60 protein-coding genes (1 of these 60 running past the window's edge) are annotated in these 57,671 nt (G+C 36.0%); 19 read left to right on the plus strand and 41 right to left on the minus strand.

Annotated features, from left to right (window positions below):
* Nucleotides 1-322 precede the first annotated feature (322 nt).
* Both R2Q77_RS12905 and R2Q77_RS12910 read right to left on the minus strand, forming a co-directional pair.
* Nucleotides 323-2,695 (minus strand): endonuclease MutS2, encoded by a 2,373-nt coding sequence (locus R2Q77_RS12905; protein WP_316804135.1) that lies wholly within the window; start codon nucleotides 2,693-2,695, stop codon nucleotides 323-325.
* A 2-nt stretch (nucleotides 2,696-2,697) separates the two neighbouring features.
* Nucleotides 2,698-3,183, minus strand: coding sequence for a DUF4296 domain-containing protein (locus tag R2Q77_RS12910; protein WP_316804136.1), 486 nt, complete (start codon nucleotides 3,181-3,183; stop codon nucleotides 2,698-2,700).
* 72 nt (nucleotides 3,184-3,255) lie between these two features.
* Between R2Q77_RS12910 and R2Q77_RS12915 the strand changes: the two genes are divergently transcribed.
* From R2Q77_RS12915 to R2Q77_RS12930, 4 genes are all read left to right on the plus strand, one after another.
* Entirely contained in the window at nucleotides 3,256-3,957 is a 702-nt protein-coding gene (locus R2Q77_RS12915) for a YggS family pyridoxal phosphate-dependent enzyme (RefSeq protein WP_316804137.1), read from the plus strand.
* A gap of 85 nt (nucleotides 3,958-4,042) precedes the next feature.
* Nucleotides 4,043-4,510: a GNAT family N-acetyltransferase gene (locus R2Q77_RS12920; RefSeq protein WP_316804516.1), complete on the plus strand. Its 468-nt coding sequence runs from the start codon at nucleotides 4,043-4,045 to the stop codon at nucleotides 4,508-4,510.
* A 2-nt stretch (nucleotides 4,511-4,512) separates the two neighbouring features.
* The gene (locus R2Q77_RS12925; RefSeq protein ID WP_316804138.1) at nucleotides 4,513-5,778 is read left to right on the plus strand and encodes an aspartate kinase; all 1,266 of its coding nucleotides are present in this window, start codon (nucleotides 4,513-4,515) and stop codon (nucleotides 5,776-5,778) included.
* Between the two features lie 44 nt (nucleotides 5,779-5,822).
* The gene (locus R2Q77_RS12930) at nucleotides 5,823-7,007 is read left to right on the plus strand and encodes a THUMP-like domain-containing protein (protein WP_316804139.1); all 1,185 of its coding nucleotides are present in this window, start codon (nucleotides 5,823-5,825) and stop codon (nucleotides 7,005-7,007) included.
* Nucleotides 7,008-7,066: 59 nt separating this feature from the next.
* Here R2Q77_RS12930 and R2Q77_RS12935 read toward each other — a convergent pair whose 3' ends face one another.
* The 4 genes from R2Q77_RS12935 to R2Q77_RS12950 all read right to left on the minus strand — a co-directional run bounded on the left by R2Q77_RS12935 (nucleotide 7,067) and on the right by R2Q77_RS12950 (nucleotide 9,912).
* The gene (locus R2Q77_RS12935; protein ID WP_316804140.1) at nucleotides 7,067-7,264 is read right to left on the minus strand and encodes a cold-shock protein; all 198 of its coding nucleotides are present in this window, start codon (nucleotides 7,262-7,264) and stop codon (nucleotides 7,067-7,069) included.
* A 189-nt stretch (nucleotides 7,265-7,453) separates the two neighbouring features.
* Nucleotides 7,454-8,089: a peroxiredoxin gene (locus tag R2Q77_RS12940; RefSeq protein WP_316804141.1), complete on the minus strand. Its 636-nt coding sequence runs from the start codon at nucleotides 8,087-8,089 to the stop codon at nucleotides 7,454-7,456.
* Between the two features lie 159 nt (nucleotides 8,090-8,248).
* Nucleotides 8,249-9,340: a serine protease gene (locus tag R2Q77_RS12945; RefSeq protein WP_316804142.1), complete on the minus strand. Its 1,092-nt coding sequence runs from the start codon at nucleotides 9,338-9,340 to the stop codon at nucleotides 8,249-8,251.
* Between the two features lie 5 nt (nucleotides 9,341-9,345).
* Nucleotides 9,346-9,912, minus strand: coding sequence for a sigma-70 family RNA polymerase sigma factor (locus tag R2Q77_RS12950; RefSeq protein WP_316804143.1), 567 nt, complete (start codon nucleotides 9,910-9,912; stop codon nucleotides 9,346-9,348).
* Between the two features lie 207 nt (nucleotides 9,913-10,119).
* Between R2Q77_RS12950 and R2Q77_RS12955 the strand changes: the two genes are divergently transcribed.
* The 6 genes from R2Q77_RS12955 to R2Q77_RS12980 all read left to right on the plus strand — a co-directional run bounded on the left by R2Q77_RS12955 (nucleotide 10,120) and on the right by R2Q77_RS12980 (nucleotide 13,534).
* Nucleotides 10,120-10,338, plus strand: a complete 219-nt coding sequence (locus R2Q77_RS12955; RefSeq protein ID WP_316804144.1) for a hypothetical protein — start codon at nucleotides 10,120-10,122, stop codon at nucleotides 10,336-10,338.
* A gap of 151 nt (nucleotides 10,339-10,489) precedes the next feature.
* Nucleotides 10,490-10,708 carry a hypothetical protein gene (locus tag R2Q77_RS12960; RefSeq protein WP_316804145.1) on the plus strand — a complete coding sequence of 73 codons (219 nt, stop codon included), beginning with the start codon at nucleotides 10,490-10,492 and terminating at the stop codon, nucleotides 10,706-10,708.
* Between the two features lie 141 nt (nucleotides 10,709-10,849).
* A complete protein-coding gene (locus R2Q77_RS12965; protein WP_316804146.1) occupies nucleotides 10,850-11,068 on the plus strand; it encodes a hypothetical protein in 219 nt (72 codons plus the stop codon).
* A gap of 129 nt (nucleotides 11,069-11,197) precedes the next feature.
* Entirely contained in the window at nucleotides 11,198-11,419 is a 222-nt protein-coding gene (locus tag R2Q77_RS12970; RefSeq protein ID WP_316804147.1) for a hypothetical protein, read from the plus strand.
* A gap of 128 nt (nucleotides 11,420-11,547) precedes the next feature.
* Nucleotides 11,548-12,894: an adenylosuccinate lyase gene (gene purB / locus R2Q77_RS12975; RefSeq protein WP_316804148.1), complete on the plus strand. Its 1,347-nt coding sequence runs from the start codon at nucleotides 11,548-11,550 to the stop codon at nucleotides 12,892-12,894.
* An 88-nt stretch (nucleotides 12,895-12,982) separates the two neighbouring features.
* Nucleotides 12,983-13,534: a NifU family protein gene (locus tag R2Q77_RS12980; protein ID WP_316804149.1), complete on the plus strand. Its 552-nt coding sequence runs from the start codon at nucleotides 12,983-12,985 to the stop codon at nucleotides 13,532-13,534.
* A gap of 137 nt (nucleotides 13,535-13,671) precedes the next feature.
* On the opposite strand, the gene R2Q77_RS12985 is transcribed toward R2Q77_RS12980, so the two are convergent.
* From R2Q77_RS12985 to R2Q77_RS13025, 9 genes are all read right to left on the minus strand, one after another.
* Nucleotides 13,672-14,463, minus strand: a complete 792-nt coding sequence (locus R2Q77_RS12985; protein ID WP_316804150.1) for an inositol monophosphatase family protein — start codon at nucleotides 14,461-14,463, stop codon at nucleotides 13,672-13,674.
* Nucleotides 14,464-14,509: 46 nt separating this feature from the next.
* A complete protein-coding gene (locus R2Q77_RS12990) occupies nucleotides 14,510-15,658 on the minus strand; it encodes a prolipoprotein diacylglyceryl transferase (RefSeq protein ID WP_316804151.1) in 1,149 nt (382 codons plus the stop codon).
* A 153-nt stretch (nucleotides 15,659-15,811) separates the two neighbouring features.
* A complete protein-coding gene (mtaB, locus tag R2Q77_RS12995; protein WP_316804152.1) occupies nucleotides 15,812-17,134 on the minus strand; it encodes a tRNA (N(6)-L-threonylcarbamoyladenosine(37)-C(2))-methylthiotransferase MtaB in 1,323 nt (440 codons plus the stop codon).
* Between the two features lie 157 nt (nucleotides 17,135-17,291).
* Complete coding sequence (locus R2Q77_RS13000; protein ID WP_316804153.1) at nucleotides 17,292-17,858, minus strand: UbiX family flavin prenyltransferase; 567 nt, start codon at nucleotides 17,856-17,858, stop codon at nucleotides 17,292-17,294.
* Between the two features lie 408 nt (nucleotides 17,859-18,266).
* Nucleotides 18,267-18,890, minus strand: a complete 624-nt coding sequence (locus tag R2Q77_RS13005; RefSeq protein WP_316804154.1) for a Crp/Fnr family transcriptional regulator — start codon at nucleotides 18,888-18,890, stop codon at nucleotides 18,267-18,269.
* A 181-nt stretch (nucleotides 18,891-19,071) separates the two neighbouring features.
* Nucleotides 19,072-19,935, minus strand: a complete 864-nt coding sequence (locus tag R2Q77_RS13010; RefSeq protein WP_316804155.1) for a flagellar motor protein MotB — start codon at nucleotides 19,933-19,935, stop codon at nucleotides 19,072-19,074.
* 95 nt (nucleotides 19,936-20,030) lie between these two features.
* Nucleotides 20,031-20,570 carry a sigma-70 family RNA polymerase sigma factor gene (locus R2Q77_RS13015; RefSeq protein WP_316804156.1) on the minus strand — a complete coding sequence of 180 codons (540 nt, stop codon included), beginning with the start codon at nucleotides 20,568-20,570 and terminating at the stop codon, nucleotides 20,031-20,033.
* Between the two features lie 94 nt (nucleotides 20,571-20,664).
* Nucleotides 20,665-21,276: a Crp/Fnr family transcriptional regulator gene (locus R2Q77_RS13020; RefSeq protein WP_316804157.1), complete on the minus strand. Its 612-nt coding sequence runs from the start codon at nucleotides 21,274-21,276 to the stop codon at nucleotides 20,665-20,667.
* 136 nt (nucleotides 21,277-21,412) lie between these two features.
* The gene (locus tag R2Q77_RS13025) at nucleotides 21,413-22,585 is read right to left on the minus strand and encodes an aldose epimerase family protein (protein ID WP_316804158.1); all 1,173 of its coding nucleotides are present in this window, start codon (nucleotides 22,583-22,585) and stop codon (nucleotides 21,413-21,415) included.
* Nucleotides 22,586-22,778: 193 nt separating this feature from the next.
* On the opposite strand from R2Q77_RS13025, the gene mgrA reads away from it, so the two are divergent.
* Nucleotides 22,779-23,771, plus strand: a complete 993-nt coding sequence (mgrA, locus tag R2Q77_RS13030; protein ID WP_316804159.1) for an L-glyceraldehyde 3-phosphate reductase — start codon at nucleotides 22,779-22,781, stop codon at nucleotides 23,769-23,771.
* A 126-nt stretch (nucleotides 23,772-23,897) separates the two neighbouring features.
* On the plus strand, nucleotides 23,898-24,812 hold the full coding sequence (locus tag R2Q77_RS13035) for a cation diffusion facilitator family transporter (protein WP_316804160.1): 915 nt from the start codon (nucleotides 23,898-23,900) through the stop codon (nucleotides 24,810-24,812).
* Here R2Q77_RS13035 and ligD read toward each other — a convergent pair whose 3' ends face one another.
* Nucleotides 24,813-27,503 carry a DNA ligase D gene (ligD, locus tag R2Q77_RS13040; protein ID WP_316804161.1) on the minus strand — a complete coding sequence of 897 codons (2,691 nt, stop codon included), beginning with the start codon at nucleotides 27,501-27,503 and terminating at the stop codon, nucleotides 24,813-24,815.
* A gap of 218 nt (nucleotides 27,504-27,721) precedes the next feature.
* Between ligD and R2Q77_RS13045 the strand changes: the two genes are divergently transcribed.
* From R2Q77_RS13045 to R2Q77_RS13065, 5 genes are all read left to right on the plus strand, one after another.
* Nucleotides 27,722-27,937 carry a DUF3606 domain-containing protein gene (locus R2Q77_RS13045; RefSeq protein WP_316804162.1) on the plus strand — a complete coding sequence of 72 codons (216 nt, stop codon included), beginning with the start codon at nucleotides 27,722-27,724 and terminating at the stop codon, nucleotides 27,935-27,937.
* 11 nt (nucleotides 27,938-27,948) lie between these two features.
* Complete coding sequence (locus R2Q77_RS13050) at nucleotides 27,949-28,149, plus strand: hypothetical protein (RefSeq protein ID WP_316804163.1); 201 nt, start codon at nucleotides 27,949-27,951, stop codon at nucleotides 28,147-28,149.
* A gap of 98 nt (nucleotides 28,150-28,247) precedes the next feature.
* A complete protein-coding gene (locus R2Q77_RS13055; protein WP_316804164.1) occupies nucleotides 28,248-28,574 on the plus strand; it encodes a hypothetical protein in 327 nt (108 codons plus the stop codon).
* Between the two features lie 548 nt (nucleotides 28,575-29,122).
* On the plus strand, nucleotides 29,123-29,812 hold the full coding sequence (gene gpmA / locus R2Q77_RS13060) for a 2,3-diphosphoglycerate-dependent phosphoglycerate mutase (RefSeq protein WP_316804165.1): 690 nt from the start codon (nucleotides 29,123-29,125) through the stop codon (nucleotides 29,810-29,812).
* 113 nt (nucleotides 29,813-29,925) lie between these two features.
* Nucleotides 29,926-30,909 carry an aldo/keto reductase gene (locus tag R2Q77_RS13065; RefSeq protein ID WP_316804166.1) on the plus strand — a complete coding sequence of 328 codons (984 nt, stop codon included), beginning with the start codon at nucleotides 29,926-29,928 and terminating at the stop codon, nucleotides 30,907-30,909.
* A gap of 198 nt (nucleotides 30,910-31,107) precedes the next feature.
* On the opposite strand, the gene R2Q77_RS13070 is transcribed toward R2Q77_RS13065, so the two are convergent.
* From R2Q77_RS13070 to R2Q77_RS13170, 21 genes are all read right to left on the minus strand, one after another.
* A complete protein-coding gene (locus R2Q77_RS13070; RefSeq protein ID WP_316804167.1) occupies nucleotides 31,108-31,962 on the minus strand; it encodes a hypothetical protein in 855 nt (284 codons plus the stop codon).
* Nucleotides 31,963-31,972: 10 nt separating this feature from the next.
* Complete coding sequence (locus R2Q77_RS13075) at nucleotides 31,973-32,395, minus strand: hypothetical protein (protein ID WP_316804168.1); 423 nt, start codon at nucleotides 32,393-32,395, stop codon at nucleotides 31,973-31,975.
* A 34-nt stretch (nucleotides 32,396-32,429) separates the two neighbouring features.
* Complete coding sequence (locus tag R2Q77_RS13080; protein WP_316804169.1) at nucleotides 32,430-32,768, minus strand: hypothetical protein; 339 nt, start codon at nucleotides 32,766-32,768, stop codon at nucleotides 32,430-32,432.
* A gap of 165 nt (nucleotides 32,769-32,933) precedes the next feature.
* A complete protein-coding gene (locus R2Q77_RS13085) occupies nucleotides 32,934-34,814 on the minus strand; it encodes a sensor histidine kinase (RefSeq protein WP_316804170.1) in 1,881 nt (626 codons plus the stop codon).
* A gap of 68 nt (nucleotides 34,815-34,882) precedes the next feature.
* The gene (locus R2Q77_RS13090; RefSeq protein WP_316804171.1) at nucleotides 34,883-35,635 is read right to left on the minus strand and encodes a LytTR family DNA-binding domain-containing protein; all 753 of its coding nucleotides are present in this window, start codon (nucleotides 35,633-35,635) and stop codon (nucleotides 34,883-34,885) included.
* 117 nt (nucleotides 35,636-35,752) lie between these two features.
* The gene (locus R2Q77_RS13095; RefSeq protein WP_316804172.1) at nucleotides 35,753-35,941 is read right to left on the minus strand and encodes a hypothetical protein; all 189 of its coding nucleotides are present in this window, start codon (nucleotides 35,939-35,941) and stop codon (nucleotides 35,753-35,755) included.
* A 193-nt stretch (nucleotides 35,942-36,134) separates the two neighbouring features.
* Nucleotides 36,135-36,839 (minus strand): sulfite exporter TauE/SafE family protein, encoded by a 705-nt coding sequence (locus R2Q77_RS13100; protein ID WP_316804173.1) that lies wholly within the window; start codon nucleotides 36,837-36,839, stop codon nucleotides 36,135-36,137.
* On the minus strand, nucleotides 36,836-37,270 hold the full coding sequence (locus tag R2Q77_RS13105) for a FixH family protein (protein WP_316804174.1): 435 nt from the start codon (nucleotides 37,268-37,270) through the stop codon (nucleotides 36,836-36,838). Before R2Q77_RS13105 ends, R2Q77_RS13100 begins: the two co-directional genes overlap by 4 nt.
* Nucleotides 37,271-37,282: 12 nt before the next feature.
* Nucleotides 37,283-38,656, minus strand: a complete 1,374-nt coding sequence (gene ccoG, locus R2Q77_RS13110; protein ID WP_316804175.1) for a cytochrome c oxidase accessory protein CcoG — start codon at nucleotides 38,654-38,656, stop codon at nucleotides 37,283-37,285.
* Complete coding sequence (locus R2Q77_RS13115) at nucleotides 38,640-39,590, minus strand: cbb3-type cytochrome c oxidase N-terminal domain-containing protein (protein ID WP_316804176.1); 951 nt, start codon at nucleotides 39,588-39,590, stop codon at nucleotides 38,640-38,642. Before R2Q77_RS13115 ends, ccoG begins: the two co-directional genes overlap by 17 nt.
* Nucleotides 39,577-39,759 carry a hypothetical protein gene (locus tag R2Q77_RS13120; RefSeq protein WP_316804177.1) on the minus strand — a complete coding sequence of 61 codons (183 nt, stop codon included), beginning with the start codon at nucleotides 39,757-39,759 and terminating at the stop codon, nucleotides 39,577-39,579. Before R2Q77_RS13120 ends, R2Q77_RS13115 begins: the two co-directional genes overlap by 14 nt.
* Nucleotides 39,760-39,762: 3 nt before the next feature.
* On the minus strand, nucleotides 39,763-41,904 hold the full coding sequence (gene ccoN / locus R2Q77_RS13125) for a cytochrome-c oxidase, cbb3-type subunit I (RefSeq protein WP_316804178.1): 2,142 nt from the start codon (nucleotides 41,902-41,904) through the stop codon (nucleotides 39,763-39,765).
* A 74-nt stretch (nucleotides 41,905-41,978) separates the two neighbouring features.
* On the minus strand, nucleotides 41,979-42,158 hold the full coding sequence (gene ccoS, locus R2Q77_RS13130; protein WP_316804179.1) for a cbb3-type cytochrome oxidase assembly protein CcoS: 180 nt from the start codon (nucleotides 42,156-42,158) through the stop codon (nucleotides 41,979-41,981).
* On the minus strand, nucleotides 42,155-44,542 hold the full coding sequence (locus R2Q77_RS13135) for a heavy metal translocating P-type ATPase (protein WP_316804180.1): 2,388 nt from the start codon (nucleotides 44,540-44,542) through the stop codon (nucleotides 42,155-42,157). The genes ccoS and R2Q77_RS13135 overlap by 4 nt, the downstream gene beginning before the upstream one ends.
* A gap of 13 nt (nucleotides 44,543-44,555) precedes the next feature.
* Complete coding sequence (gene hemN / locus R2Q77_RS13140) at nucleotides 44,556-45,902, minus strand: oxygen-independent coproporphyrinogen III oxidase (protein ID WP_316804181.1); 1,347 nt, start codon at nucleotides 45,900-45,902, stop codon at nucleotides 44,556-44,558.
* On the minus strand, nucleotides 45,902-46,330 hold the full coding sequence (locus R2Q77_RS13145; protein WP_316804182.1) for a lactate dehydrogenase: 429 nt from the start codon (nucleotides 46,328-46,330) through the stop codon (nucleotides 45,902-45,904). The genes hemN and R2Q77_RS13145 overlap by 1 nt, the downstream gene beginning before the upstream one ends.
* A 156-nt stretch (nucleotides 46,331-46,486) precedes the next feature.
* On the minus strand, nucleotides 46,487-47,518 hold the full coding sequence (locus tag R2Q77_RS13150) for a response regulator (RefSeq protein ID WP_316804183.1): 1,032 nt from the start codon (nucleotides 47,516-47,518) through the stop codon (nucleotides 46,487-46,489).
* Between the two features lie 26 nt (nucleotides 47,519-47,544).
* The gene (locus R2Q77_RS13155; RefSeq protein ID WP_316804184.1) at nucleotides 47,545-48,741 is read right to left on the minus strand and encodes a PAS domain-containing sensor histidine kinase; all 1,197 of its coding nucleotides are present in this window, start codon (nucleotides 48,739-48,741) and stop codon (nucleotides 47,545-47,547) included.
* A gap of 70 nt (nucleotides 48,742-48,811) precedes the next feature.
* Complete coding sequence (locus R2Q77_RS13160) at nucleotides 48,812-50,596, minus strand: hypothetical protein (protein ID WP_316804185.1); 1,785 nt, start codon at nucleotides 50,594-50,596, stop codon at nucleotides 48,812-48,814.
* Nucleotides 50,597-50,958: 362 nt separating this feature from the next.
* On the minus strand, nucleotides 50,959-51,591 hold the full coding sequence (locus R2Q77_RS13165) for a Crp/Fnr family transcriptional regulator (protein WP_316804186.1): 633 nt from the start codon (nucleotides 51,589-51,591) through the stop codon (nucleotides 50,959-50,961).
* Between the two features lie 256 nt (nucleotides 51,592-51,847).
* Nucleotides 51,848-52,294 (minus strand): hypothetical protein, encoded by a 447-nt coding sequence (locus R2Q77_RS13170; RefSeq protein ID WP_316804187.1) that lies wholly within the window; start codon nucleotides 52,292-52,294, stop codon nucleotides 51,848-51,850.
* Between the two features lie 97 nt (nucleotides 52,295-52,391).
* Between R2Q77_RS13170 and R2Q77_RS13175 the strand changes: the two genes are divergently transcribed.
* On the plus strand, nucleotides 52,392-52,598 hold the full coding sequence (locus R2Q77_RS13175; RefSeq protein ID WP_316804188.1) for a DUF6965 family protein: 207 nt from the start codon (nucleotides 52,392-52,394) through the stop codon (nucleotides 52,596-52,598).
* Here the strand turns inward: R2Q77_RS13175 and R2Q77_RS13180 are convergent, their stop codons facing one another.
* Both R2Q77_RS13180 and R2Q77_RS13185 read right to left on the minus strand, forming a co-directional pair.
* The gene (locus R2Q77_RS13180) at nucleotides 52,599-52,913 is read right to left on the minus strand and encodes a hypothetical protein (protein WP_316804189.1); all 315 of its coding nucleotides are present in this window, start codon (nucleotides 52,911-52,913) and stop codon (nucleotides 52,599-52,601) included.
* 217 nt (nucleotides 52,914-53,130) lie between these two features.
* The gene (locus R2Q77_RS13185) at nucleotides 53,131-54,909 is read right to left on the minus strand and encodes a mechanosensitive ion channel family protein (RefSeq protein WP_316804190.1); all 1,779 of its coding nucleotides are present in this window, start codon (nucleotides 54,907-54,909) and stop codon (nucleotides 53,131-53,133) included.
* Nucleotides 54,910-55,117: 208 nt separating this feature from the next.
* On the opposite strand from R2Q77_RS13185, the gene R2Q77_RS13190 reads away from it, so the two are divergent.
* Entirely contained in the window at nucleotides 55,118-56,383 is a 1,266-nt protein-coding gene (locus tag R2Q77_RS13190; protein ID WP_316804191.1) for an Hsp70 family protein, read from the plus strand.
* Between the two features lie 19 nt (nucleotides 56,384-56,402).
* Here R2Q77_RS13190 and R2Q77_RS13195 read toward each other — a convergent pair whose 3' ends face one another.
* On the minus strand, nucleotides 56,403-57,326 hold the full coding sequence (locus R2Q77_RS13195) for a carbohydrate kinase (RefSeq protein ID WP_316804192.1): 924 nt from the start codon (nucleotides 57,324-57,326) through the stop codon (nucleotides 56,403-56,405).
* Between the two features lie 177 nt (nucleotides 57,327-57,503).
* Nucleotides 57,504-57,671 carry the end of a PAS domain-containing sensor histidine kinase gene (locus tag R2Q77_RS13200; protein WP_316804193.1) on the minus strand. The gene runs 924 nt beyond the window's last position, so the window shows 168 of its 1,092 coding nt (coding positions 925-1,092); its start codon lies off the right edge, out of view; the stop codon is at nucleotides 57,504-57,506.

Genomic DNA, 57,671 nt, shown 5'->3' on the forward strand with positions numbered 1-57,671 from the left:
GGGCACTGAAAAAGCCTCACCACTAACTTTGAAAGAAAGATTGCGAGCCGGCAGTTTTTGTTTCTTTTTGCTGTCAAAAAGAAAACAAGCCCCGCGGAAAGCGGATAAAGGTTATTTATAGATTTTTACAATCTTATCATCACTACCACAAACATAAATTTTCCTTCCGGCGATTGGCAAACAGTTCTTAACCTGCTGTATGCATTCACATAAAAGCTTTAGCGCCTACAATTTTAGTTTGGGTAACCACCATTAACCTAAGGCAAAGTCTCAATGAGCATCAAGGTTTAATCATTTACGCTTTGTGTCCTTCTACTTAAAATTAATTCAAATATACATAGGTAATTCCATCACCACCTCTATCTGCATGTTCATCTTCCATGCGATTTACCTGACTATATTTTCGCAAATATTCTCTAATCATTTTCCGCAGAATACCATCACCCTTACCATGAATAAGTTTTATTGAAGGAAAGCCCAACATAATGGCTTTATCTAAGTATTTCTCTACCTCATGCAAGGCATCTTCAGTCCTTTTGCCTCGTAAATCAAGTTCTGCTCTAAAATCACTCACGGCTTCGTTCATACGCCCGGCAAAAGAGTGGCTTTGAACAACTTTCTTAGCTTGCTTATTGCTAATTTTCTGAACCCTGTTCTTTTTCACTACCGAACGCAAATCGCCAATGGCCAGCACCAAATTATCCCGGTTAATTTCTAATACCTGCCCGGTAGTTTCACTGTCTGTAAACTTAACCCAATCATTGACCTCTATTTTACCATCAACAACCACTGGCTGAGGTTTTGGCTTTTCTACTTTAACTTCGTTTTTAACCAGTTCTTTCTGTAGATTTTGCCTAAGTTCTTTGGTTGCAACTTTATCGGCCTGTTTCTCCTTTATCTCGGCAATAGTATTTTCAACAAGCTTATTCGCATTTTTTATAATGGTTTGTGCCTCCTGCTTAGCTTCCTTAATCAGGAGTTTCTTATTTTCCTCTAAAAATGATTTTAATTTTTCATTTTCGGCAACTAAATTTTTCGCTTTATTTTGCTGGTTTGCCAAACTCACTTTAGTATCGTAAATGGTTTTCTTCTCCCGTTCTAAATCAACCAGTAAAGTATCCATCCTATTTTGGTTAGATCCGGTTTTTAACTTTGCCAGTTCTATAACTTCTTTTGGCAAACCTATATTTTGGGCAATTTCAAAAGCATAAGAACTACCAGGCTTACCCATTTCCAGAATGTAAAGTGGCTTCATTTTGGTGTTATCAAATAACATGGAAGCATTTTCAAGTCCTTCAGTATTGCCTGCAAAAAGTTTTAAATTAGAATAGTGCGTCGTAATTACCCCTCGAACTTTTTTACGGTTTAAAACCTCTAATACGGCTTCAGCCATGGGTCCGCCAAACTGCGGATCTGTTCCTGTACCGAACTCATCAATTAAAACCATGGTTTTCGGCGATGCATGCTCTACAAAATAACGCATCTTTTTTAAATGCGCACTGTAGGTACTTAAATCACTTTCAATAGACTGGTCATCACCAATATCGGCGAAAATATTTTCAAATATTCCAACTTCACTATTTGCATCAACAGGGATAAGTAAACCTGTTTGCAACATAATTTGTAATAAACCAACCGTTTTCATGCAAACCGATTTTCCCCCTGCATTTGGACCAGAAACCAATACAACCCTTGTTTCTGCATCAATATGAATATTTAAAGGGGTTACTGTTTTCTTTTCCGCGGCAAAAGAAAGCATCAGTAATGGGTGCCTGGCATTAATCAGTTTTGTTTTGGGTTCTTTTTTTAGCCCCGGCATTTCACCTTCAACATCTAAGGCAAATAGAGCCTTAGCCCTAACAAAATCTAATTTGGTAAGAAAACCATGATAAGATAACAGTAACGGGGAGTAAGGCCTTAAATCACCTGTTAGCGCAATCAGGATTTTAATAATTTCTCTTCTCTTATCAAATTCTAAATCACGCAGTTTGTTATTTAAAGTAAAAACCTCTTCTGGTTCAATGTAAACCGTTTGCCCTGTTGCAGATTCATCATGAACAAAGCCTTTTAATTTACGTTTGTTCTCGGCCAAAACCGGAATACACATCCTTCCATCACGAATGGTTAAACTTCCGTCAGCGACCCAATGATTAGCAATAGCCTGCTTGTAAATAGAATCCATCCGTTTGCGCACATCCTGTTCTGTTTTAGCAATCGAAGTTGTAATTTCCTGCAATTCTTTTGATGCATTCGGTTTTATCTTTCCTTTTGGATCTATTACAGTTTCTATTTTGCGAAGGATATTTTTTTCAATAGGCAAATGCTCAAATAAAGCTTCGAGTGTTGGATAAACTTCCGCACGCTCTTCAAAAAAACGCAAAACAGAAAATACGGTTTGCAGGGATGTATAAACCTGAAACCACTCATCTTCCAATAAATAAGTGCCTTCAACCCTAATTTTATCTACCAAAGATTTGATATCAAAGAAGGTATTAATTTGTAAAGGCTCCTGGTTTTGGATTATACTTTTAAATTCACTGGTTTGTCTTAAAAATTTATCAATCTGGTCAAAGCGATTCATCACCTGCATTTTCTGCACCATTGCCTGCCCCATCGGGCTTAAACAATGGCTCGTAATTAATTGCCTGATCTCTATAAAACCTAACCTCTCTAAACAATTTTCGGGATATAACATAACTATTGAACGTTAACTCGCTCAGGTTTAATTTTTAAAGTAGCTGCTTTCTTTGCCTTTTTAGCTTTTTTAGGTGCCTTTTTCAGGTTCCTAACTGGTTTATCTTCGGCCAGGATAGGCTTTACCTCAGTTAACTCAGATAATTTTGCAGATGCTATTTTTTGCATTTTATTTTTTTGCCACTCCAATCTTTTGGAAATATTCTTATAAATTTTACCCAAATCATCTGTATGTGCATTATAATAAGCCATACTTTTGCTGTATTGTGCTGAATCTATACCAAACTTCTTATAAATACCCTTATAAAATGAAGCCGCCACTTTTTTTGCCGAATCGGTTACATAAATGGTAGAAACATAGCCATCAGCAACATGAATATCATATAAAATTTTCTCCATCTTATCGGGCTTAATTACATCATTTGGGATGCCAGGTTTACAACCCAGCCACAAAATTGCAATACTTAAAGCCCATATTAATCGTCTCATCTTTGAATTAAAATAATTATTTATTGCCCAAATTGCGGCAAGGTTATTAATTTTACCCAAAAATAGTTATAAATGAGCATAGCTGATAATCTTAAACAATATAAAAGCGAAGTTGAGTCTGATGGAGTCAGGTTAATTGCAGTTTCAAAAACCCAACCTGTTGAATCCGTATTAGAAGCCTATAATGCCGGGCAACGTATTTTTGGCGAAAACCAGGTACAGGAAATGGTTGATAAACATACTCAGCTACCAGCAGATATAGAATGGCATTTAATTGGGCATTTACAAAGTAATAAAGTAAAATACATTGCGCCCTTTGTTAAATTAATTCACAGCGTAGACAGCATCAAACTACTACAAGAAATTGACAAACAAGCACTTAAAAATAAACGTGTAATTGATTGCCTGCTGCAGATTTACATTGCTGATGAAGACACAAAATTTGGATTGGGTTTTGATGAGGCCATCGAACTTTTACGTTCAGATGAATATGCCCAGTTAAAAAACATTCGCTTAGTTGGTGTAATGGGCATTGCCACCAATACAAAAAACGAAAAACAGATTGCTATAGAATTTAATGAGCTTAAAGTATTATTTGATGGTTTAAAATTGAGCTTTTTCAGAAAAGACGATGCTTTCAAAGAAATTTCGAGCGGAATGAGTGCCGATTATAAACTGGCGATTGAAGAAGGTAGCACCATGGTACGTGTTGGAAGTGGTATTTTTGGAAAAAGAGTAATTAAACATTTTAAAAACGACATCTCCGTTAATTAAAAAATCGTGTTGAAATTTCATGATAATGGAAGGAGACACTTCGACAAATCTTCCTTCTACTGCAACACATAATACTAAAACAAAAATGAATATAAATATAAGAACAGCACATGCAGCCGATTGTCAGCGATTGCTGGAGTTAATTAATGAACTTGCCCTTTATGAAAAAGCACCTGAGCAGGTAACGGTAACTTTAGATGAATTTATTGACGCTGGTTTTGGTTTAAAACCCGTTTGGAAAGCATATGTTGCTGAAATTGACAATGAAATTATTGGCTTCGCCTTGTTCTACACCAGATATTCGACCTGGAAAGGTTGTAGGTTATACCTGGAAGATTTTATCGTTACAGAAGAATACAGGGGAAAAGGCATCGGAAAAATTCTTTTTGAAAAAGTTGTTGAAGAAGCAAAAGAAGGAAATTATAGTGGTATGGTTTGGCAGGTTTTAGATTGGAATGAACCGGCTATTAATTTTTACAACAAATACAGTGCTGATTTGGAAAGCGGCTGGTTAAATGCATCACTTTCTAAAACACAGGTTAAGGCATTTTAAATATGGATATTTTTAAGTTTGGAGGTGCCTCAGTAAAGGATGCAGCTGGAATAAAAAACCTGGCAAATATTGTTCGGGATTATAAAAAAGGAAATTTACTGATTGTAATATCGGCAATGGGTAAAATAACCAATAAACTGGAGGACCTTACCCATGCATATTTAACTCAAAACGATGAAGCACATGCTATTTTTGAAGAAATTAAGCACTTTCACTTTAGCATTATTGAAGCCCTTTTTGAAAACAAAATTCATCCTGTTTATAATGATGTAGCAAATACTTTTGTAGAAATTGATTGGCTGATTGAAGATGAACCTGATAATAACGACGATTATATTTACGACCAGATTGTATCTATTGGAGAAGTAGTTTCCACTAAAATAGTTGCGGCCTGGCTAAACGAAACCGGCAATAAAGCACTATGGGCTGATGCCAGAAATTATATTCAAACAGACAATACTTACCGTGAAGGAAAGGTAGATTGGGATAAAACCAACCAGATTATCCAAAAAGATTTATTGCCTTTATTAAACGATAACATTATTGTAACACAGGGTTTTATTGGAGGAACAAGCGAAAACTACACCACTACGTTGGGCAGAGAAGGTTCTGATTACTCAGCCGCTATTTTTGCATCTTGCTTAAATGCAGCAGCTTTAACCATTTGGAAAGACGTTCCCGGTGTTTTAAATGCAGACCCTAAATGGTTCGATGATACCGAAAAAATACCACAGCTCTCTTACCATGATGCAATAGAACTTACTTATTATGGTGCAACCGTTATTCATCCAAAAACGATAAAACCTTTACAAAACAAGGGCATACCTTTATTTGTGCGTTCTTTCCTGGAACCGCAAGCCAGTGGCACTGCCATTACAAAAGACAGCAACCCACTGCCCGTTCCTTCATTTATTTTTAAAGTTAACCAGGCCTTAATTTCTATTTTCCCGAAAGATTATTCTTTTATTATTGAAGAAAACCTGAGTAATATTTTTGACCTTTTCCATAAACATCAGGTTAAAATCAATACCATGTTAAACTCAGCCATTAGTTTTTCGGTAAGTGTTGATGATAATGAACGTAAAATAGAAAAGCTAATTGCTGATTTATCTGACGATTTTACCCTAAAATATAATAAGGGGCTTGAACTGGTAACCATTCGATATTATAATCAGCAAACCATAGATCGTGTTGCAGTTAATAAAGATATTTTACTGGAAGTAAAAAGTCGTTATACCTGTCAAATGGTGATGAAAAATAAAGTTTAACTATCTATCAAAACAAGGTCCAGAGCAATTTTAAGTTCAAATAAATGAATAAAAACATTTTAGATCAGGCAGTCCAGGTATACATCAATGCAAATTTAAATGCAGATGTGAATCAAATTGCTTTATCTAAAAATTTATTCGAAAATATAAGCCAGGCAGTGCTTGCAGGACAAATTACAGCAAAAAAGAAATCGGAGAAAAAATTACCAACCTGGTTTAATGCAGCCAACATTTATTATCCTTCTCCCCTTTCAATAGAGCAAACTTCGTCTGAAATTACGGCCAGGCATAAAGCTAAACTGGCAAAGGGAAATACTTTAATTGATTTAACGGGTGGTTTTGGTGTAGATGCATTTTTCTTTGCCAAAGAAATAAAGGAAGTTACTCACTGTGAAATCAACGAAGATTTATCCGCAATTGCGGCACACAATGCAAAGGTTTTATCTGCAAATAATATAGTGTTTAAAGCCGTTGACGGATTGGAATTCCTTAAAAATATCAATCAACCTTTCGACAACATTTATATTGATCCGGCAAGAAGAGCAGAGAAAGGTAAGGTTTTTATGCTTAAAGACTGCACACCAGATGTAATCTCGAACCTTGATTTGATTTTATCAAAATCCAAAAGAATAATTATTAAAACAGCTCCGCTTTTAGACCTTACAGCTGGATTAAAAGAACTTGGAAATGTAAGCGAAATTCACATCATAAGCCTTAAAAATGAGTGTAAGGAAATTCTATGGATTATTGATAAAGATTTCGCCGGAGAAACTAAAATCACAGCCTCTACCCTTAATGAAGAAGTGAAAAACTTTAGTTTTTACAAATCAGAATCAGTTGTAGAGATCGCTTTTGCTAAAGAAATTTTAATTGGTCAGTATTTATACGAACCCGATGCAGCACTTTTAAAATCAGGTGCATTTAATTTAATTGCAGAAAGATACAAATTAACAAAACTTCATCCTCAAACCCAACTGTATACAGCGGTAGAGATTAATCATGAATTCCCGGGGCGAATATTTAAAATTGAAGAAATCTATTCAAGCAGCCCGTTAAAAAAAATGCAAAATTTAACCGGCAATGTAATCGTTCGTAACTACCCTGCAAAAGCGGAAGACTTAGTTAAAAAATTTAAGATTAAAGCAGATCAGGAAAAGTTTTTAATTTTTAGCAAAACAGCAAGCGGAGAGAATATTATTATAAGCGCTAAAATTATACAATACTATTAAACGTAAAAAGCCACTCACCAGAGTAGCTTTTTATAAGGGATGTACATCAGTATAGTGGATTAAACCTTCTTTACGTTAATGGCCTGCAAGCCTTTTCTACCTTCGGTAACCTCGTATTCAACCTCATCATTTTCCTGAATACCATCTATTCCGCCCAAAACATCTTTAAAATGTACAAATAAATCTTTATTGTTATCAGTAACAATAAATCCGAAGCCTTTTTGCGTGTTAAACCACTTAACTTTTCCGTTCGCCATAAAAAATAAAAAAATATATAAAATAAATAGGATGATTTACGCTTTGATCAGCATTTACTTCAACGAATCGAAAAAGAATCAATTAAATGAGGCGTTAATATTGAAACAAAACAACCAAATATAATAATTTACCTAAATAATTTAACCTCTTACAAGTTATAGCACAATAAAGTTGCAAAATATTTTAAATTATTTATTTGGTTGCGGGGTTGTACGTAAATATGGCTTAATAACTTTATGTCCTTTTGGAAATTTAGCAGGAATATCTTCTGTTTTTATACTGTTTACCACAATAACGTCCTCTCCGTCTTTCCAATCAGCCGGTGTAGCTACACTATAATTGGCAGTAAGTTGCAAAGAATCAATAACCCTTAATACTTCATTAAAATTTCTTCCGGTTGATGCTGGATAAGTAATGGTTAATTTCACCTTTTTATCCGGGCTAATCACAAATAACGACCTTACAGTTAACGTTTCTGATGCATTTGGATGAATCATATCATAAAGATTAGCAACCGTTTTATCGGGATCAGCAATTATAGGAAACTCTACAGTAGTATTTTGCGTTTCATTAATATCATTAATCCAGCCCTTGTGCGATTCTGCAGAATCTACACTTAATGCTAAAACCTTTACATTTCGTTTTTCAAACTCGCCCTTTAGTGCGGCTGTACGGCCAAGTTCTGTTGTACAAACAGGCGTATAATCCGCTGGGTGAGAAAATAAAACACCCCAGCTATCGCCTAAAAAATCATAAAAATCTATTTCGCCAATAGATGTATTGGCCTTAAAGTTTGGTGCTGTATCGCCCAGTCTAATACTCATAATAAAGTTATTTAAATTATTGGATGAACACAAACTTAAGCAATACTATACTAAATACATAGATTTTATATTATTTTAAGACATAGAGATTATAATCACAAAAAAACCCTGAAGGGTTTAGCCAACAGGGTTTCAAGAAAATTAATTTGTTTGGGTAAATTAATAGGCTTTTATCATAAATACGTAGTCCTGTAATTTTTCAATTTGTTTGGTACGTTTTAATCCCGCTAATGAGCTTTTTTTATTGGCGCTTAATTTTCTACCTAAAGAATCTTGTGGAATGGCCCTCATTGCTTCTAAAATATATTTTGATTTAATTGCAAATGCTGCTCCATCTGCTAAATTCTTGGCACTGATTACACCTACAAGATTTCCATTGTTATCCAATAAAGGCCCGCCGCTATTGCCTGGATTAACCGGAATAGAAACCTGATATTGAGTAGTATCTCCTGTAAAGCCATTTTTAGAACTGATGTAACCATCACCTAACACGGCATCATCTTTTGGATAACCCAAAGTATAAACATTCTCGCCCACACCGGTTCCATTTCTTTTAATGGTATAAGGCAAGGCTGATAAATTATCAAAATTCTTATCGTTAATTTTTAATATGGCAATGTCGTATTGAGGATCAGAATAAACAGTTTTTACTTTAAACGATTCGCCTTTGTTATTTTGGATATAAACAGAATCGGCTCCGTTAATAACATGTAAATTTGTTAAAATATAGCCATTAGACGAAATTGCAAAGCCTGTACCCCCAAAATTACCTGGATTAACAGGGCTTGGATTTACCTGAGTAGTACTGGTTTTAATATTTCTGATTAAATTGCTTTGTGATTTTTTAATGTTGTTTACTTCCATGCGCATTTGCACCAAACGATCTGTTTGCTGGCTGTTGTGCTGAAGTGAATAAATGGATACAAACGATAACAAAACAAATGATGCGGCTATAGATATCGCTGCTTTATTTTTACGCCACATTTTAACAATGCGCGAAGGATGTGGCCTTAAATCAGCAGCTAATTTTTCGACATCAATTTCTGAATGTATCCCATTTAACTGTTCTTTTAGGCGTAGCTGAACTGCAAAATCTTTCATCGATTGTAAAAACACCTTATGCGAAACCACTTTATGATCAACACTGGCATCATTACGACGCAATTGTTCAAAAGCTTCTGTTTCCTGCGGGTTAAGTTTACCTAAAAGATAATCTTCAATAATTGCATCTAACTCTAAATCGTTTCTCATTTCAATTATGGTTGAAAAAATATTTTCTTTAACCTTTGCAGGCATTTATATTTCTGCGTTTTGGCATTATCCGTATTGGTATAACCAAATTTTTCGCAAATATCCTGCATGGATAAATTATGGATATAAAAATCCTGAATAATTGTTTTGCAGGGTTCTCCCAGATGATCGAGTGCGGATTGCATCTTTACAAACTGCAAATCTTTCTCCTCGTGGTAGTCTACATCTTCCTCAACAGCAAACACATCCTCATAATCTGTTATATTACCCGCTTTTTTACTGTTCTGACTTAATTTCTTTAGCCAAATGCGCCTGCATACTGAGTATATGTATGTTTTAAGCTTGCTGCTAAGTTCAAAATTCCCCTCCTTAATTTTGTTATATAAAATAATAATAGCCTCTTGGTAAACATCTTTTGCATCATCCTCGTTGCCATTATTATTCAGAATAAACTGCAGTATCATCGCAAAATATCCTTTATATAACTTATTTAATGTGTCCTCAGAGTTATTTAGAATACCTAAAATAACCTCTCTATCTGTTGGAACTGAACTGTTTAAACTGTTATTCACCAATTAATACCTTTTTCTGTAAATAGTAACCCAATATTAGACAAAAATATTTAGAGCTGCTACAATGCTTAATACAATACCTTTTAAACGGTAACCCAAAATAGCCCGATAAAAATTATTTTTTATTTTTTTTTCAATTATCGGGTTACCTTTTTACCTTTGCGGCATTAAACAGTAAATTAATTAATTACTTTAAAAAATTCAAAAATGAAAAATGCATTCAAATTAGGCTTTTTAGCTTTAGCTTTATCTTTATCAGTTGTAGCTTGTAACTCAGAAAAAAAAGCTGAAGGTGCTGATACTACTTTAACTGATTCTTCAACTATCGTTACTGATACTAATAAAGTTGATACTGTTGTTAAAGATTCTACAGTTAAAGATACATCTGTAAAAACTAAAACGACTACAACTGAAGTTAAACACTAGTCTAATTTTACTTGATATAAAAAGTCCTGATGAAAATCAGGACTTTTTTTTGTCTTTTATTTTTTTTAGAATAGATGGGTTACCTTTTTAATTTATCGGTATTAACGAGTAATTAATTAATTTAAAAAATTTCAATTTAAAAAATATCAAAATGAAAAATGCATTCAAATTAGGCTTTTTAGCTTTAGCTTTATCTTTATCAGTTGTTGCTTGTAAATCAGAAAAAAAAGCTGAAGGCGCTGATACTACTTTAACTGATTCTTCAACTATCGTTACTGATACTAACAAAGTTGATACTGTTGTTAAAGATTCTACAGTTAAAGATACATCTGTTAAAACTAAAACAACTACTACTGAAGTTAAACACTAGTTTAACAGTACAGATATAAAGGAAGTCCTGATGAAAATCGGGACTTTTTTTATGTATTTTATTTTTTTTAAAATAAATGGGTTACCTTTTTAATTTATGGGTATTAAGCAGTAAATTAATTAATTTAAAAAATACTCAAACATGAAAAATGCATTCAAATTAGGCTTTTTAGCTTTAGCTTTATCTTTATCAGTTGTTGCTTGTAACTCAGAAAAAAAAGCTGAAGGAACTGACACAACTAAAACTGATTCTTCAACTATGGTTACTGATACTAACAAAGTTGATACAGTTGTTAAAGATTCTACAGTTAAAGATACATCTGTAAAAACAACTACAACTAAAACTGAAGTTAAACACTAGTTTAATTTTACTTATAGAAAAAAGTCCTGATGAAAATCAGGACTTTTTTTTTTCACAAAACCATGGTTACCTTTCTGTTTTTCAGGCATTAAGAGTAAATCAATTTACTCAACCAAAAAATTAATTAAAATGAAAAATGCATTCAAATTGGGCTTTTTAGCCATGGCTTTATCTTTAACCATTGCAGCTTGTGATGGCATTTCAAAATCAAAAGGCAAATCTGATTCAACCAAAACAGATTCATCAGTATTAGTTACAGATACGAATAAAGTTGATACGGTGGTTAAAGATTCTACAGTTAAAGATACCTCTGTAAAAATTACCACGACTAAAACCGAAGTTAAACATTAATAAATATTTAGTGAACGGGAAATTCGCGGTTTTTAGATTGCGAATTTCTTGTTTTACAGCAATTGTTTAAGCTTAAGACCTTAAAATCCATCAATTGTAGTAAATTTGCGCCAAATATAATCCGCATAATGAATTTAACCGCACTACAAGCTATATCACCTGTTGATGGCCGTTACAGAAAAACAACAGAAAGTTTAGCCTCTTACTTTTCAGAACAAGCGCTGATCAAATACCGTGTCTTTGTAGAAATTGAATACTTCATCGCACTTTGTGAAATTAATTTACCAGGCCTGGATAAGTTTGATAAAAGTTTATATGCTGAGTTACGTAAAATCCATCAGAATTTTTCGGAAGCTGATGCACTTGAAATAAAAGAAACAGAAAAAGTAACCAATCACGATGTAAAAGCCGTAGAATATTTTATCAAACATAAATTCGACGCTCTTTCTTTACAGGATTATAAAGAGTTTATTCATTTTGGCTTAACCTCACAAGACATTAACAATACAGCCATTCCTTTTTCCATTAAATTAGCGTTAAACGAAAGTTATTATCCAGCTATAACTTTACTGATAGAAAAAATCAATGCTTTGGCTACAGAATGGAAAGACATTCCAATGCTGGCGCATACGCATGGGCAACCAGCTTCTCCTACCAAATTAGGTAAAGAATTTTTAGTATTTGCTGAACGTTTGAGTCTCCAGCTTGACAACTTAAAAGCCATTCCCAATAACGCAAAATTTGGTGGTGCAACCGGCAACTTTAATGCACACCATATTGCTTATCCGCAGGTAAACTGGGTAGATTTTTCAAACCATTTTGTAAACAATACTTTAGGATTAACCAGGGCACAACATACCACACAAATTGAACATTACGATCAGTTTGCAGCACAGTGCGATGCTTTAAAACGCATTAACAACATTATTATCGATTTAGACCGTGACATCTGGACTTACATCTCTAAAAACTACTTTAAACAACAAATTAAAGCAGGTGAAATTGGTTCATCGGCCATGCCACACAAAGTAAATCCAATCGATTTTGAAAATGCAGAGGGAAATGCGGGAATTGCGAATGCCTTATTTGAGTTTTTTGCGGCTAAATTGCCTATCTCCCGCTTGCAAAGAGATTTAACAGATTCTACAGTTTTAAGAAATGTTGGCGTGCCATTCGGGCATACGCTTATTGCCATCCAATCTACATTGCGTGGCCTAAATAAAATCTTATTAAATGAGGCAGCTCTTCATGCTGATTTAGACGATAACTGGGCAGTAGTTGCAGAGGCAATTCAAACGGTTTTGCGCAGGGAAAACTATCCTAATCCTTACGAAGCTTTGAAAGAGCTAACAAGAACTAATTCTAAAATAAACGCAGCAAGTATTGCCGAATTTATTGAGGGTTTATCTGTTTCAGAAGCTATTAAGGTACAGCTAAGAACAATTACACCATTTAATTATACTGGTGTTTTTTAGACCAAATTAAATTGACGCTAAACAGACAGCTGCAACAGGTTTTATTAATGACTAATTGTTAATTTTGTTTATTCAAATTGATTAAGACATGACGATTAACGTATATACAGAACAAACTCCTAACCCGGCAACCATGAAATTCATGGTAAACAAGCTGTTAATAAATGGTAGTGAGGATTTTGCCACTAAAGAAAGTGCTGAACACTCTCCTTTTGCAAAAGAGTTATTCAAATTTAACTTTGTTGCTGGTGTGTTTTTTGCCAGTAACTTTGTTACCATAACAAAAACCGAAGATGCAGAATGGGCGGATATTGAAGCCATTTTAAAAGAGTTTGTTAAAGGTGCTGTAGAATCTGAATTAAAGATTAAGGATGCGACTACCGAAGAAGCTCCAAGCTTTGAAGGAACTGAAACTGAAATTAAAATCCAGCAAATTTTACATGATTACGTTCGCCCGGCCGTAGAGCAGGATGGCGGCGCAATTAGCTATAAATCTTTTGATGAAGGTGTAGTTACAGTAGAATTACGCGGATCATGCAGCGGTTGCCCTTCTTCTACATTAACATTAAAATCAGGCATTCAGAATTTATTACAAAGAATGGTTCCCGAGGTTACCGATGTAGTTTCTGAGGCATTATAAGAAAGCATTTTTCATAGTACATAAGTGAAAGGCTTACTAATTTTTAGTAAGCCTTTTTTATTATTATCGAGCAGGTAATATCCGTGCCTGATTTAAATGAAGTATTGATAAGTTTTGGACTAAAAGAAAACTGATGATTAGCCGAAATATTTTTTTATGGAAGTTAGAATTTCAGCGGTTAATTTTCCGTTTGTAGCCAGGATTTCTCTTTTCTCAAAGAAATCATCACCACCCGAAAAATCAAGAACTTCCCCTCCGGCCCGCTGAACGATAAAACATCCGGCAGCAAAATCCCATTGTTGAAGGTTATATTCAAAAAAGGCATCAAAACGACCACAGGCTACATAAATTAAGTCGGTAGCTGCCGAACCAATTCTACGCAATCCGTGTGTTTTTTGCATCATCTCCGCCAAAAGCTGTAAATATTGAGGTTGCTTATCAAACTGGTAATACGGGAATCCGGTGGCTAACAAGCTTGATTTTAAATCCGGATTTATAGAAACACTGATTTCCTTTTTATTGAGGAAGGCTGGACTATTTTTAAAGGCATAAAACATTTCCCCTCTGTTTATTTCGTACACCACACCTAATACAGCTTTATCATCCTCATACAAAGCTATACTAATGGCATATGTAGGTATACCATGAATAAAATTTGTTGTACCATCCAGCGGATCGATAATCCAGGTATAGGTTTTACCTACACGGTTTATGGTTTTTTCCTCTGTTAAAAACCCGGCATCAGGAATCAATTTTTCAAGGTTACGAACCAATTTCTCCTCTGCAGTTTTATCAACATAAGAAACCATGTCATTGAGTCCTTTATATTCGATTTTTGCGGCGTCAAACTGCATAGATTCTTTACGGATAAAATTTGCCGTAAGCCTAACAATTGAAATTACCTTGTTGCAGAGTAATTCGTAATCCATATCCTTAAATGATTTAAAGTGGAGTGCTTATTTAATTAAAACCGGCTTAAGCCAGGGTATTTTTATTCCTTAGTGAATATGCACAAAGTATGATTCCGCCAAAAACTAAAAATGTAGATATCATTTCTGCTTGTGTAAAAGACAGCCCAAAAACGTGGTATTTCGAATTTACACGGATTAATTCGATGCAGAAACGTTCTACACCATTCAAAATCATATAAATACCGAACATTAAACCTGGTGCTTTTATCTTGTCTCTGATGCTCCAAAGAAATGCAAAAAGGATTAAGCAAATAATTACTTCATAAATTGGCGTTGGATAAACGCCTTGTGCCAGTTCGTTGCAAAATTTACCAGTACATCCAGGGATTGGAATCCCCTCACCCACTACATTATTCGGGTATTTATAAGACCAAAGCCAATCTGGTAGCCACGAAAATGGCTTAGGGTTGTTGTTTACAATTCCCCAGTCACCATCACCAGCTAAATGGCATCCAATACGACCAACTGCATAAGCAAGCATCATACCCGGACCGCCAACATCAAGCATGTGTAATGGCTTAATATTATTCTTTTTTGCAATGTATAATACCGCGGCCCCACCACAAATTAAGCCTCCGTAAAAGGTTAAGCCGCTAAAAGATAAAAGTCGGTCTATCGGGTGCTGAACAAAATCGTCCCAGTATTCTAAGTTATCAAAGAATTTAGCGCCTAAAAAACCCCAAACAGCTGCCCAAACAATCATATTACTCATTAACTGATATGGATGAATGGTTACAACAGTATCTTTTGGTGAAGCTAATTTGTGTTTATCTTTTTCTTTATAATCCCAGTAGGCAAATAAACCAGCAAAAAACAAACCACCGATAATATTTCCTTTTGCTGATAACAAAACGGTTTGGGCATCACTGACGAATAAACTGTAATTAACCAGTGCATATACCAATTTGTAGCCTATTATAAATCCGAATAAGCCATTTAGAATTAATTCGGTTGTTGTGGCTTGCTTTCCTACCGTAATGGTTCTTTTTACAGGATGAAGAATTCCTAAAGCTTCCTTACGTTTTAATTCCTGGGTAAAAGCCCAGTAACCTGCAATAAATGCAAGCGCAACAAAAACACCAAAAGTATTAAAGGGCAATGGCAGATTAATGCCAAATAAGTATTGTAGAAAATGCGAAACGGTAGGAAACATAAAAATTATTTGTTGCGAAGATAGTAAAGAAAGACCAAAGCTGAAAGGCTAAAGCCGAAAGTACAAAACCACAATATTAAAGCGGAAAGGTGAGGTTTAAAATTAAGCTTGTGCAGGAAAAAAGCTTTTGCACGCCTTTAACATCCTGTCTAATTAGTGATGAGCGTAGGCCGTTTCCAGTTCGGCAACTTCTACTTCTCCATCTGCGGTAATTTCTAAAAGTTTAACGGCTTTTAACTCATTAACCATAACCGGATCGTATTTAGCCCTTACTTTTACATAATTTTTAGTAAAACCGTGCATATAACCTGCTTTATGGTCTGCCTCGAACAGAACTTCAGCATTGCTGCCAATTTGAGATTCGTAAAAGGCTCTTCTTTTTTTGTCCGATAAGATGTGAAGCATTTTGCTCCTTTCATTACGCTCACTACCTGTTACTACCCCCTTCATATCTGCAGCGGCAGTTAATTCTCTTTCTGAGTAAGTAAACACGTGTAAATAAGAAATGTCAAGCTGATTTAAAAACTGATAAGTATCCAGAAAATCTTCTTTAGTTTCGCCTGGGAAGCCCACAATCACATCCACACCAATGCAGCAATGCGGCATTACTTCTTTAATTTTAGCTACACGTTCTACATATAAATCCCTGCGGTAACGACGGCGCATTAAGCCTAAAATTTTATCAGAACCCGATTGTAACGGAATATGGAAATGTGGAACAAAGCGTTTAGATTGTGCTACAAATTCAATAATTTCATTGCTTAAAAGATTGGGTTCAATGGACGAAATCCTGATTCTTTCTATGCCTTCAACTTCATCCAGTGCTTTAACCAGATCAAAAAATTTATCTTCACGATTTCCATTGCGGATACCAAAATCGCCCAGGTTTACACCGGTTAAAACAATTTCTTTTACACCACTTTCGGCTACTATTTTTGCACGGTTTACCACATTTTCTATGGTATCACTTCTACTGGCACCACGTGCTAAAGGGATGGTACAATAAGTACAAGGATAATCGCAACCGTCCTGCACTTTTAAAAAAGTTCGGGTACGATCGCCTATAGAATAAGAAGCAATAAAATTATGGTTTACTTTTTCTATGTTTTGCTGATGTACAACTGCCTTTGGCTGTTTAGTTAAATCAGAAATAAATTCAACAATTCTAAATTTTTCTGCGGCACCCAACACCATATCAACGCCTTCAATTTCAGCTATTTCCTGTGGCTTTAACTGGGCATAACAACCCACAATGGTGATATAGGCATTTGGAGAATGCTTTAAGGCTTCTTTAACTACTTTACGGCATTTTTTATCGGCATGCTCCGTTACAGAACAGGTATTGATCACATAAACATCAGCCTTATCCTGAAACTCTACTACACCATAACCTGCATCGGTAAATAAACGACCAATGGTAGACGTTTCTGAGAAATTTAGTTTACAACCTAATGTATAAAATGCGACCTTTTTCATTTAGCCTGCAAAGATAAGAAATTTGTTCACAGTTAGGAACCTGGGCAGCCATTAGCGCACAAATTACAGTGAGATAACAATAAGCTTGATTAGGATTAGAGAATTTAAAACATCAGGAATAGCCAACGTTTAATTTTATGCCTCATAATGCCCGGATCTATTTCTCCTGCCAGCGGTAGCTGTCTTGCTCAAAACCGGCGAGATCTAAAACCCTGCTAATAACAGTGCCGGCTACTTCTTCAATACTTTTTGGCAAGCTATAAAATGATGGATTTGCCGGGCAAATAATTCCCCCTGCCTCGGTTACTGTTTTCATGTTATTGATGTGAATTAAACTAAACGGTGTATCCCGAACAACGGCGATTAGTTTTCTGCGTTCCTTTAAAACAACATCCGCAGCCCTTGAAATTAAATCATTCGAAATTCCATGTGCTATTCGGCCTAATGTTCCCATAGAGCAGGGTACAATTATCATGGTATCATATTTTGCAGATCCTGAAGCAAAGGGTGCATTAAAATCATTTTTACTGTAAAAAGTAAAGTTATAGTTGTTATAATCCTGATTGCCTAATTCAAATGCCCAAACTTCTTTTGCATTATCGCTCATAACCACTCCAACTGCTTCAATCTGATTTTTAAGTTTAGCCAACTCATCAAATAAAACTTTAGCATAAACAGAGCCGCTTGCCCCGGTAATGGCAACAATTAATTTCTTCTTTATCATAACAGCACAAAATAGGATTTATAAAATAAAAAAGGGCCGAATACAAGTATTCGACCCTACATCTACCTATGAAAAACATACCCTCGAAAGGGTAAGAACAAATATATATATTTTTTTAAAAAAAGATAATTGTTAAATGTTAAATAGTGTAAAACAGTGAGTAAAAATAAAACAAGATTACAAACCACTGATATACAATATTTTAATTTTTAATTTTTTAAAACAATTTTGATAAAAGGGCATCTTATTGCATCAATCATGCCAAAATTGTTCTTTTCAGGATGGTATAACGAGGTCAGTTTTGGCATTTTTTCGCAAATGACTGTTAAAAAGTTGGCAAAAATTATTTTTTTAAGGATACACTATGCTAAAATTTCAGTGCGTATAATAACAATAAAAGGTTTTAGCCTATTGTTCTAATTTTGATCTTAACCGGCTGAGTGTTTCTACCCTCATGCCCAAAAAAGAAGCAATGTGTTTTATTGGTGCGCGCTTTACCAGATCAGGATATGATTTGATAAAACGTAAATATTTTCTTTCGGTAGATTGTAGACGGGAAATAAAACCCCTTTCGCAAGCTTGCTGAAAATAAAGTTCAGTCATTTTTCTGCCTACATAGTTCGCAATTTCGAAATTACTATACAACTGGCGTGTCATAGAAAGCGGAACTGCAATTGCGATCACCTCTTCTATTGCTTGTATATATTCTTCAGAAGGAATTTCTTCCTCCATAAAATTCCTGATGTTGCCGACCAATTCATTTTCTCTCGCCATCCATGTGGTAACTTCGCTTTCTCCGTTTTTCATATAACCTCTAACCAGGCCCTTTAAAACCAGAAAGATGTATTTGTTTCGGTGAAGCGGAGATGAAATAAACTTATTCTTTTTAAATACAACAGGAAAAGTCTGCGTATTAATAATGTGCTCTATTTCCGTATTAAGGGGGTGAAATGATTTAAAAACAGTTATTAACGGTGAAAACCCGTTGTAATTTGCCCACCTATCTTTTGAATAAATATTTTCCGGGTTCATTTCTTAGTCTTATTAAGCTATAAAAATAGAGGTACTATTTCTATATTTTAAAATTTATGAGACTATTAAAATAAGAAAAGGATTAATAGCAACCTTAAATAATTTAGAAAATTTAAATGTTAAGCATCATTAAACAAAAAAGGCTAAAACTTAAATGTTTTAGCCTTTTGGTTGTAATAAATTATTTTTGTGTTTCAGCAGGTGCTTTACCAATTAATTCCATAAACTGATCTAATTTAGGTGTTATGATAATTTGAGTACGCCTGTTTTTAGCTTTTCCGGCCGCACTATCATTGCCTACTATCGGATTGTATTCTCCTCTTCCGCCAGCAGTTAATCGTTTTGGATCAACTGAATATTTATTTTGTAAAGCTTGTACAACAGAAGATGCTCTAAGTGCACTCAAATCCCAGTTGTTGCGAATATTGGGTTGTGAAATAGGCACATTATCGGTATTACCTTCAATCAGCACATCATATCCCTGGTAATCAGTAATGATTTTAGCGATTTTACTGAGCGTTTCTCCTGCTTTATCAGATATTTCATAGCTACCTGATTTATACAGCATATTATCAGAAAGCGATATGTATACCACACCTTTAAGTACCTGAACATCAACATCACTCATTTCTTCTCGACTTAAAGACCTGGTTAAGTTATTGGTTAAGACCAGGTTAAGCGAATCGCTTTTATTCTTGGTGTTTACCAGTTGCTGGATGTATTTGTTAGAACTGTTTATTTCATCAACCAATTTAGAGATATTCACATTTCCCTGACTACTTGATGATAGACATTTATTTAAAGCATCCTGCAAGGCTGTAACATTGGCCCGCTCAGACCTTATTTGTTCTTCGAGGCTTTTTACCCGACTGGTTGAGCCAGAGAGTTCGCGCTGACTATCCTGATATTTATCACTTAATTCCTGATTTCGTTCACGAAGTTTGGAATAGGTAGATTGTAGTTCAGTATACTTCTTATTGCTTACACAACCTTGAATGAGTACGACTGAAACGAGCATAACAGGGATTGATTTATACCATTTCATAATTTCAATTTTATTTAAAGATAGATAACAAACAGTGTACCGTAAAGTTTTTTGGCCTTGTAAATGTCAAAATCCGGCATTTAATTATCGAACTATCAATAACTGGCCAAAGCAACTTTGAGTTTGCCCATTGCCTTTGTAATGTGATATTCTACAGCCCTTTCTGTTATATAAAGTAATGCAGCTATTTCCCTGTTGCTTAGTCCCTGCTCCCGGCTCATTTTGTAAACCCGTTTGCATTGGCACGGTAAAGTATCAACCAGTACATTAACTTTTTCTTTTAAGTTATTAAATAAAACCTGCTCTTCGGTACAATTGCTGGATTCTGAGCAATCCATCATCTGAAACTCGGTATGTTTTTGCCGGCTTACTTTATTTCTAATGTATTCGAAAGTTTTAAATTTAGCGGAGCGGATTAAGTAATGTTCAATATTCTGGAGTTCCAGTTCATTTCTACGCTCCCAAAGGGATTTAAAAATATCCTGAACCATTTCTTTAGCTGGCTCAACTTCGCGGATATTATTATAACAAACAGCGTAAACTTTCTCCCAATACAATTCGTAAGACCGCTCGAACAAATCTTTATCGATGCGACTAAATGTACCCGGAAGTTTTTTATCTGTATTACCTGCCAAAACCTGCTAAATGATTATGCGCAAATATAGCTATTTAGACTTATTATAAATAAAAGATCTGCATTAAATCAGAATCCACTGATTGTCAGCACAGTTAAATGTCTTTTTTAATTTTACTCCTCATCCTGCTCAAGGTTTCTAATCGCATACACAGGTAACTGGACAAAATTTTTACCGATACACGTTTACTTATATCGGGATGATTGATAACAAATTGTTTATATCTGGCCTCTGCTGTGGGTATTCTGGATAAAATTGATCTTTCGGAAGAGCGCTGGTAATGAATGGCTAATAACTTTCGGCCCAAAACATTGGTTTCAGGAAAATGAGTGTACAATCCATCAATCAAATGATAAGGGGCTACTAAAAGTTCCGTGTCTTCCAGGGCCTGTAAATGTTCTGTGTACGGCGATTTTACGATTAAAGGATTTCTAACCTTGCCAACCAGGCATTTTTCTCCATTTAAAGAAGTTGTAATTTCTTTTTCATCTTCTACAATATAACCTCTTATAAAACCTTTAATTACAAAAAACAAGCAATCTTTATAATGATTTACGGCATCTAAAAGTTCATTTCTTTTAATTGTAATTGTAAAAGTTTCTTTTCTCGCAAAAGAAACTACATCCTCTTTTAAAGGATGCAGCTTATTAAAAAATTCCAATAAGGTATCTCTGTTGTACCCAACTAATGCTGTATTTGATTCCATCCCGCCTGCAGTGTATTATTTACGTTGCAAACCTACGAATTCAAACATCTTAATAAAGAAATATAGAGCAATTATTTAACTTAAATCGTAAGTCGATTTATATTTAATTAACATATTTACTACTACAATTATTCAATTAATTGCTAAACTTATAAATCGAACTGGTTTTATAAGTGGCTCCTGCTTTTAAAGTTGTGGTCGGAAAATCAGGCTGATTAGGGGAATCTGGAAAATGCTGGGTTTCTAAACAGAATGCCGTTCTAAACCGATCTTTTACCCCTGTTTTAAAGATATTTTTACTCTCCATAAAATTACCACTGTAAAATTGCAAACCTGGTTCCTGGGTATAAACATCCATAATAATACCTGATTTATCACCCTTAACCGTAGCTGCATGATACATGTTTAAACCCTCAGTTTTATTTAAAATAAAGTTATGATCATAACCTTTGCCATAAGTAAGTTGTCGGTTTTTATCCCGAATACGTGCACCAATGTTTGTTAATTTAGTAAAATCGAAAGGCGTACCGGCTACTTTTTCTATTTTCCCTGTCGGGATTAAGGTTGAATCCACAGGCGTGTATTCATCTGCATAAATTTGCAGAGAATGATACAAAATCTGTCCGCTTCCTTCGCCATTTAAATTAAAAAAGGCATGATTGGTTAAATTAAGCACTGTATTTTGATCTGTTTTGGCTTCATAATCCATTTTCAATTCGTTATCATCTGTTAAGGTATAAGTTACTTTAACATCCAAATTCCCTGGAAAGCCCTCTTCCATATCTTTTGATAAATAATGAAATTCGAGGGTATGATTATTTATTTGCTTAGCATCCCAAACTACGGCCTGAAAACCTTTTTTACCACCATGAAGTGTGTTGATGCCGTTATTGGTAAACAAAGTATAATCTTTTCCATCCAATGTAAATTTGCCTTTGGCAATGCGGTTTCCGTAACGCCCAATGGTGGCACCAAAATACGGCTCAGTTGATTTTATATAATCGTTTACACTTTTAAAACCGACTACTATATCAACCATTTTTCCCTCGTGGCTGGGAACAGAAAGGCTAACCAATCGCCCACCGTAATTGGTAAAAACGGCCTCCGCATTTTTTGCATTCGTTAAGGTATAAAGTGCGGTTTGCTTACCGTCTATTTCCTTTTTGAAAGAATCGGCTAAAAGCTTAACAACTTTAAGGGTATCCGCATTAACGTCGTCAACAGATATTTCTTCTTTATTTTCAGATTGACAAGCTGATAAAGCGATACCCGCAATAACAACGATGCCCAATAGGTTTTTAAAATTCATTTTAGTGATAAATTGGTCAGTGCTAAAAAAGATAAATATAAATATTAATTTAAGAATATGTATAAATCGATTTAGTTATCACAAAAAGAATACTTAATGAGGTAAAGAATTGCCTTTTCATGTGGATTTAAACACTTATATCAGATAATAATTCCGAAAAATCTGCTTAACATTGCTCTTCAAAAGAAGAAAGATGAATCAAAATATATCGGATAACCGCTACAACAATATGGAATACCGCCGTTGCGGAAAAAGTGGCTTAAAGTTACCTGCTATTTCGTTGGGATTATGGCATAATTTCGGGCATGTAAATGTTTTTAGCAACAGTAAAGATTTAATTTATACCGCATTTAATAACGGAATAACCCATTTTGATTTAGCAAATAATTATGGTCCTCCTCCAGGCGCTGCTGAGGAGGTTTTTGGAAAAATAATTGCAGACGACTTCAAAAATTACCGCGACGAAATGGTTATCTCCAGCAAGGCTGGTTATACCATGTGGGATGGTCCGTATGGCGATTGGGGTTCTAAAAAATATTTAGTTTCCAGCCTTGATCAAAGCTTAAAAAGGATGAAATTGGATTATGTCGACATTTTTTACCACCATCGTCCTGATCCGGAAACACCTTTAGAAGAAACCATGGCTGCCTTAAGTTTAATGGTTCAACAAGGCAAGGCGCTTTATGTTGGGATTTCAAATTACGAGGCTCCTGAAGCAGAAAAAGCAATTGGCATTTTAAAAGATATGGGTACGCATTGCTTAATTCATCAGCCTAAATATTCAATGTTTGACCGTTGGGTGGAGAATGGGTTGCTTGATGTTTTAGAAAATAATGGCGTGGGTTGTATTCCCTTTTCGCCTTTGGCACAGGGCATGTTAACTGATAAATATTTAAAAGGTATCCCTGCAGATTCGAGAATAGCAACAAGTGGTGTATTTTTAAAGGAAAGTAATATTACCGCAGCAAATATTGAAATTATTTCCAAGCTGAATGATGTGGCTAAATCCAGAGGTCAGAAATTAGCCCACATGGCTTTATCCTGGATTTTAAAAGATAAAAGAATTACTTCTGTATTAATTGGCGCCAGTAAAGCCGAACAAATTACGGATTCTATTAAAGCTTTAAATAATATAGAATTTAGCCCGGAGGAGATTAATTTAATCGACCAGATTCTTAAAGGCTAAATTATTTCCGGGATTAATTCTTTAATCCCGGAAATTTAAGGTCAATCGTAAATTTTCTATGGAGCAGGTGCAAACTAAATGTTGATCTGATGGTTAATCTTTTATCAATTTTATTTCATCTGAACTATGGCAAGAGCCAACAAATCAATATACAGCGCATTAGCGGCCAACTTACTTATTGCACTTACCAAGTTTATTGCTGGTGGATTTACCAATAGTTCTTCTATGATTGCAGAAGGAATCCACTCTACTGTTGATACCAGTAACCAGATTTTATTGCTGTACGGATTGAAGAGAAGTCAAAAACCTGCAGATCAATATCGGCCATTTGGCTATGGAAAAGAATTATATTTCTGGTCTTTTATTGTCTCCATTATGATTTTTGGTTTGGGTGGTATTGTTTCCATCTCACAAGGCATCAGCCATATTCGCCATCCGGAAGTTTTAGGAAATCCAACCTGGAATTATGTTGTTTTAGCTTTATCATTTGTGTTTGAGGGTGCATCTTTTCTTGTTGCTTTAAAAGAATTTAATAAAACCAGAAATGGCGTTTCCTGGTGGAAAGCCATTATAAAAAGTAAAGATCCATCCGGTTTTCTTGTTCTTTTTGAGGATGGGGCAGCCATTTTAGGTTTGTTAATTGTATTTATCCTGATGCTGTTCAGCCACGCATTTAACCTTCCCGTTTTGGATGGACTGGCATCTGTTTTAGTTGGTACTTTATTGGTTTTTGTTTCGTTTATTTTAGCCAGGGAAAGCAGAAGTTTGCTGATGGGTGAAGGCGTTTCACCAGAAACACAGCAAAAAATTAAAACCATTGCAGAGAATGATAAAGATGTGGTAAGCGTTGTGAGTATATTAACGACCTATCAATCGCCAAAAGAGGTTTTACTCATGCTTATCTTAAATTTCCAGCCAGAACTGGACACGAAAGATTTAACAGATGCGATAGAAAGAATCAGGGAAAATATAAAAACTGAGTTTGATTTAATTAAATTCATCATTATTCAACCTCAGGCTGCTTCAGAATTTGAGCGCTAATTAACCAAAAATTTCTTTTGCTTTAGAAATCGCTTTTTTTAAATCTATTCCTTTACCCAAAACACCTTTAAATAAATCTCCCTCAATTTTTAAGCGGTCTATTGCATTAAAAATATTAAAATCTTTCATTTTTAAACCAGGTTTTACTTCCGTCCAGTGTAAAGGCATGGAAACTGTAGCCCCAACCTTAGGGCGGAGCGAATATGGCCCGGCAATGGTTGCCCCTGGCCTGTTTTGTAAAAAATCAAGATACATTTTTCCTTTTCTGGCAGAAATCATTCGCTCTAATGAAGTGTATTCCGGAATTTGTTTATGAACCAGGTCTACGATAATCCTGGCGAACATCTGGCTTTGCTCATAACTGTATTTGGCTTCTAAAGGAATATAAATATGCATTCCGGTTGAACCTGATGTTTTACAGAAACAAGGTACATCAATGGCATCCAGAACTTTCTTAACTTCCAAGGCCGCTTCAACCACCTGGTCAAAAGTATTTTTATCAGGATCGAGGTCTATCACACAATAATCAGGGTTATCCAGATTTTGTATCCTGCTAAACCAAGGATTCATCTCTATACAGCCTAAACTGGCCATCCACATTAATGTTGCTTCATCAGCCCCAACCAGGTACTCTTTTTTTTCTCCATTGCTGGTTTCATAAGGAAAGGTTTTAACCCAATCAGGCGCTTTACCTTTCACATCTTTTTGATAAAAACCAGGACCGTGAATGCCTCCGGGAAAACGATTTAAAGACTGCGGACGATCTTTTAAATAAGGCAAAATATAAGCAGCAACCTGATGGTAGTAATTAAACATATCTCTTTTGCTTACCTTATCTTCCGGCCAGTAAAGTTTACTTAAGTGGGTAAATTTAAGTTCATGACCTTTTATTTTACGTACCTGGGTTTCATCCTTTGGGTTAAGAAGTGTTTTTGGTTCTTTCCCCACTGGTGGTTTTATGGCTTCCTCATGTTTATCTTCTTTTTTATGAAGTAGCTCATCTGTTGATTTTTCTTTTTCTAAAACCACATCTTTAGCCTTTTTATCTATCCTCATGCCTTTAAAGGATGGATGACGGAAAACACCGTCTTCAGTAATTTCGGTAAAGGCAACTTCACAAACCAGTTCTGGTTTAAGCCAGGTTGCCTTTGCCTTAGGAGGATTGGGCCTGAAACGGGATGGTTTATTTACATCGGGTAAAACCTCAAAAGGACTTTTATCAACGATAAGCGGTTCAAACTGTTTCATCATTTCTTTCTGTAAATGATCGGAAAAACCTGTTCCTACCTTGCCTACATATTCCAATGCGCCTTTTTTATAAACGCCAAGCAGCAAAGAACTAAAATACTTGCTGGTACTGGCATTTTTTGTAAACCCTGCAATTACCACTTCCTGCCTTTTGTGCACTTTAATTTTAAGCCACTCTTTTGATCGTTGGTTTGGTACATACAGGCTGTTGCTTTTCTTGGCAATTATTCCCTCAAGCCCCATTCTTTCTGCTGCATCAAAAAAGTTTATCCCACTTGCTTTAAAAACTTTACCCAACCTGATCTGGTCATCCTCTACCGGCAAAATTTCTTTTAAAATTGCTTGTCTTTGAAAAAGAGGCAGGTCCATCAAATTTTTACCTTCATACCAAAGTACATCGAAAACATAAAAAACCAATTCTCCGTCTGCTTCGCTCCGCCAATTCTGGAGTGAAGAAAAACTCGAAACCCCTTTTTCATTTAATACCAGTATTTCTCCATCCAACAAAGCATTCATTTTCCATTTGCCCAGCAAATCGTAAATTGGATAAAACTTATCGTTAAAGGACTTATTATTTCTGGAAAGCAGGTTTACTTTTCCTTTGTTAACATAAGCCAATGCGCGGTAACCATCCCATTTTACTTCATATTGCCAATCAGGGTCATCAAAAGGTTCATTAACCAATGTGGCTAACATGGGTTTTAATTTTTCGGGCAATGGCGATTTTGGCGCTTTTTTCAAGATAGCCTTAACATCAATTTCATCATCGGCATCAGCCTCTTCCGTTTCTCTTATCGCTTTCTTTTTCGTTGCCTTCTTTTCAGGTTTAAGGGTTTGTTCATGGCCTTCTTTCCATACTTTCTCGGAAGTTTTTTCCATACTTTCAATGGTTTTACCAGAAATTACAGATTGATCCGATTTGGTAATGTCTTTTACTGACGCAAAATCATCTTTATGTTTAATTAAAAGCCAGCCATTTTCGCCCATTCCATGGGTTTTAACTAAGGCAAATTCTCCTTTAAGTTTCTTTCCATTAAGTTTTATTTTTAGCGAGCCGGACTCCAGTTGCTTTAAGAGATGCTTTTCCCGGGCCTTTTTGCCTTTTATTTCCTCAATTGGTTCATAAGTACCTTCATCCCACACAATCACTGTACCTCCTCCGTATTCTCCTGCAGGTATAATCCCTTCAAATGTCCGGTAATCGTAAGGATGATCTTCGACCATCATGGCCAGGCGTTTAGTTTTGGGATCTGTTGAAGGGCCTTTAGGTACCGCCCAGCTTTTTAATACGCCATCCATTTCCAATCTAAAATCGTAATGCAAGCGCGATGCATCATGCTTTTGTACCACAAACCATAATTCATTATTCTCTTTACTTTTTCCTGATTTTGGTTCAGCTGTTTTAGAAAAATCTCTTTTAGCTACATATTTTTCAAGGCTCATATCGATTGTTTAACAGGTAATGGATATGTTTAAAACTATAGTATGGTGAAAAAGGTTTTACAATAGTGTTAACTTATTAAAAACACAAACACATAACAAACTGTTAACAAACAACTTAATTAAAAATACATCTGATTATCATAAATTTGTAAAAGACAAAAAAAGCCCAAACCAAATCTCCAAAAGGCTGTTTTATTATTCACCAATGTATAAATGTTATGGAGCCACTGCACATCCCAACAAATCAAGAATTGCTACTGATTGATGTAGCTGAAGAAAGTGACCGTAAATACTGGGCCGAAAAGCTCGGTGTGAGTTGCGAAACCTTAAAATCTGCCATCAGGGCAATCCATAATATGGAATTTATTAAGGTTCAACAATATTTAACCTCTCATAAACTAAAGCAAACGCCATTTAACGAATCCTTTATTTAATGCATCAGGCAATGAAAAGTACAAAGAAAGCGGGCGTTCAAATTAATGGCATCCAACCTATAACGGATTGCAACCATCTTATAGATTTACCTTCAACAGAAGATATTTTTTCCAGTAAGGATGGCATTTTCTCTAAAAATAACCAGCCAAAAGGCGAAATTAAGCTTCTAAGTAAATTCTTCCCGAAGAATGGATTATACAATTTACTTTAGATAAAGACAAATTAATAAAAACCTTGTCTGTCTATTTTTGTTAATGTTCATATACACCTATAATGAATATTGCTACAATAAAGCATTAACAAAAGCCTATGAGTAAACCATACCAAATTACCAACCATAAATCCCTCTGTAACCAATTAGAAATTTTAAAAAACCAATTAAAAGAAAAAGAACATACCATACCAAAAGACAGCCTTAACCTACTCCAATCTAAATTTGTACGATTGAAACATCGAAATTCAGGTAGTTTTAAACATGCAGAAAAAACAGTCTTTAATAAAAATCTGATTGGTAACTTTTTATCAAAAATGGTTAAAGGCAAATTATTTAAGCGCCAGGGTTTTCTATTTAAACTTTTCGCGGGAATAATTGCTAAAAGAACAGGTAAACATATTCATCAGAAATTCCTTTCCTAATAAGAATAAATTGAGTAGTTGTGGTAGTAGCACAACTACTTTTTTATTTTTCGGAGCCTAAACAAATAAAAAGGCCAAGCTGTTTACTATCGTCATTGGATCATCCCTAATCCTAGATAAAAACATCACTTGGCCGGTAACAGAAAGCACATCCCATTAATAAACAATTTAAAATGTTTAATTTCCTGGCATGGCTATATTTTAAGCACAAATAAATACGCTAAGCCAATTCTGGCTTGTTTTACAGCTGCAATAAATTTTATTTTTTTTTATAAGTATTCCAGTCAAAATTAAACTTCTCTTTTCAGATTGAAGCTTAATGATGAAACATTAAGAAATGTTAACAATAAATACTCAATAGGGCTGATTGATAGGCAAACGAATTGCCTACTAAATAATTAAACTGCTTTTTTGGCTTATTAGTATAACCAAACTAATATTTACAATTAAAAAAACACAATAAACTGAATTACAGCTAAATAAAATAAAGATATATTTTTTTCATGATGTAATATTACATTTGGAAGGTTGGGACTTATGATTTAAAAATGAAGAAGATAGTATTAATCAGGCATGGAGAAAGTTTATGGAACCGGGAGAATAGATTTACAGGGTGGACTGATGTTGATCTTTCAGAAAATGGTTACATAGAAGCTAAAAAGGCTGGTGCAATTTTATTAAAGAACGGATATAACTTTGACCTGGCTTTTACTTCTTTATTAAAACGGGCCATAAAAACGCTCCACATTGTGCTGGAAGAACTGGATCATTTGTGGATACCAGAGCTAAAATCATGGCGTTTGAATGAACGTTTCTATGGGGCTTTACAAGGGTTAAACAAAGCGGAAACTGCTCAGAAATATGGTGCCGAACAGGTTTATAAGTGGCGAAGAGATCCTGATGAAGAACCTCCGGCATTAACCAAAGATGACCCACGTTACCCGGGCATGGATTTAAGATATGCGGCTTTGACTGAAGCAGAATTACCTTTGACCGAAAATTTAAGTGATACCATTGCCCGTGTTTTACCTTTTTGGACAGAAACTATAATTCCGGCTTTACAAAGCGATCAGAAAATTATTATCGCTGCTCATGGCAATAGTTTAAGGGCTTTAATTAAATACATAGATGGCTTGAGCAATGAAGAGGTTACTGCTTTAGAAATTCCTACCGGCGTGCCTTTGGTTTACGAATTTGATGATAAATTACAAAAGCTGAGCCATTACTACCTGGTTTAACATTTTTAGTTTTTCATAAACTTTCTATTAGTTTAATGATACTTATACATGATTTAAGTAATTATAGGGCTGTTCCTTTTTTAAAGACCTTTGCTGCATTAAATAACACAGAAATGGAATATAGAAAATTAGGAAATACAGATTTAAAACTCTCCGCAATTACTTATGGCGCTTTTGCTATTGGTGGCACCATGTGGGGTGGAAATGAAAAAAGTGATTCTATTGAAGCCATCCACGCTTCTATTGATCATGGAGTGACGACTTTAGATACAGCTCCATTTTACGGATTAGGCTTAAGTGAAGAATTAATCGGTGATGCCTTAAAAGGTAAAAACCGGAGTAAAATACAGATTCTGACTAAGTTTGGACTGGTTTGGGATGGCAGTAACCAGGGTAAAGGCGAACATTTTTTTGATCTTGAGGAAGGTGATAAAAAAATTCCTGTTTATAAATACACTTCCAAAAATAACATTATTAAAGAGGTTGAAGAGAGCCTGAAGCGATTGAAGACCGATTATATAGACCTTTTACAACTCCATTGGGCAGACCAGACTACGCCAATTGCAGAAACTATGGAAGCGCTTGACGACTTGATTAAACAAGGAAAAATCAGAGCAGCAGGTGTTTCTAATTATAGTATTGATCAAATGCAGGAAGCTGAAAAAACTATCTCACTCGCTTCAAACCAAGTTTCTTACAGCATGTTAAACCGTGCTATAGAAAAAGATTTAGTACTCTACTCTATTGAGCAAAACAAAGGAATTATTGCTTATAGTCCCATGGAACGTGGTTTATTAACTGGCAAGTATTTTAAACAGGGCAAACTTAAACATGATGACCATAGAAATGGTTATTTTAACCAGTTTAACCTGGAAAATGTAAAAACCTTTTTAGAAAGCATTAGCCCGCTTGCAGAACGTAAAAAAGCTACTGTTGCACAATTGGTTTTAAGGTGGACAACCTTACAGCAGGGCATTACAATTGTGTTGGCGGGTGCAAGAAATAAAGCGCAGGCAATTTCTAATGCAGGTGCTATGAATTTTGATTTAACCTTGGATGAACTTGCATTTATTCAAACTGAATTAGAAAAAATATAATTTATCATCAGGAAGCTCTATTATAAAACTCGATTCTTATTGGGCTTTGGTAGATTGAATCTGTCGAAATATTGTCTATTCTAATGATATTTCGACAGTTCCTGAATTGATAAATGTGGTTCAGGTTCCTGATTTATTTCACCAACCGATAGGCCTGGAGTAGATCTGTATTTAATAATTTGCAGTTTTTCATAAAAATCAATTTTCAAACTCAAATTGTTTGGGGATTTTGTAGCCCTTTTTATATGGAATAGTAACTTCTGCAACTTTTACATTTTTTTCCAGAAGACAATTATTTTTTATAATCTTCAAATCATATACTGATTTACCATTAGGTTCAAAACTATAGGTATTGCTTTCGCAAATCACCAATTTAAAATCATCACCTGCACCTTCGCCATAGTTATGGTAAGTTGTAATGTGAACCAGATTACTTAATTTTCCGTTTTGCAGATTAATCACATCGTGGTGATAATTGCTTCCCATGTGCTCTTGTCCGCCAGTTAAAACAATCCCTACTGAATGGTCACCTGTGAGGACGAGTTTTTCAAATTCTCCAGGATTTCCATACATACCTCCGCCCCCGGCATTAAGCATAAAATCAGTTCTTTGCCAATTCCCGTTTTCTTTTTTAAAGACAAAAACATCACACCACCCAACTGAAGCGCCATAAAAAGGGGCTCTGTTTTCTGCTACGGCTATTCCATATAAGTCGGTATTTGCCTGAAAAAACACCAAAGAATTAAATTCTCTTTGAATTGTATCTCCAGGCATATCCCCTATGGCTGCGTTGCTTACTGTATCGTAAACAGATTGGCTTAATCGTTCCACATCTTCCAAGCTAAAATCTTTAACTTCGGGCTGCCATTTATAATCAGGTTTGGGAATAGAAATTTCGGCTTTTAAACTGTCTTTTGAAACCGTGTCTGCTATTTTAACATTTGCTTTTTTATTGAAATCCGTTTCCCGGCCAAACTGATAAGATATTGCCCAATATACCATCGCTAAAAGCAATATTATACCAACTGCAATAAAAACCTGCTTTCTTTTCATTGGTTAAAATTTAGCAATCGTAATTTCCATAATTAGTTTTCTCCAGCGCATCCTCCATGACGTCTTTTTGCTGTTTAGGTAGTGGCTGTACATTTAAGATCACTTTAAGCTGTCTTTTTCCATCCGGGCTAATCCAAATTCCCTGCATGCCATTTGATGTTTTTTGTAAAATCATTACTCCTGTAAAACGAAACTCGGGCATGGTAAAATTACCTTTCCCGTCGGTTTCTGGCAGCAATTGTATCCACGGAGTATTTTTACCATAACGATAAATTGCCATATAGTTTTCAAATCCTCCGCAGGGATTTTCATTTTCTTTTAAATACAGGGTAACTGGTTTGCTATCAATGGTTCCTTTATATAGTTTAGAGCTACTTTTTTGAGCCTTGGCACCAAACGAAAGCATTAGCAAAATGAATAAAATCTTTTTCATGAGATATTTTAACACGGTTAGTTTAAATCTTTAATCAGGTAATTTGGGCGCTGATCAGCATTACAATCAACAAGGCCAAACAAGCCGTAAAGCAATAATAGGTTTTATTTTTATTATGGGTAACCATAAAGTAAATGGCAGGCAACAGGCAGCTTAACATCAGTAAACCCTCGCCAAGCATTGCTCTGGAGTAAATTACCGGATTTACATAGTACCACGGATTACCATTGACTACACCCCAGGAATAGTTGGCCACCTCTTTATTAATGCTTACAACCCACCATTCGTTTAACGAGATAAAGGCCCACAAAGCAAAAAATAAGCTACAGAAAATGCTTAGAATCCAAAATACATGTGGTTTTCGTTTAATCATGAATTATCCGGAAAATAAATCAACAGGTTTTTGCCTGTGTTTAACTGACCAAAATAAATTTAGAAGTATATATTTATAAAAACCTACAGATTTATTATTCGTTCGCCACCGTTTATTATCTGCCCGAAAGCGCTTATTATTCGTTCGGGTAAATTGTAAATAAATTTATTGATCAATGGTGAAGGGAATACAAAGTTCTATCGTGGTGCCTTCGCCCGTTTTACTGTTTATATTAATCCCGGCAGGCAAACCACTTTCTTTAGCTAAAATTTCTAAACGTTCTTTACTAATGGCTGTAGACAAAGATTTGTGTTGCGGATATTTTTGATGCTCATTTTCAAATCCTTTTCCATTGTCTTTAATAGACACAAATAAAATCTGACCATCGATTTTAAAGTGTACAGAAACATTCCCTTCTTTACTATTTGCATCTATACCATGAATAATTGCATTTTCTACAAAGGGCTGCATCAGCATTGGCGGAATCATAATCACGCCAGTATCATCATTAACAGGTTCATTTATTTCGTACTGAAAAGCATCATCGTACCTCATTTGCTGTAAACTCAGGTAATTTTCTAATGCTGCAATTTCTTCACTTAGCGGAACCAGTCGTTCTCTGGAAAGCTCTAAACTACTTCGCAGCAAGCGCCCAAACTGATTTAAATATTTTAAGGTCTTTTCTTTCTCATCAAAACGGACAAAACTTTGCAATGCTGATAACGTATTAAAAATAAAGTGAGGCTCCATTTGCGTACGCAGCAAACGTTGTTCTAAATAAGCCTTTTCAGTTTCGCTGTTCAGCTTGCGCTGGCGTTGAATAAAATAAAGCAATAAGGCAATGGCCAAACCCAACAAAGCCACCAGCGTGGTAATAACCAGCCATAACCGATTGCTTTGTAAACGGCCCTGAGCAATTCCGACGGTTTGGTTTAAGGTATTTATAGATTTATCTTTTGCCTGAAGCTGATAAATGGAAGCCATTTCTGCAACAGCACGTGCATTTTCTGTTTCGTAAACAGACTTAAATAAATTAATTAACCTGCTTTGCTGTTGCTCTGCTTTGAAATATTGTTTGGTTAAAAAATAATAGCCTAACAGATTCTGATGGTAAGAAATAAAATTCTGATCGTCTCCGGCAGCGGGATATTTTTGAATAAAATCTTTACACCTTTCAAGATAAAAATGAGCACTGTCGTGCTGTTTATCTTTTAAAAATGCACCCGCTAAATCAGAATAAGTACCAAATAAATTTGCCGAAACTACGCTGGTGGCCAATTTACCCCGTTCCATTTCTTCCTTTTCATCCAATAAAAGTCGTTTTTTATTGTAGTAAATAGATGAATCGGTTTGATTGGTTTGTTGAAAATATAGGGCTTTACGGTCGTAAAGAAATCTAACCTCTGTTTCGTCGGGGTGTAAGCGATGTAATTTGTCCATTTTGGACACATATTTATAGACCGAATCCTTACTTCCTCCTGATTTAAAAAAACAAAGTGACATTTGGCTACTTGCACGGTATTGTGCCGAATAGTCATCAGGTAGTTGCGGTAATAACTTTAAGGCTTCTCTATTCATGCTAAAAGCATTGTTAAACTGATAAAGCTTTTCGCTGGATTGTGCTGCAGAAAAAAAGATCGTTACTTTTTGTTTCGCTGATAAACCTAATGAGGTATCTGCAACTAACATTTGCCCTGCCTGATTAAAATAATAATTAGCCTGATGAATTTTATGTTCCGTGTTGGCTGCATTACCCAAGCCCGCGTATAAAAGTACTTTATCATCTAAGTGACCTGGCTGATTATCCATAAAAGCCCAGGCGAGTTCCATATGTTTTTTTAAAGAATCTCTTTCGCGCAGACCGTAAAAAACACCTGCAATATTATATTCTATTTTCGACCGAAGTACAGAATCACCCTCAAAACGCTTATCGGCCAGTTTTTGATTCCAAAAAGCAAGCCGCACTTTTAAATCCGGATTCTTCTTTAAGGTATCAACAAATTGCTTAAATTCTTTAAGGTGCTGATCTGTATCACTTTGCACCATATGACTTATTTTCTGTTTACAGGAAAAGAAAAATAAAACCACCAACAAGGAGAATATGCTTATCTTTTTCACGTACCTAAATGACTGATTCTTTGAACAATGAACTCTTTACGGCGATCTGAAACCGGAATTTCGGTCTTATCTTTTAACAACAGTTCTCCAACTTTTAAAAATTTATCGATATAAGTTATATTGACCAGATAGGATTGGTGCGGACGAAGAAACCATTTCTCGGGCAATAGTTCATCATAAAATTTAAGCGGTTTGGAAATGATGATTCTTTGTCCGTCGGCTAAAACAAAATGGGTATAGCTACCATCACTGCGGCAATAAACAATATCTTTTAGCTGTACAATTTGTAAATATTCCAGGGTGTGTAAAACGATGCGGCTCTCCAATCCTTCGGTGTGGTTGCTGCTGACTTTCAGAACTTCCAGCTGTTGCTGTTGTTTCGAAAGATTTAATCCGCTTTCATCCGTAATTTTTTGAAGTGCGGCTTTAAGTTCGGCTTCATCCAATGGTTTAAGCAAATAATCTAAAGCACCGTATTTTATGGCTTTTATCGCAAAATGATTGTAGGCAGTAATAAATATAATGCGAAAATCAACTTTTTCAACCTGGCTCAAAATATCAAATGCGGTTCCGTCTGTTAGTTGAATATCCATTAAAACCAATTGAGGTTGGGTGGCCTTAATTAAGGTTAAGGCATCACTTACATTGGTGGCAGAACCCAGCAGATTAAAATCTTTTTCCTGTTCCAGCAGCCAAACAATTTCTTTTCTTACTGCAGGCTCATCCTCAATGATAAGGGTTCTAATCATGTACGCTTAGTTAGGTTTCGCAAGCAAATTAATAATTTAAATGATAGCCGGGGTAAAACTATTGTAGATATTTATATTTCTGTTGATCTGGCTTGATCAATTTGAAGTAAAACCTTTTTATACAGGTTCAATAGCACTTGCTACCAATCCAGCCTTACTCATTTCAATTTTAAAATAGATATCCATGCCTACCCAAACCTCACTTTTAAAGTCTGCTAAAGAAAATGTAATTTCCTGTTCGTTCTCATCAGTAATAACACCACTATTATTCTCATCAATAAAAGTGATTTTGCCTTTTCTAATCATATATTTTATACACAACTACTTACAAAAATAAATCGATTCAATATTAAGCTTTTCCGTATTATTAGTTTGTATAAAAAAAACTACATCAATCAATTATTTTACAAACAATTAGCATATCGAATATAAGTCTTAAACTAAGCTTTAAGTTTTACAGAATCTTTTTATATCCTATTTTAATCAGGATTTATTTAAATCATCTGCACTCCACAACGGCTCCGTGTTTTCCAGGACCTGAATTTGGAGACAAGAAAGGAATGCCTAAATCTGAAGCGCGGAGAATAAAAAGTACACCAATAAAAAGCATAAACCAGGGAATAAGTTTTTGGGTATTGAAGCGAATGTATTTTTTAAGGTAAACACCGCCAAGAGAAATCATCAGCATGAGCGGCGTGGTGCCCAAACCAAACAAAAACATAAAGGTAGCGCCGCCTTGTGAGGTTGAACTATTTAAAGCGGTAGCCAAAGCGAGGTAAACCATGCCACAGGGAATTAAACCATTCAACATTCCGGCAAAAAAGCCCCAAAATGGCAAGATGAAAACCTTAGACATTAATTTACTGATTGGCTTTATGAGGATTAACTGAAAACCAGATAATTTCTTTTGGTAAGCATTGCTTAAGTGTAAAATTGTAAAAAGAATAAGCGTGGCACCCATTGCAATACTCAAAACTTTTTGATTGCTGAATACGCTTAAACCGTTTCCTAAAGTACCTGCAATTAGTCCAAGCAATGTATAAATAAGGATTCGACCGAGCTGATATAATAATAATTGAAATGCGGCATGGATGAGCTTATTTTTTTGAAATGGCATACCTAACATTAACGGACCGCACATTACCGCACAGTGTAAACTGCCCAACAGCCCCATTATAAATGCCAAAGGGAAATAGCTTATCATAACATGATGTTCTTTTTATACTGGTATTTCTTTTTACCTGAATGCCATTGCAGGTTTAAAAACCAAAGCCCTTTTCCCATTTTACTTTTATCAATTAAAATTAAATTAGAGGTCCCAATGGTATTTCCTTCGTATTTAAGATCATCGGCATTATTTGAAGCCCGCATGAGTACAAGTTTATAGCTTGCACTGTCTTTTAAGGTAATTATTACCTGTTGTTTATTGATTTGAATAGCGGGTTCGGCATTATCATTTAGGGTATTTTGTTTTGCATTATATTCCTCGTTATAGTTAATGCCTTTTTCGTAATAATTTTCTTCTATCAGCGCATCTCTTCCGTGTACAAAGAACATGTAAATCACCATACCAATAATAAACAGCATAAAAGTAATCATGCCCAACACAATTTTTGTTCCCCAGTTCATATTCATCTCTTTAGTTATTTAATTATCGGGCTGTGCAAAAAAGCTGGTTGTTGCGGTACTTAACACTTTTCCGTCAGCAATAACTTCAAACCCGGCATCACTTTTATAAGCTTTAATGTAGCGCTGTTTACGAATCAGAAAAAATGTAATCTGAACGGTTCCTTCCTTTGGCAATATGGTTGCTTTCTGAATAAACTCAATTTCATCTCCTTCATTTACAGATTGAAACTGAAATTTAACTGCTTTATTCGTTTTGTTAATCAGTTCTGCATTATACAGGTTGCTTACTTTACCATCGGCCCGGTTTTGATAAAGGGTGCCGCTTGCCCTGAGTACGGTAGTTTGTACATTTTCGCGTTTGTAGATTAGGGAAGAAAATACCAGTAATACCACAAATAGTACCGCAGCGTAGCCTAAAGATTTTAATCCGATTTTATAGGGCTTTTTATGCTGAATAAAATCCTGGTTGTAAAAACCAATTAAAGATGGTGGTTTTTCGGTTTTAAGCATAACTTCATTGCAGGCATCAATACAGGCTGTACAATTTATGCATTCAAGCTGTGTGCCTTTTCTAATATCAATACCTGTTGGACAAACCTGTACACAAAGACCGCAATCGATGCAATCGCCCAGTTCTGTATTGGAAATGTTTTTCTGAATGCGTCCACGGGGCTCTCCACGAGTGGAATTGTAAGCAACCACTAAACTTTGGTTATCAAGCAAAACACCTTGCAGCCTGCCATAAGGACAAATTACGGTACAAACTACTTCACGTACATAAGCAAAAATGCCGTAAAAAATAAAGGTAAAGAGCCAGATGGAAATAAAACCAGACAAATGTTTTGAAATCGGTTCTGTAATTATTTTAATCAATAAATCAGAACCAATAATATAGGCCAGAAAAGTATTGGCTATACAAAAAGAGATGAACATAAAGAGCAGGTGTTTACTACCCTTTTTCACAATTTTTTCTGCATTCCAATTTTGCTGGTCTAATTTTCTTTGTTTATTTGCATCGCCTTCAATCCAATATTCAATTCTGCGAAAAACCATTTCCATAAAAATGGTTTGCGGGCAAACCCACCCACACCAAAGTCGGCCCAAAACAACTGTAAAACACACAATGAACATGATGAAGATCAGCATGGCCAACGCAAACAGGTAAAAATCCTGTGGGGTAAAAATTAAGCCAATAAAAACAAACTTGCGTTCTAAAAAATTAAGCAATACAAGTTGTTCTCCCCTGAATTTCAAAAAAGGTGAAGAAAACAAAAGCGCCAGCAATACATAACTTACCCATTTGCGGTAGCTGTATAATTTACCTGCTGGTTTTTTAGGGTAAACAAATTCTCTACCCTTGCTTTTATCCAATTCTTTACTTTTTTGCAGCATCTTCTTTTATTGCATTATCATCAACGTTTTTCTCTTCAAATTTTTCGCCTTGTGGTGCTTTAGCGCCTGCCGGATTTGTTCCGTGCAGAGATAAAATATAGTTGGCAACGGCGCTGATTTGTTTTGGTGTCAGGTTTTTCTCCCAGCTAATCATTCCCTTTTCGGGTACGCCGTATTTGATGGTTTTAAACACATTATTAATCCCACCTCCATGCAACCAATAATCATCAGTTAAATTTGGGCCAATAAGTCCCTGGCCTTTATCTCCATGACAAACCACACAATTGGCTGTAAAAATGTTTTTACCCTCTGCTACAACGCTTTCAGTATTATCAAACTTAACCGAGTTTTCATCAATTGTATTGGCAGATTTTTCTAAATATGCCGCTTTTTCTTCCAGTGCCTTGGTCATTTCGTGTTCGTATTCCTTATCCTGAAGATCGCCATAACCACCAATGTGGTAATAAAACAAGTAACCAGCTGCAAAAAACATGGTTCCAAAAAACAATACGTTAAACCAGGTTGGCACCGGATTATTAAGTTCTTTTATGCCATCATAAGCGTGCTCTATTTCTAAATCCTTCTCTTCTTCTATAGGTCTTAAACTTAAAATTTTAGTCCAGATGGAAGTCTTTTTCTCCTTCTTTTTCAACCAGCTATCGTAATCAAGCCTCGGTTCTTTAGCAGGCATGTTATACGGTGTTGGATTGAGTTGCTCGCGATACATTACTTTAAATGCATTCAGCAAAGTAATGGTTACAAAAAGCAGTATCACCATAAACAGTAACGACATTGCAATCAATAACTCGGCACTTGTTAAACCCAACAAACTTGGTTCTGATGAAACTGCTGGCAGAGGCACAACTTTTTCATCGGCAGCAAATACACATACAGACCAGCATGAAAGTAAAAACAGTAATTTAATCTTCTTCATATTCATTGGTTTGGTTGTCTTCAATTGGCAGTTGACTCATCAGCTGGATATGCCCTTTATTTAATTTAAGTAGATAAATACCTACTATAATGAAAAATACCATGAACATAATCAGTGAGCTGATCAGGTATAATTCTCCGCCTGCTAAGTTTTTAATCTGATTAAACATAATTTATTGGTTTGATGGAATTTCTTCTTTATTTGCTTTAATATCGGTCCCTAATCGTTGCAGATAGGCTATAATGGCTACAATTTCTCTGTCGCTCTTTACCTTAATATTATTTTGTTTTAATTCGGCAGCAATTTTTTCGGCCTGAACATTCAGTTGTTCATTTGCATGCAGATCAAAGCCTTCTGGATAAGGAACACCTAAAGTTTGCATCGCCCTGATTTTAGTTGCTGTTGTACTGATGTCGAGTTTCTGCTCAATTAACCATGGGTATGGTGGCATAATACTTCCGGGCGACATAGATGTTGGATCTACCAGGTGATTATAATGCCATGCATCAGAATATTTTCCACCTATACGGTGTAAATCTGGTCCGGTACGTTTGCTGCCCCACAAAAACGGATGGTCGTAAACAAATTCCCCGGCTTTACTATACTCCCCATAACGTTCTGTTTCTGAACGGAAAGGGCGTACCGTTTGAGAGTGACAGTTTACACAACCTTCCCTAATGTAAAGATCTCTACCTTGTAATTCTAAAGCCGTATATGGCTTTACACTGGCAATGGTTGGTACATTAGATTGGATGGTGAATGTTGGCATCATTTCTACCATACCTCCAATTAAAATGATGATTAAAGAAAGCACCATAAATTTCATTGGCTTACGTTCCAAAACGCGGTGCCAGGCCCTGTCGGCAGGAGAACTATCTACAATTACTTTTTCAAGTGGCATCGCTTCAGCAGGCTCATTGGCTACCAGTTTGGCACCAAGCATTGTTTTAGCCAAATTGTAAGTCATTACAATTACTCCTGTTAAATAAAGTGCCCCGCCAATTGAACGTAAAACGTGCATGGGTATAATTTGCAGTGTGGTTGCTAAAAAGTTGGGGTATTTAAGTAAACCTTCAGGTGTAAATTCCTTCCACATTAATCCTTGGGTAAAACCTGCCCAATACATTGGAATGGCATAAAAAAGAATACCTAAAGTACCAATCCAGAAATGAAATCCGGCCAGTTTTTTTGAGTAAAGGGTTGTTTTATAAATTCGTGGAATTAACCAGTACAGTACGCCAAAGGTTAAGAAACCATTCCAGCCTAAAGCGCCAACATGCACATGGGCAACAATCCAGTCGGTGAAGTGTGCAACGCCGTTAATTTGTTTTAACGATAACAAAGGCCCTTCAAAAGTAGCCATACCATAAGCGGTAAGTGCCACAACCATAAACTTTAAGGTTACATCTTCTCTCACTTTATCCCAGGCGCCCCTTAACGTAAGTAAACCATTAATCATACCGCCCCAGCTTGGTGCGATAAGCATAATTGAAAAAGCCACGCCTAAAGATTGTGCCCAGCCCGGAAGAGAAGTATACAACAAGTGGTGTGGACCTGCCCAGATGTAGATGAAAATTAATGACCAAAAGTGTAGAATACTTAACTTGTAAGAATATACAGGCCTTCCGGCCATTTTTGGCAAGAAGTAATACATCATTCCAAGGTATGGTGTGGTTAAGAAAAACGCAACCGCATTATGTCCATACCACCATTGTACAAGTGCATCTTGCACACCGGCATACACATAATAACTTTTCAGAAATGAAACGGGTAACTCGAATGAATTAACAATATGCAGTACAGCAATGGTTACAAAAGTGGCAATGTAAAACCAAATGGCCACATACAAATGGCGTTCGCGGCGTTTAATAATGGTACCGAACATATTTATACCAAACACCACCCAAATTATGGTAATGGCTATATCTATAGGCCACTCTAACTCAGCGTATTCATGAGAGGTGGTGAAACCTAAAGGTAAAGTAATTGCCGCTGCAACAATAATAAGCTGCCAACCCCAAAAATGGATCTTACTCAGTACATCGCTAAACATCCTGGCTTTAAGCAAACGTTGCAGTGAATAATAAACCCCCATAAAAATGGCATTTCCAACAAAGGCAAATATTACAGCATTGGTGTGCAAAGGTCTGATCCTTCCGAAAGTGGTGTATTGATTGCCCAAATTCATGGCTGGCTTGAATAATTGCATGGCTGCAAGAAGACCTACCGTCATTCCTACGATCCCCCAAACCAGCGTGGCGATCCCAAAATTGCGAACGATCTTGTTATCGTAAGTAAATTTTTCTAACTGCATAATAATAGAAATTGTTTTGTTCGTTTTTATAGTCCAAAGGTATTGAGCAGGGCCCTGCGTAAAGGTGACAGGGATTAGGCAGAAAAGTGATCTTCTTCACTTTTTTCCTTTTCAGGTTCATCATCAAAGAGTACGCGTATACCTGGGGTATATACATCATCGTGCTGGCCGGTTTTAGATGCCCAGAAAAATGCAGCAAGAAATATTACAGCCATGAAAACACTGCAACACACCAGAAAATACAGAATATTCATATCAGTTTATGTTTACGTGCAAAGAAACGGGTGGCCAATGTTGTGAAACCAATAATGGTAATGGTGCTGATGGGCATTAATACGGCAGCCACTAATGGATAAAGTGTACCCTGTACGGCATAATAAATCCCGATACAATTGTAAACGGTGGCGATGGCAAAACTTATCTTAATGATTTTCAAGCCATCTTTGCTTAAATTAATAAATTTAGACAGTTGCTGTAGGGAATCTCCTTTCAAAATGGCATCACAACCCGGTGTAAAATTGTTAATGTTATCGGTAAGGGCTATGCCAAAATTACTTTGTTTTAATGCACCAGCATCATTTAAACCATCGCCAAGCATCATAACCTGTTTAGTTTGCTGCTGCAATTCTAAAATGGCATTTAACTTTTGATGTGGGCTCTGCCTAAATTTCATTTTAGTTCCGGATGGAAATACCGCTTGTAAAACTTCTTTGTCTCTATCACTATCTCCAGACAAAACCTGCAAATCAAAACGGTTTTTTAAATGCGAGAGCAATATGTTCAAATCTTTACGCCATTCTTGCCGAATGGTAAAACAACCCTTATACACACCATCTATCGCAATGTGCACACCATTTCCATTTAAAGAGTTAACATTTTGCGGCATTAAGGAAACCTGCCCAATGCGTATCATTTGTTTGTTTGCTTTTCCTTTTAAACCTTGCCCGGCAATTTCTTCGTAATCTGCAACAGCATAAAACTGATCCACCCGTAAATCCTTTAAAATATGCCTGCTTAATGGATGTGAAGAATTGCGAAGTAAAGAGGCCACAGCCATTTTTTCGCCGTAAGTAAGTATGCCATTAAAATTTAATTCGGCATGTTCAGCACTCGTTAGTGTTCCTGTTTTATCAAAAACAATGGTATCGCAGGCAGCAAGCGCTTCAACTGCATCCGTATTTTTTACATAAAATCCTTGTTTGTCAAAAACCGCTAAAATAGCCGATAAAGTAAAAGGGGTACTCAAGGCCAATACACAAGGACAAGCTACAATAATAACTGCGGTAAAGGCAGCCCAGGCTTTATGACTATCGTGCTGAGCAAGCCAATAACCAGTTGCAGAAAAGGCTATAATAAAAACACCAAGACTAAAGTACTTTGCAATACGATCGTTAAAACTTTGTTTATTGGTACCAGGGGTATAATGCTCATGATTCCATAAACCAGTTAAATAACTCTGGGATACAGGCTTAATAACTTCCAATTCAACAGCTCCTGCCGTTTGCTTGCCGCCTGCATAAATAATTTCGCCCAATACATGGTGCACCGGTTCAGATTCGCCGGTTACAAAACTCATATCCATCCACGCATCGCCCTTCATTAAAATGGCATCAGCCGGCACCAATTCTCCGTTTCGGATCCAAAGCCTGTCTCCTATCTTAATATCGTTAATGGCTACAGGTTTTTCTTTGCCCTCAACCAGGGTAGTTACTGCTATAGGGAAATAAGAACGGTAATCCCGATCAAAAGAAATATGATGATAAGTTCTTTGTTTAAGCCATTTACCCATTAAAAGTAAAAACACCAAACCTGTTAATGTATCGGCAAACCCTGGACCTGTATTGAAAAGGATCTCGACAGCTGTCCTTAAAAATAAAACAGCCATAATGAGGGCAAGCGGCGTATCCAAATTAATGTGTTTATGCCTGATGCTGGTAAAGGCAGAAATAAAATAATCGCGACCGCAGTAAAAGGTAACGGGAAGGGAGAAAGCCAGGTTAAGCCAGCCAAAAAGGTATTGAAATTGTTTTTCAAAACCCGAAAGCCCAAAGTATTCAGGAAAACTGAACAGCATAACATTACCCATACAAAACCCCGCTACGGCAATTTTTAAAATCAATGCTTTATCAACAGAATTGCTATGGGCTTTAACCACATCCTGAAGGCTGATTAAAGGCTCATAACTAATGTGGTTTAAACGCTCTACCAATTGCCTGAGCGAAATTTCCTCGTGCTTAAAACTTATGGTTACCTGCTTTTTGATAAAATCTATCCTGGAGTTGAAAATAGCAGGATCAATTTTATATAAATGCTCAAGCAACCAGATACATGAACTACAATGTATTGCCGGAATATAAAAGGTAACAATGGTAGATTGATCGTGCCTGTAATCAATTAATTGTGCAACAATGCTCGGTTCATCCAAATATTCTAAGTGCTTATCGCCACTTAATCTTTGCCCTGGATTATCGTTGTAAGCATAATAATTGCATAAATTATTTTCTGAGAGCATTTTATAAACACCCTGGCAACCTGCACAACAGAAATTGTGGTTATCCAGCTGGAAATTTACTTTTGGCAAATCATCGCCACAGTGGTAACAAACCGTTTCGGTTATTGTATTTTTTTGATTTTCCATGCATCATATAGTTTTATACAGCTGCGCTAAAAATGCTGCTGGTAGGTTGCTTTAGCCACAGTCTTTCGTCTAAAGCCATGCATATGTTTCTTAAAAAAGACATACCAGAATACGTAACATTAAGTTCTTTTTCTGTTACCGATACCAGTTTATCTTTAATTAGTGGACGTAAGCGTTCGTAAGCAGACTGAGCAATACCTTCATTGAAAAATGTTTGGTTTCTGCACATAATATCTAATATATGCTGTCTGATTATCAGATCTTCAGTTGAAAGTATATGACCTTTTTCTGCAGGTAAAATCCCGGCATTTATTTTATCCAGATACACCTCTACCATTTTCGAATTTTGTGAAAAACCTGTCCAGCAGTCGCTGATAGACGACACACCTAAGCCAATAAGTAAATGGGTATGCTGATTGGTGTATCCCATAAAATTACGATGCAGTTTCTTTTCTGTACTGGCGCGATAAAGGGAATCATCTTTTAAAGCAAAATGATCCATGCCAATATCGCCGTAACCTGCATGGAGCAGCAAGTCTTTCCCTAAGTTATAAAGTGCAAACTTGGCATCGCCCTGGGGCAGGTCTTTCTCTGAATAATGACGTTGTCCGGGTTTTAACCAAGGCACATGCGCGTAGCTGTAAAAGGCTATCCGATCGGGCTGCATGGCAATTACCGCCTCAATGGTTTCGGTTAAGCCTCCAATGTTTTGTGCAGGCAAGCCATAAATAAGATCAAAATTTATAGATTCGTAACCTATTCTTCTTGCTTCCTCAGTAACCTTGAAAACCTGCTCAGGGCTTTGAAATCGGTTGATCATCAATTGCACTTTAGGGTCAAAATCCTGAATCCCTAAACTCAAACGTTTAAAACCCAATTGATAAAGCACCTGAAGATGCAATGCCGAAGTGTTTGCCGGATGTGCTTCAAAAGATAATTCGGCATCTGCTGCTAAATAAGCATAATCCAAAATACCGAGTATGAGGTCATTAAGATTTTCAGCACTAAAAAAAGTAGGCGTTCCTCCGCCCAGGTGTAATTCCCTTATTTTAGGTTTCGACCCAAAAACAGCAAGGTACATTTGCCATTCTTTAAGTAATGCCTGGATATAAGGTTTTTCTACTTCATGGTTTTTAGTAATCCGGGTATTGCAGCCACAATAGGTACACAAGCTCTCGCAAAACGGTAAATGAATGTATAAACTGATTCCTTCTTCTTGATGGCTCAGATACGTTTTTTGTACCGACTCCAGCCAGGCACTGGTGCTGAAGGTTTCTGCATCCCAGTAAGGTACGGTAGGATAACTGGTGTACCTTGGTGCAGCAACGTTATATTTTTTAAGCAGCGCAGCAGTATCCATTACTTTAAGGCTTTAGCAACACCACAATTATTTTGGCAGCAACAGGCTTTACCTACACATTTACCTGCAGCCCATTGATCCAGGTTTTTAATAACCTGCTCCATCCTTGATTTAAGGTTATGATTACCCTCCTGAAAAGGAACATTTGCAATCTTCATTCCGGCTATACCGGCGGCTTTAAGGTCTAAATGATCGGTTTCAAATGATGAAGTAGCGATGTATTTAATCCCTAAAGTTTTTAATCCGGCAATCATACCAGCATCCAATACATCATTATTAAACACCAGCAAACTTTCTTTTCCATTTGCAAAAGCCAAAGTATCTTTGGTTAAGCTATTTGCGATGATGGTAATATCGTGCTTTTTAAGATTAGCAAGGACCAGCCATTCCTTTTCTTCTGGCTTAATGTTATAGGCAATAGCTTTCATATACAAAATTTATATATGCAAAACTAAAGGAGGAAAGGGTTTCGCCTGATGAGGCTGCTTAGACTAAAAAATGATTTTAATCATTAAATTAAGATTAATGACCTATAAAACCGAAGCACAGTTATATAGCTTAACTGTGCTTTTAAGCCCATTGAGTTACTGTTTTACGTTACTCAGCTTTTCGATGGAAATTACCTGAATGGCATTTCCTTTTTTTTCAATAAGTCCCTCTTCTTTGAAATCGGCCAGCATTCGGCTTATTGTTTCGCTTGCCGTACCAACTAAAGCAGCAAGGTCATCTCTCGAAATTTTTAGCGTAGCCGAATCGGTTTGCCTGTCGCCAAATTTACTGGCCACCTGTACCAAGGCCTCTGCTACCCTTTTACGAACAGAAGAATAGGCCAGCTGAAGCATTTGTTTTTGTTTATCGCGTACATTGCCGGATAACAGAGACATGAAAGTTGAAGAAACCACCTGGTGATTGAGCAAGGCTTCCATAAAATCAGCTTTTGGAATATAAACAATTTCGCTTTCTGTTAAGGTAGCCGCATGATCGCCGTAGGACGCTCCGCTACACAAACTTTCATAACCAAAGAAATCACTGTCGTGGTAAAGGTTTGAGGAAAGTTCACGTCCATCTTTAAAGCGCTTGTATGTTTTTACCTGTCCTTTAATCAAATAATAAAGGTGTGCAGGTTCATCACCTTCCAGGTATAAAATTTGTTTGGCTGCAACCGTTCGTACCTTTCCTTTTTTTCGCAGTTCCTCTAAAATTTCTTCTTTTTCAATGGCCGAAGAACCAAAACCTACAGCTTGCTGTTTCTTTCTAAAGCGGCTTTCTATTGCTTTAAAAAGTTCTATATCATCAAAAGGTTTGGTCAGGTAATCATCTGCTCCCATTTCCATTCCTTTCCGCATATCTGCCCGTTCTGTTTTAGCCGTTATAAAAATGAAAGGTATGGCAGCTGTTTTTGGATTTTTATGCAATAAATACAATACCCCATACCCATCCAGTTCAGGCATCATAATGTCGCATAAAATTAAATCCGGCAAATGTTTAATTGCCAGCTCTACACCAATTTTGCCGTGTTTGGCTGTGTAGGTCTGGTATCCGGCTAAATCTAAAATTTCTGCTGTTCCTTCTCTAATGTCATCATTATCTTCAATAACCAATACGCTTCTGTTCATAACAATACTAAAATTTATGCTGGTAATTAACTGGGTTCGTTAAAGGTAAAATGCAGGGAAAAAGTTGTGCCTTCGTTTTGTTCGCTTACACAGGTTACGGTTCCGTCCATTAAACTAACATAACGTTTAACAATGTTTAAACCGAGTCCGGTACCCGGAATATCGCCCGTATTATGTGCCCTGAAAAATGGTTCGAATAAATTAGCCTGATCAGCTTTTGGAATACCAATGCCATTATCTTTAACTTCAAGCGTTAAATCCCCGGCTTTTAAAATTGTGTTAAACTGAATTAAGGTATCCTCACCAGAATACTTAATAGAATTGGAAATTAAGTTTATAATACAGTTTTTCAACAAATTAGGATCAAGGTAAACATTGGCAATGGTGCCGGTATGTTCATAAACAATATGCTGGTTTTGCTTACTCATTAACTGCATTTCTTCGGCAATTTCTTCAGCAAAACTTACAACATTAAATTGCTGTACATTGGCTTCTACCTTTCCGGCCTCCAGTTTCTCTAAAGAAAGAAAATCGTTTAAAATGGTGGTTAAATTATTAATGGAATTCTTAATTTTCAGCGTATGTTTCTCTACACTGCTCACATCGTTTTTAGAGGTATACTTATCAATTAATGAGGCGGATAGCTGTATGGAGCTTAAGGGCGTTCTAAATTCGTGCGATGCCATGGAAACAAACCGGGTTTTAAGCTGGTTCAGTTCTTTTTCCTTTTGAAATAAAGCGCGCATGTTTTCTTTAGCCATTTCCAGTTCCGAAACCAGTTTAACCAAATCCCGGGTGCGCTCCTTAATTTTCACCTCAAGCTTTTCTGTATAGGATTTAATCTGCTCCTCATTGGCTTTTTCTTTACTCAAATCGTGAATAAACCCCGTATAAATTTTACGATCCGTAAATTTAACTTCGCTTACGCCTAACCTGAATGGAAAAACAGAACCATCTTTACGCTGTCCATGCACTTCCCTTCCTATGCCTATAATGTGTTTCTTTCCGGTTGTGTTATAATTATGAATATAGCCATCGTGCTGGGCCTTGTCAGGCTGAGGCATTAATTTAGATACATTACAACCGACCAGTTCTTCTTTTGTATAACCAAAAAGCTCAAGTGCTGCAGGGTTTAAATGCTCAATAATCCCTGCATCATCAATGGTTATAATACCATCAATAGCATTTTCTATAATTGCATCTAAAAATTTTGACCTGTCCATAAACGAAAAATTTAATACGGTTGAGGGGATAAATATAACTAAGTTTCATTATTACATTTAAGCTAAAACATTATAAAATATCCAGTTCGTTTAGTTTATGCTCACAAAACCGCAACTCTTCAAGTCCATTTTGAAACTGCATAGACGCCTGAAAAGCAGCTTGTTCGAAAAGTGTTTTATAGTAATTAATCCCGTCAATCATCTGCGATTTAAAGCTGTTAAAATACTTCCTTTTTTTATCGGTTAACTGCGCCAAATGCTGCTGCATTTCTGTTTTTAAATAGTCGATATATAAATTCAGCTCTTTTATAAATACATGCGGACGATCTGTCTTTTCGAGCAAATTGTTGCGCCCATAAATGTGTCCCGTCATTTCATCCAGTGAATATACTTTAGAGAAATAAGCCAAATTTGGCCCCGGACAAATGGATACGGCTTTACTTTCTTTTGGCTGAAGTAAATTATATTTCAAATATGCCGATGCACATAGGCCTTCGCACAGGCAAATTTTCTCAGTAATTGTTTGGTAGGCCTGCTGATATTCCTTTTCGTTTAAACCGGCTGATTTTAGTTCTTTTATTTTAAGGTTTTGGTACGTTCTGGATGCCGTACAAATTGCCTTTTCACCAAATTCAGTGTTATTACAAAGGTATTTTTTAGTACAGGGACTTCCCGGTTTGCCTTTTGCTATTCTTTCTATACGCAGGTTTTCCATGGTACTTCCTTTAAAGTTATTAAACTGGACACCCAGTGGTGAGGATTGGCTTAAATAAAAATCATTTTCAGTTGATGCTGTTAAACGATTTAAAGTTTCCTCATCTACATTGGTTGCTTCCGGCACCAACAAAAAAGGGCTGCCCCAGCCTGCCGCATCCAGCTTGTAATGGTTCAGCAGAAAATCATGCTCGGCTGCCGTTCCTATCCCACCTTGTACACTTATTCTGTAATTGGGTTGTGTAGAGCAGGAAAATCCCTTTTGCATTAAAGCCGTCTGATACATTTGCCCCAACGCTTCCATCATCGAGTTTCTTTTAGACTTAAATTCTTCTAAAATTGGCCCCAATAAGTACCCTTCGGTTGCAAAGGCATGTCCACCACAGTTTAAGCCAGATTCGATTCGAAATTCGGATACCCAAAGTCCTTTTTTAGCTAAGAATTTAGCTTGGATCAGGGCAGACCGGAAATCGCTCACTTTTAAAATAATCTTCTTTTTTAACACCCTGTTTTCATCCGGATAAAAATCATCAAACGTTTCCACATAGCTATATAATTTAGGATTCATGCCTGCAGAAAGTACTACTGATGCCTGGAGTTTACTCTGTGCAAACCCGCGTAAGGCAGCAAGTGCATCGGTATTTTCATCACCAGTATATTGTTTAGCAACAAAATTCATCTTATCAACCTTTGCCATAATGTTAACATCTATACTACCCTTAACCATCCCTTTACGCAGAATTTGCTGAAATATAATTTTGCGTTCTCCTTCCGGAAAATCCAGCATCAAATCATAACCCTGCCGTAAAACGGATTTTTCGGGCAGCAATTCAAAAAATCGGCAAAGATCATTTCCGGCTTCAAAAGGAAGGGTTTTTAAATTTTCAAATTGCTGATCAACCAGTTCATCAAGTAGATTTAAGTAGGCTGTAATACGTTTAGCACGTCCATCTGCAGCTGATTTGGGAATCGAAATAAAAGGTGTTCGTGACTGCCCGGCGTGGTATTTTCGCATGCGTTCAATTAATTCATCATCAACAATAGAAAGCACTGATGAAATGCCGTAACGACCAACTTTAAGTGGTGTATCGATGGAAAAACCAAGTCCTAAAACCGGAATATGAAAAGTATGGGGTGTCATAATTTAGGTAGAACGAATTATTTTATGTTGTTTAATCATTCGTTGCAAACCTAAAAATCGTGGGTATTTGATATGCAGGGCTACATCACTAAAAAAAGTGATCTCCATCACTTAAATGAACTGAAGCAGATACATTTTGTGCTTTCACAATACAATTTTGTGAAATTTATGCGGGGTAGTGCCTGCTTTACCCGCATCACAATTCGATGCGGGTAAACAGGGCTTTATTTATTAACCAAATATATGCAGTTCTAAAGCGGTGCTTGAGCGCTGATATGATACAAACATACATTATTTAGATTAATTCTAAACAAAAAAAATAAATCTTTTTTTAACGCTATTGGTTAATAATTTATAAAGCCTTAATTCTCTGCATAATTCAAAGATTCCATGAACAATCTCCGTCCTTTAGATCTGATTCTGCTTAGTGTTTCCATGCGGATACCCAGGTAGGAAGCGATACATTTTAAGGGCAGGCGGGTAATCATAATTCCCGAAAGTTTAATAAAACGCTGGTAGCGTTGTTCGGCAGATGGAATCCTGGCTAAAATTGCCGATTCTCTTGTTCTTTCATACTGGTGAGTCAAAATCTTTAATCCAATTTCTTTAGTTTCTGCAAATCTCTCGTACAATTCGTTGATTAAAGTATAAGGAATAGCCAGCAAACGGGTAGTTTCCATTGCCTGCATAATTTCAGGATCATCTAAATTTCTACCGGATTCATCCAAACGACCTATTAATTGCCCTTCCTTGGCCAGCCAGGTTGTTATATCCCTGCCGTCTTCTTTTATAAAGCCGCGTGCAACGCCTTTCACGATAAAGTAAACACTTGGCGCATGTACCGCATCAGAAATTATGAATTTGTTTTTTTTGAAAGATACCGGATAACAATGCTTTATAATTTCATCACATAATTCATTAGGTATCTTGGTAATGGCATTTAAAAAATCTATAAAGATTTCAGCCTCTAAAGTAGTGTGGTTTATTCTTGTCATGGGATGATAATTAGTTATGGTATCCAATCCAAGATTTGAGCCAAATGAGCGGCTTTTAGCCGCAACCTCAGTAGCGATTTAAGTTAAAAATGGCTTAATCCTACGTTATATGCGGATTTACAAATGTTAAAAAAATTGATTTTTGTCAAAATTCTTCATCCTAAACCACACGTCCCATCTTGATAAACGATTTTGACAGGAAAATACTTACCCATTTTGGGGAAATTTTACACAGCACCCCAATTACACAGCGGGATTATCCATTTATAACGAGAGTAAACTCATGGTTAAAACCGGCATCACAAACCCTGAAGGTAATTGCCCACTCATCTTTAACTAAATTGGCGATGTAATTTTTGAAAGTTTTTTCAAAGCGATTGAAATCAATCTCGGGCCTGGTTATAATCAGGTAAAAATCGTCTGATGTGGCAATGGCTTCTGCTACGTAGTTAAACCAATGTTCCTTAATTTCGGCAGGTAATTTCTGATAGTGCTGATGGTTTATAAACTCGCCTATTCGAATTAGAAGTTGAGGCTCTAAATCATTTCCTGAAAGCTGAGTCCAACCCGCTATTCCTTGATCAATTTCTGCAATTAAATCCTGGTTAAAAAATACTTTAAAAACAGCTTTTTTTTCTACCTGTTGTAAAACGTATAATTGAGTTCCATCATCTGTATCATAAAGAAAATCTAATGAAATCATAAAATGTGATTAATTTATTTGGCTGATAACCAATTATTGAATTTATTTAAAAGCTAATGAAACAAAATAGGCCATTTCATTTACTTAACTTTAAGGCATGACAATCGCTGAACTGGAAGAATATTTTAAAAATGCCCCTAAACCGGAGGAGCCTCTATTTCTAAACCCCGCAACAAAAATCAATAATATCGATCATTTTTTAGAAAGTCATTTTGCCCCATTACGCATCAATCCGGATAGCCGCGTAAACCAGTCCTTATTGTTCAGACTAAAGGCATTAAAATTATTAATAGAATCTAATTAATTATTCGTTTCCTTTAAACACGTTAATTACTGAAGTTTTCCATTGAATGTAACCAAGTTTGCCACAAATATTGGCTACGGTATCTTCTATAAGAGCTGACACGTCATTTACAACCCTCCAGCGGATAGCATATTTTGGATTGTAACTAATATAAACCACCAAATCATCAGTTCGCTGACCAATGTTTTCCAGGTTTTTGAAATGCACATCCTGTAATTCGGCAGCAGCCTTTTGAAGACGTTCATTCATTATTTTGCCTAATGATGTATCAGGCCGGAAATCTGTTTCTAAAATTGCTAAAACGGTAACTGTCATATCATAAAATCAAAAGCTTTCTAATTTAAATATTTCCAAAGACCTGGTATTGGAGACAAAATGTCTGTCATGAGGCTCATTTGATACATATTTTTCTAAATCCGCTTTAATAACACACAAATTTATACTAATATTATTAGTATCCAAAAAACGTGCCTGATATTTTTAAATTGTTATTTTGTTTTTACAATTGCGGGATGAACGCACGAAAAACTTCTTACTTATCTTCTTTTCTGATTACATTATAATTAGGGGATAGAATTTCGATTCCTGCAGCATTCATCGCGTCCTGTATATTTTCCATTAAGCTGCTATAAATAACGGCCTGCTTATTTGCCTCGCGGGTATGTGCATTAATTTGATAGGATACAGCGAAATCATTTAATGCGGTTTGTAAAACAAAAGGTTTAGGTTCCTGCTCAATATAGGCTGTTTTAAGTGCGGCAGAAATAAGTGTATCATAAATTTTCCGCCAGTCGGTATCGTAACCTAAAGTTATTGAGCAATGTACAATAAGCCCATACGCTTCTCCTCTGGTTTGACTTGAATAATTAACGGTGCTGCTGGATAACACAGTAGAGTTAGGCACGGTAACATCTTCATTTTTAATGGTTCTGATGCGGGTAACCAACATGGTTTTCTCAATAACATCGCCCGTAACTTCCCCTATTTTAACACGATCGCCTAACCTGAACGGACGCATATAGGTAATTACCAAACCGGCAACCATATTGGTAATTGCACTTGATGAGCCTAAAGAAATTAAAATTCCGAGAAACACAGAAACCCCCTGAAATGCAGGAGAGCCGGAACCTGGTAAATACGGAAAAATAATAACCAGCATAAAAGCGTACAAAACAAAACGGAGAATGTTAAAGGTTGGAATAGCCCAGTCTGAGTGAAAACCGGTAATGCGGATTTCGCCTTTTTTAATTTCGTAGAAAAAATAGCGGATTGCTTTAAGGGCATATTTAAAAAGAAAATAAATCACTAAAATGGTAAACAGATTAGGCAGGTAATGAATAATGCCATTTAGTGCCTTTTTAAGTGGGGCCAATACCCAATTAATTAAAGTACTTGCCCAGGTTTCTGTTTCTGGGAAAATGCTAAACAATAAGGGCAAAGAAAAATAAATCATCAGCAGGATTACCACAATCCTTACAATATTATTAAGCCTTATTAATCCGTTTTCGAGGTAAGCAGGCGTTAAAATTTTAATTTTTTGAATCCTGAACCCTTCATTATATTGCTGTTTTTTTGCCTTTATTAAATTTTCACTGCGTTTAAACAGGTAATTAATTCCTTTTACAATAAGGCTGAGCACAAGTATAATCAGCAATACAAAACCAATGCGTTTAAGCCAGTTAACTAAACTATGGCTTTTACGTTCGGATACAATAGTTTCTTTAATTTTCTGCAGGTATTCTGCTGCCAGCTGGCCGTTACTTTTCCCAAACCAAAGTCCGTCAAGGTTAGCGATGCTAAGTAAAATATCGTCGTTTTTATAAATAATATCGTAGCTATCGCCACTGTGGCTAATTCGAATTGAATCGGTCTTGAAAAAAGGATCATCATACAAGACCTCAATTTTACCAGAAATAGATCTGGCCCGCTCAGCTGCACTGAAAGATCCCGTTCGGGTATAAATAAAAAACAGGGTATCGTTATTTAAATAAACCGGGTAGCCCCTCGCCGTTTTCTTCAAGGCATTAATTTGCTTTAGCTGGTCTATATTACGTAATGAGTCGTTAATCATTATTTCCCGTAGCTGTTTCTCCAGTGCTTCGGTTTTTTTCTTGTCTCCAACGGCATCCTGAAGATCTATCTTCAACTGGATTTTCACTAAAGAGTCGATTTGCTTTTGCTGCTGATCTTTTAATAAAACGGCCTCATTAACATTTAAAATTACTTTTTTAGTGCTGTCAGGATTTTGTTTTGCCGAAACACCCACATAAACAAATAGTACAACAAATAGAAAGTGCTTTAATCTTATCATAAAAACAAGGTTTTTTTATTAATGAATATGGCTGGTTTAAGTCAATATTTTAAAGATATGTTTTTTTGAGTTTTGAATACACTACTTCTGGCAGTTTACCCGTGTACTATATGAATTTAAAATTTATAATATCAGCTTTTTTCAATACTTTCGCCGCCCGGTTTTGCCGGAACACTCCCTTATTTTCTTTAATTAAATTTCCTTTGTGATGAGTAAGTATTTATATGGTATTGATTTTGGAACCACCAACTCGGCTTTAGCCATTTATGATGAAGAAAAAAAAGAAATTGTTGATACCATTATTATTCCATCTTTAATTTACTTCTTTCACGAGTTAAATACTGGCGGATTAAACTTTGTTGTGGGTGAAAGTGCTATTTCTGCCTATTTAAACGATGGGATGAAGGGGCGTTTTATTAAATCCATTAAACAAATTTTATCCAGAAGCAGTTTCACCGAAACACGTATTCAGAACAAACGTTATAATGCTTCAGATCTGGTTGCCCTAATTTTGAAAGATTTAAAATCAAAAGCGGATGAAATTACAGGTCAGGATTGTAAAAAAGCAATAATTGGTCGCCCTGTATTTTTTGATGATGACAGCACTCAAAAAGATACACTTGCACAAACCCGTTTAAATAAAGCTGCAGCGCTGGCTGGTTTTAACCAGGTACGTTTCCAGTTTGAACCCATTGGTGCAGCCTTTGCCTACGAAAAAACAATTAAACAAAAAGAAAATGTTTTAGTTGCCGATTTAGGAGGTGGTACAACAGATTTTACGTATTTAATTCTGGATCCTGAAAAGGCAGATAGTAAAGACCGTAAAAATGATATGATGGCTACCGGTGGTATTTACGTTGGCGGCGATAGTTTTGACTCTGCATTTATGTGGGATAAAGGCACACCACATTTTGGCAAAAACACACAATATGAGGCTACTCCGGGTAAAGTGCTTACAGTGCCGAAGTCGCTCTTCGCCAATATTTGCACCTGGGATAAGATGAACTTTTTCAATGGGAACCGAATTAGAAAAGACATTGACGATTACTATTATTATTCGGGTAACGACCGCTTATTTAAAAACCTGATTACCCTTATTGAGCATAATCTGGGTTATTCTGTTTTTCAATCCATAGAGAAAACAAAAATTACATTATCTGGTGCTGAACAAACTGATTTTAGGTATTCCAATATGGATATTGAAATTGATGAACACATTTCTATTGAAGAATATGGCAGAATTATTGAAAAAGACATTCATAAAATCAGTGATTATTTAAATGAATTTCTAACTAAAAACCAAATCAACCCGGCTGATATCGATAGTCTTTTCTTGACAGGTGGCACCTCTATGGTTGCTGCCGTACAACACTTATTTAAAACAAGGTTCCCTCACATCAGCTTAAACTCTGGTGATAACTTTAAAAGCGTTGCCAAAGGACTTGCTTATAGCGGATATTTATTTGAAGATTAAACAGTAGGCTTTTAAGTTTTTACTGATCTATACTCCAGGTTTTTTTATGCTTCATCATAAAGCGATTAACGGTCGATTTTTCGTAAACCGGGCATGCGCCTTCCTGCGTAGTAATGTAAGCACTCAGGGCAACAGCAAAATCTAAAGTATCGTTAATGTATTCGTTTGATAATTTCATGGAGAGCAGTCCTGCTAAAAAGGAATCGCCACTGCCTACAGTATCTTTAACCTTAATATCATAGGCCGCCCAATGGTGTTCTGTTTGATTTCCGTAATAAGATGCACCTTTACCACCCTTGGTTACCACCATTTCTGGTATTTTAAATTTGCTTTGCAGTAAATCTATTCGCTCGGTTTCTGTTTTACATGTTTGGCTAAACCAATTGCTGATAATAGCGAGCTCATCCAGGTTTAATTTCAATAAATCGGTTTGATGTAATAATGAAGAAATATAACTTTCTTCATAGTATGGGGCTCTTAAATTAACATCCATTACACGATAAGGTGCTAATTCGAGTAAATGAGCAAGTGTTTTTCTGCTGGTTTCGTTTCTACCCGAAAGGCTTCCATAAACTAAAGCATCTGCCTGGGCCACTAACCTGGTATGTGTTTTTTCCAGGGTGATAAAATCCCAGGCTACTGGCTGCACAATCTCGTAAGTTACTTCATTATCCTCACCTACATGCACTTCTACAGTTGATGTTTTATGTTTGGCATCTGTTTGTACATACGTATGATCAATGCCCAGGTTTTTTAATACCTCTTGTAATTCTTTACCATTTTCATCCCGACCAACCTTGCTGATTAAATGGCTATTTACGCCTAAGGTTTTTAAATGATAGGCCACATTCATTACCGCACCTCCGGGTTTTTTACCCGAGGGAAAATTATCCCATAAAACTTCACCGAAACAAACTACTTCAACATTATTTTTTCTACTCATGCCAATTTTTTAATATCCATTAACTGATTAGGTTCAGCTCATATTTCAGTACAATCAGTTTTAAATGTAAAATAAAAATTAATGGATTGGCTAAAATCAGTCAAAAAAATAAATCTGTTTTTAAGCCTTTTTATAAAAAAGTATAGCCAAAAATAAAGCAAACAGGTAATTATGCCATTATTTTGGCAATTCTATAAAGAATTTAGTCCCTACATTTTCTTTACTTTCGAACCAGATTTTACCACGATGCAATTCTACAATAGCTTTAATAATGCCCATTCCCAAACCTCCTGATTCTTCTCCTTTAAGCCCGGGGCGAAGTGCCTCGTGCAATCTATCAAACAA

This window comes from Pedobacter nototheniae (assembly GCF_032678625.1).
Taxonomy (GTDB): domain Bacteria; phylum Bacteroidota; class Bacteroidia; order Sphingobacteriales; family Sphingobacteriaceae; genus Pedobacter; species Pedobacter nototheniae_A.

Coding starts and splice junctions, on each gene's coding strand:
- R2Q77_RS12920 (WP_316804516.1), top strand. CDS start 4,043: ATGAATATAAATATAAGAACAGCACATGCAGCCGATTGTCAGCGATTG.
- R2Q77_RS13005 (WP_316804154.1), bottom strand. CDS start 18,890: ATGAACCCGGAAAATATTTATTCAAAAGATAGGTGGGCAAATTACAAC.
- R2Q77_RS12905 (WP_316804135.1), bottom strand. CDS start 2,695: ATGTTATATCCCGAAAATTGTTTAGAGAGGTTAGGTTTTATAGAGATC.
- ligD (WP_316804161.1), bottom strand. CDS start 27,503: ATGAGCCTTGAAAAATATGTAGCTAAAAGAGATTTTTCTAAAACAGCT.
- ccoG (WP_316804175.1), bottom strand. CDS start 38,656: ATGCTGCAAAAAAGTAAAGAATTGGATAAAAGCAAGGGTAGAGAATTT.
- gpmA (WP_316804165.1), top strand. CDS start 29,123: ATGAAGAAGATAGTATTAATCAGGCATGGAGAAAGTTTATGGAACCGG.
- R2Q77_RS13190 (WP_316804191.1), top strand. CDS start 55,118: ATGAGTAAGTATTTATATGGTATTGATTTTGGAACCACCAACTCGGCT.
- R2Q77_RS13045 (WP_316804162.1), top strand. CDS start 27,722: ATGGAGCCACTGCACATCCCAACAAATCAAGAATTGCTACTGATTGAT.
- R2Q77_RS12965 (WP_316804146.1), top strand. CDS start 10,850: ATGAAAAATGCATTCAAATTAGGCTTTTTAGCTTTAGCTTTATCTTTA.
- R2Q77_RS12915 (WP_316804137.1), top strand. CDS start 3,256: ATGAGCATAGCTGATAATCTTAAACAATATAAAAGCGAAGTTGAGTCT.
- R2Q77_RS13180 (WP_316804189.1), bottom strand. CDS start 52,913: ATGACAGTTACCGTTTTAGCAATTTTAGAAACAGATTTCCGGCCTGAT.
- R2Q77_RS12955 (WP_316804144.1), top strand. CDS start 10,120: ATGAAAAATGCATTCAAATTAGGCTTTTTAGCTTTAGCTTTATCTTTA.
- R2Q77_RS13150 (WP_316804183.1), bottom strand. CDS start 47,518: ATGAACAGAAGCGTATTGGTTATTGAAGATAATGATGACATTAGAGAA.
- R2Q77_RS13065 (WP_316804166.1), top strand. CDS start 29,926: ATGGAATATAGAAAATTAGGAAATACAGATTTAAAACTCTCCGCAATT.
- R2Q77_RS13075 (WP_316804168.1), bottom strand. CDS start 32,395: ATGAAAAAGATTTTATTCATTTTGCTAATGCTTTCGTTTGGTGCCAAG.
- R2Q77_RS13120 (WP_316804177.1), bottom strand. CDS start 39,759: ATGTTTAATCAGATTAAAAACTTAGCAGGCGGAGAATTATACCTGATC.
- R2Q77_RS13135 (WP_316804180.1), bottom strand. CDS start 44,542: ATGGAAAATCAAAAAAATACAATAACCGAAACGGTTTGTTACCACTGT.
- R2Q77_RS13050 (WP_316804163.1), top strand. CDS start 27,949: ATGAAAAGTACAAAGAAAGCGGGCGTTCAAATTAATGGCATCCAACCT.
- purB (WP_316804148.1), top strand. CDS start 11,548: ATGAATTTAACCGCACTACAAGCTATATCACCTGTTGATGGCCGTTAC.
- R2Q77_RS12980 (WP_316804149.1), top strand. CDS start 12,983: ATGACGATTAACGTATATACAGAACAAACTCCTAACCCGGCAACCATG.
- R2Q77_RS12945 (WP_316804142.1), bottom strand. CDS start 9,340: ATGAGAAACGATTTAGAGTTAGATGCAATTATTGAAGATTATCTTTTA.
- R2Q77_RS13035 (WP_316804160.1), top strand. CDS start 23,898: ATGGCAAGAGCCAACAAATCAATATACAGCGCATTAGCGGCCAACTTA.
- R2Q77_RS13160 (WP_316804185.1), bottom strand. CDS start 50,596: ATGACACCCCATACTTTTCATATTCCGGTTTTAGGACTTGGTTTTTCC.
- R2Q77_RS13055 (WP_316804164.1), top strand. CDS start 28,248: ATGAGTAAACCATACCAAATTACCAACCATAAATCCCTCTGTAACCAA.
- mtaB (WP_316804152.1), bottom strand. CDS start 17,134: ATGAAAAAGGTCGCATTTTATACATTAGGTTGTAAACTAAATTTCTCA.
- R2Q77_RS12925 (WP_316804138.1), top strand. CDS start 4,513: ATGGATATTTTTAAGTTTGGAGGTGCCTCAGTAAAGGATGCAGCTGGA.
- ccoS (WP_316804179.1), bottom strand. CDS start 42,158: ATGAATATTCTGTATTTTCTGGTGTGTTGCAGTGTTTTCATGGCTGTA.
- R2Q77_RS13185 (WP_316804190.1), bottom strand. CDS start 54,909: ATGATAAGATTAAAGCACTTTCTATTTGTTGTACTATTTGTTTATGTG.
- R2Q77_RS13100 (WP_316804173.1), bottom strand. CDS start 36,839: ATGATAAGCTATTTCCCTTTGGCATTTATAATGGGGCTGTTGGGCAGT.
- R2Q77_RS13070 (WP_316804167.1), bottom strand. CDS start 31,962: ATGAAAAGAAAGCAGGTTTTTATTGCAGTTGGTATAATATTGCTTTTA.
- R2Q77_RS13090 (WP_316804171.1), bottom strand. CDS start 35,635: ATGATTAGAACCCTTATCATTGAGGATGAGCCTGCAGTAAGAAAAGAA.
- ccoN (WP_316804178.1), bottom strand. CDS start 41,904: ATGCAGTTAGAAAAATTTACTTACGATAACAAGATCGTTCGCAATTTT.
- R2Q77_RS13170 (WP_316804187.1), bottom strand. CDS start 52,294: ATGATTTCATTAGATTTTCTTTATGATACAGATGATGGAACTCAATTA.
- R2Q77_RS12970 (WP_316804147.1), top strand. CDS start 11,198: ATGAAAAATGCATTCAAATTGGGCTTTTTAGCCATGGCTTTATCTTTA.
- R2Q77_RS12935 (WP_316804140.1), bottom strand. CDS start 7,264: ATGGCGAACGGAAAAGTTAAGTGGTTTAACACGCAAAAAGGCTTCGGA.
- R2Q77_RS13025 (WP_316804158.1), bottom strand. CDS start 22,585: ATGAATTTTAAAAACCTATTGGGCATCGTTGTTATTGCGGGTATCGCT.
- R2Q77_RS13085 (WP_316804170.1), bottom strand. CDS start 34,814: ATGGTGCAAAGTGATACAGATCAGCACCTTAAAGAATTTAAGCAATTT.
- R2Q77_RS13020 (WP_316804157.1), bottom strand. CDS start 21,276: ATGGAATCAAATACAGCATTAGTTGGGTACAACAGAGATACCTTATTG.
- R2Q77_RS13175 (WP_316804188.1), top strand. CDS start 52,392: ATGACAATCGCTGAACTGGAAGAATATTTTAAAAATGCCCCTAAACCG.
- R2Q77_RS12985 (WP_316804150.1), bottom strand. CDS start 14,463: ATGGATTACGAATTACTCTGCAACAAGGTAATTTCAATTGTTAGGCTT.
- R2Q77_RS12930 (WP_316804139.1), top strand. CDS start 5,823: ATGAATAAAAACATTTTAGATCAGGCAGTCCAGGTATACATCAATGCA.
- R2Q77_RS13000 (WP_316804153.1), bottom strand. CDS start 17,858: ATGATAAAGAAGAAATTAATTGTTGCCATTACCGGGGCAAGCGGCTCT.
- R2Q77_RS12990 (WP_316804151.1), bottom strand. CDS start 15,658: ATGTTTCCTACCGTTTCGCATTTTCTACAATACTTATTTGGCATTAAT.
- R2Q77_RS12960 (WP_316804145.1), top strand. CDS start 10,490: ATGAAAAATGCATTCAAATTAGGCTTTTTAGCTTTAGCTTTATCTTTA.
- R2Q77_RS12940 (WP_316804141.1), bottom strand. CDS start 8,089: ATGAGTATTAGACTGGGCGATACAGCACCAAACTTTAAGGCCAATACA.
- R2Q77_RS13010 (WP_316804155.1), bottom strand. CDS start 19,935: ATGAAATGGTATAAATCAATCCCTGTTATGCTCGTTTCAGTCGTACTC.
- R2Q77_RS13195 (WP_316804192.1), bottom strand. CDS start 57,326: ATGAGTAGAAAAAATAATGTTGAAGTAGTTTGTTTCGGTGAAGTTTTA.
- R2Q77_RS12910 (WP_316804136.1), bottom strand. CDS start 3,183: ATGAGACGATTAATATGGGCTTTAAGTATTGCAATTTTGTGGCTGGGT.
- R2Q77_RS13155 (WP_316804184.1), bottom strand. CDS start 48,741: ATGGACAGGTCAAAATTTTTAGATGCAATTATAGAAAATGCTATTGAT.
- R2Q77_RS13115 (WP_316804176.1), bottom strand. CDS start 39,590: ATGAAGAAGATTAAATTACTGTTTTTACTTTCATGCTGGTCTGTATGT.
- R2Q77_RS13145 (WP_316804182.1), bottom strand. CDS start 46,330: ATGAAAGCTATTGCCTATAACATTAAGCCAGAAGAAAAGGAATGGCTG.
- R2Q77_RS13080 (WP_316804169.1), bottom strand. CDS start 32,768: ATGATTAAACGAAAACCACATGTATTTTGGATTCTAAGCATTTTCTGT.
- R2Q77_RS13095 (WP_316804172.1), bottom strand. CDS start 35,941: ATGATTAGAAAAGGCAAAATCACTTTTATTGATGAGAATAATAGTGGT.
- R2Q77_RS13105 (WP_316804174.1), bottom strand. CDS start 37,270: ATGAATATGAACTGGGGAACAAAAATTGTGTTGGGCATGATTACTTTT.
- R2Q77_RS13165 (WP_316804186.1), bottom strand. CDS start 51,591: ATGACAAGAATAAACCACACTACTTTAGAGGCTGAAATCTTTATAGAT.
- mgrA (WP_316804159.1), top strand. CDS start 22,779: ATGAATCAAAATATATCGGATAACCGCTACAACAATATGGAATACCGC.
- hemN (WP_316804181.1), bottom strand. CDS start 45,902: ATGGATACTGCTGCGCTGCTTAAAAAATATAACGTTGCTGCACCAAGG.